At 66.9% G+C, this 44,936-nt stretch carries 44 protein-coding genes and 1 other RNA gene (1 of these 45 cut by a window edge); 15 read left to right on the plus strand and 30 right to left on the minus strand.

Going from position 1 to position 44,936, the window contains the following annotated elements; genetic code table 11:
* On the minus strand, positions 1–930 hold the 5' portion of the coding sequence (gene msbA, locus ACTFO6_RS02950) for a lipid A export permease/ATP-binding protein MsbA (protein ID WP_439932950.1). Its footprint begins 837 nt before the window's first position; only the first 930 of its 1,767 coding nucleotides appear in the window; the start codon lies at positions 928–930; its stop codon lies off the left edge, out of view.
* Positions 931–1,110: 180 nt separating this feature from the next.
* On the opposite strand from msbA, the gene zapB reads away from it, so the two are divergent.
* The 7 genes from zapB to ACTFO6_RS02985 all read left to right on the plus strand — a co-directional run bounded on the left by zapB (position 1,111) and on the right by ACTFO6_RS02985 (position 4,630).
* The gene (zapB, locus tag ACTFO6_RS02955) at positions 1,111–1,410 is read left to right on the plus strand and encodes a cell division protein ZapB (RefSeq protein WP_439932951.1); all 300 of its coding nucleotides are present in this window, start codon (positions 1,111–1,113) and stop codon (positions 1,408–1,410) included.
* On the plus strand, positions 1,407–1,721 hold the full coding sequence (locus tag ACTFO6_RS02960; RefSeq protein ID WP_439932952.1) for a cell division protein ZapA: 315 nt from the start codon (positions 1,407–1,409) through the stop codon (positions 1,719–1,721). The genes zapB and ACTFO6_RS02960 overlap by 4 nt, the downstream gene beginning before the upstream one ends.
* 36 nt (positions 1,722–1,757) lie before the next feature.
* Positions 1,758–1,939: non-coding RNA, 6S RNA (ssrS, locus tag ACTFO6_RS02965), on the plus strand.
* A gap of 208 nt (positions 1,940–2,147) precedes the next feature.
* On the plus strand, positions 2,148–2,618 hold the full coding sequence (locus ACTFO6_RS02970) for an EVE domain-containing protein (protein ID WP_439932953.1): 471 nt from the start codon (positions 2,148–2,150) through the stop codon (positions 2,616–2,618).
* A 35-nt stretch (positions 2,619–2,653) separates the two neighbouring features.
* Positions 2,654–3,337: a glutathione S-transferase gene (locus ACTFO6_RS02975; protein ID WP_439932954.1), complete on the plus strand. Its 684-nt coding sequence runs from the start codon at positions 2,654–2,656 to the stop codon at positions 3,335–3,337.
* Positions 3,334–3,669, plus strand: coding sequence for a hypothetical protein (locus ACTFO6_RS02980; protein WP_439932955.1), 336 nt, complete (start codon positions 3,334–3,336; stop codon positions 3,667–3,669). Before ACTFO6_RS02975 ends, ACTFO6_RS02980 begins: the two co-directional genes overlap by 4 nt.
* A gap of 166 nt (positions 3,670–3,835) precedes the next feature.
* Entirely contained in the window at positions 3,836–4,630 is a 795-nt protein-coding gene (locus ACTFO6_RS02985) for a sulfite exporter TauE/SafE family protein (protein ID WP_439932956.1), read from the plus strand.
* Positions 4,631–4,713: 83 nt separating this feature from the next.
* On the opposite strand, the gene ACTFO6_RS02990 is transcribed toward ACTFO6_RS02985, so the two are convergent.
* The 15 genes from ACTFO6_RS02990 to ACTFO6_RS03060 all read right to left on the minus strand — a co-directional run bounded on the left by ACTFO6_RS02990 (position 4,714) and on the right by ACTFO6_RS03060 (position 21,173).
* Positions 4,714–4,884: a hypothetical protein gene (locus ACTFO6_RS02990; RefSeq protein WP_439932957.1), complete on the minus strand. Its 171-nt coding sequence runs from the start codon at positions 4,882–4,884 to the stop codon at positions 4,714–4,716.
* Positions 4,885–5,102: 218 nt separating this feature from the next.
* Entirely contained in the window at positions 5,103–6,617 is a 1,515-nt protein-coding gene (locus ACTFO6_RS02995) for a malonate--CoA ligase (protein WP_439932958.1), read from the minus strand.
* On the minus strand, positions 6,614–7,945 hold the full coding sequence (locus tag ACTFO6_RS03000; RefSeq protein WP_439932959.1) for a carboxyl transferase domain-containing protein: 1,332 nt from the start codon (positions 7,943–7,945) through the stop codon (positions 6,614–6,616). Before ACTFO6_RS03000 ends, ACTFO6_RS02995 begins: the two co-directional genes overlap by 4 nt.
* 40 nt (positions 7,946–7,985) lie before the next feature.
* Positions 7,986–8,333 (minus strand): AzlD domain-containing protein, encoded by a 348-nt coding sequence (locus tag ACTFO6_RS03005; RefSeq protein WP_439932960.1) that lies wholly within the window; start codon positions 8,331–8,333, stop codon positions 7,986–7,988.
* Complete coding sequence (locus ACTFO6_RS03010) at positions 8,326–9,048, minus strand: AzlC family ABC transporter permease (protein ID WP_439932961.1); 723 nt, start codon at positions 9,046–9,048, stop codon at positions 8,326–8,328. The genes ACTFO6_RS03005 and ACTFO6_RS03010 overlap by 8 nt, the downstream gene beginning before the upstream one ends.
* 17 nt (positions 9,049–9,065) lie before the next feature.
* Entirely contained in the window at positions 9,066–9,959 is an 894-nt protein-coding gene (locus tag ACTFO6_RS03015) for an ABC transporter permease (RefSeq protein WP_439932962.1), read from the minus strand.
* A 4-nt stretch (positions 9,960–9,963) separates the two neighbouring features.
* The gene (locus ACTFO6_RS03020) at positions 9,964–10,917 is read right to left on the minus strand and encodes an ABC transporter permease (protein ID WP_439932963.1); all 954 of its coding nucleotides are present in this window, start codon (positions 10,915–10,917) and stop codon (positions 9,964–9,966) included.
* A gap of 80 nt (positions 10,918–10,997) precedes the next feature.
* Positions 10,998–12,575 (minus strand): ABC transporter substrate-binding protein, encoded by a 1,578-nt coding sequence (locus tag ACTFO6_RS03025; protein ID WP_439932964.1) that lies wholly within the window; start codon positions 12,573–12,575, stop codon positions 10,998–11,000.
* Between the two features lie 108 nt (positions 12,576–12,683).
* On the minus strand, positions 12,684–14,762 hold the full coding sequence (locus ACTFO6_RS03030) for an ABC transporter ATP-binding protein (protein ID WP_439932965.1): 2,079 nt from the start codon (positions 14,760–14,762) through the stop codon (positions 12,684–12,686).
* A gap of 212 nt (positions 14,763–14,974) precedes the next feature.
* Complete coding sequence (locus tag ACTFO6_RS03035; protein WP_439932966.1) at positions 14,975–16,207, minus strand: CaiB/BaiF CoA transferase family protein; 1,233 nt, start codon at positions 16,205–16,207, stop codon at positions 14,975–14,977.
* 47 nt (positions 16,208–16,254) lie between these two features.
* The gene (locus tag ACTFO6_RS03040; protein ID WP_439932967.1) at positions 16,255–17,034 is read right to left on the minus strand and encodes an enoyl-CoA hydratase/isomerase family protein; all 780 of its coding nucleotides are present in this window, start codon (positions 17,032–17,034) and stop codon (positions 16,255–16,257) included.
* A 12-nt stretch (positions 17,035–17,046) separates the two neighbouring features.
* Positions 17,047–18,327 carry a TRAP transporter large permease gene (locus tag ACTFO6_RS03045; RefSeq protein WP_439932968.1) on the minus strand — a complete coding sequence of 427 codons (1,281 nt, stop codon included), beginning with the start codon at positions 18,325–18,327 and terminating at the stop codon, positions 17,047–17,049.
* On the minus strand, positions 18,327–18,839 hold the full coding sequence (locus ACTFO6_RS03050) for a TRAP transporter small permease (protein ID WP_439932969.1): 513 nt from the start codon (positions 18,837–18,839) through the stop codon (positions 18,327–18,329). The genes ACTFO6_RS03045 and ACTFO6_RS03050 overlap by 1 nt, the downstream gene beginning before the upstream one ends.
* Before the next feature lie 65 nt (positions 18,840–18,904).
* Complete coding sequence (locus ACTFO6_RS03055) at positions 18,905–19,888, minus strand: TRAP transporter substrate-binding protein (protein ID WP_439932970.1); 984 nt, start codon at positions 19,886–19,888, stop codon at positions 18,905–18,907.
* 79 nt (positions 19,889–19,967) lie between these two features.
* A complete protein-coding gene (locus tag ACTFO6_RS03060; protein ID WP_439932971.1) occupies positions 19,968–21,173 on the minus strand; it encodes a pyridoxal-phosphate-dependent aminotransferase family protein in 1,206 nt (401 codons plus the stop codon).
* Positions 21,174–21,422: 249 nt separating this feature from the next.
* Between ACTFO6_RS03060 and ACTFO6_RS03065 the strand changes: the two genes are divergently transcribed.
* The 7 genes from ACTFO6_RS03065 to ACTFO6_RS03095 all read left to right on the plus strand — a co-directional run bounded on the left by ACTFO6_RS03065 (position 21,423) and on the right by ACTFO6_RS03095 (position 29,182).
* Positions 21,423–22,136 carry a GntR family transcriptional regulator gene (locus ACTFO6_RS03065; protein ID WP_439932972.1) on the plus strand — a complete coding sequence of 238 codons (714 nt, stop codon included), beginning with the start codon at positions 21,423–21,425 and terminating at the stop codon, positions 22,134–22,136.
* On the plus strand, positions 22,133–25,135 hold the full coding sequence (locus tag ACTFO6_RS03070) for an FAD-binding and (Fe-S)-binding domain-containing protein (RefSeq protein ID WP_439932973.1): 3,003 nt from the start codon (positions 22,133–22,135) through the stop codon (positions 25,133–25,135). Before ACTFO6_RS03065 ends, ACTFO6_RS03070 begins: the two co-directional genes overlap by 4 nt.
* Positions 25,136–25,260: 125 nt before the next feature.
* Positions 25,261–25,482 carry a type II toxin-antitoxin system HicB family antitoxin gene (locus tag ACTFO6_RS03075; RefSeq protein WP_439932974.1) on the plus strand — a complete coding sequence of 74 codons (222 nt, stop codon included), beginning with the start codon at positions 25,261–25,263 and terminating at the stop codon, positions 25,480–25,482.
* A 40-nt stretch (positions 25,483–25,522) separates the two neighbouring features.
* Positions 25,523–25,693, plus strand: a complete 171-nt coding sequence (locus ACTFO6_RS03080) for a type II toxin-antitoxin system HicA family toxin (protein ID WP_439933094.1) — start codon at positions 25,523–25,525, stop codon at positions 25,691–25,693.
* Between the two features lie 164 nt (positions 25,694–25,857).
* The gene (locus ACTFO6_RS03085; RefSeq protein WP_439932975.1) at positions 25,858–26,733 is read left to right on the plus strand and encodes a hypothetical protein; all 876 of its coding nucleotides are present in this window, start codon (positions 25,858–25,860) and stop codon (positions 26,731–26,733) included.
* Complete coding sequence (locus tag ACTFO6_RS03090; protein ID WP_439932976.1) at positions 26,697–27,458, plus strand: DUF3530 family protein; 762 nt, start codon at positions 26,697–26,699, stop codon at positions 27,456–27,458. Before ACTFO6_RS03085 ends, ACTFO6_RS03090 begins: the two co-directional genes overlap by 37 nt.
* Before the next feature lie 47 nt (positions 27,459–27,505).
* Positions 27,506–29,182, plus strand: coding sequence for a diguanylate cyclase (locus ACTFO6_RS03095; RefSeq protein WP_439932977.1), 1,677 nt, complete (start codon positions 27,506–27,508; stop codon positions 29,180–29,182).
* Positions 29,183–29,198: 16 nt separating this feature from the next.
* On the opposite strand, the gene ACTFO6_RS03100 is transcribed toward ACTFO6_RS03095, so the two are convergent.
* From ACTFO6_RS03100 to ACTFO6_RS03150, 11 genes are all read right to left on the minus strand, one after another.
* Positions 29,199–30,170, minus strand: a complete 972-nt coding sequence (locus tag ACTFO6_RS03100; protein ID WP_439932978.1) for an L-threonylcarbamoyladenylate synthase — start codon at positions 30,168–30,170, stop codon at positions 29,199–29,201.
* A 56-nt stretch (positions 30,171–30,226) separates the two neighbouring features.
* Entirely contained in the window at positions 30,227–31,117 is an 891-nt protein-coding gene (locus tag ACTFO6_RS03105) for a phosphoribosylaminoimidazolesuccinocarboxamide synthase (protein WP_439932979.1), read from the minus strand.
* Positions 31,118–31,138: 21 nt separating this feature from the next.
* Positions 31,139–32,296, minus strand: coding sequence for a 5-(carboxyamino)imidazole ribonucleotide synthase (locus tag ACTFO6_RS03110; RefSeq protein ID WP_439932980.1), 1,158 nt, complete (start codon positions 32,294–32,296; stop codon positions 31,139–31,141).
* Positions 32,293–32,784, minus strand: coding sequence for a 5-(carboxyamino)imidazole ribonucleotide mutase (purE, locus tag ACTFO6_RS03115; protein ID WP_439932981.1), 492 nt, complete (start codon positions 32,782–32,784; stop codon positions 32,293–32,295). Before purE ends, ACTFO6_RS03110 begins: the two co-directional genes overlap by 4 nt.
* 193 nt (positions 32,785–32,977) lie before the next feature.
* Positions 32,978–33,991, minus strand: a complete 1,014-nt coding sequence (locus ACTFO6_RS03120) for a class 1 fructose-bisphosphatase (RefSeq protein WP_439933095.1) — start codon at positions 33,989–33,991, stop codon at positions 32,978–32,980.
* Positions 33,992–34,036: 45 nt separating this feature from the next.
* Positions 34,037–35,215, minus strand: a complete 1,179-nt coding sequence (locus ACTFO6_RS03125) for a ketose-bisphosphate aldolase (RefSeq protein ID WP_439932982.1) — start codon at positions 35,213–35,215, stop codon at positions 34,037–34,039.
* Positions 35,216–35,475: 260 nt separating this feature from the next.
* The gene (locus ACTFO6_RS03130; RefSeq protein ID WP_439932983.1) at positions 35,476–36,267 is read right to left on the minus strand and encodes an HAD family hydrolase; all 792 of its coding nucleotides are present in this window, start codon (positions 36,265–36,267) and stop codon (positions 35,476–35,478) included.
* Between the two features lie 37 nt (positions 36,268–36,304).
* Positions 36,305–37,228 carry a CbbX protein gene (gene cbbX, locus ACTFO6_RS03135; protein ID WP_439932984.1) on the minus strand — a complete coding sequence of 308 codons (924 nt, stop codon included), beginning with the start codon at positions 37,226–37,228 and terminating at the stop codon, positions 36,305–36,307.
* A 30-nt stretch (positions 37,229–37,258) separates the two neighbouring features.
* Positions 37,259–37,813, minus strand: a complete 555-nt coding sequence (locus tag ACTFO6_RS03140) for a DJ-1 family glyoxalase III (RefSeq protein ID WP_147798461.1) — start codon at positions 37,811–37,813, stop codon at positions 37,259–37,261.
* A 72-nt stretch (positions 37,814–37,885) separates the two neighbouring features.
* Positions 37,886–38,305 carry a ribulose bisphosphate carboxylase small subunit gene (locus tag ACTFO6_RS03145; RefSeq protein ID WP_439932985.1) on the minus strand — a complete coding sequence of 140 codons (420 nt, stop codon included), beginning with the start codon at positions 38,303–38,305 and terminating at the stop codon, positions 37,886–37,888.
* Between the two features lie 14 nt (positions 38,306–38,319).
* Positions 38,320–39,771, minus strand: a complete 1,452-nt coding sequence (locus tag ACTFO6_RS03150) for a form I ribulose bisphosphate carboxylase large subunit (protein WP_439932986.1) — start codon at positions 39,769–39,771, stop codon at positions 38,320–38,322.
* Between the two features lie 129 nt (positions 39,772–39,900).
* Here ACTFO6_RS03150 and ACTFO6_RS03155 point away from each other — a divergent pair, with 129 nt between their 5' ends.
* The gene (locus ACTFO6_RS03155) at positions 39,901–40,830 is read left to right on the plus strand and encodes a LysR substrate-binding domain-containing protein (RefSeq protein ID WP_439932987.1); all 930 of its coding nucleotides are present in this window, start codon (positions 39,901–39,903) and stop codon (positions 40,828–40,830) included.
* 123 nt (positions 40,831–40,953) lie between these two features.
* On the opposite strand, the gene fba is transcribed toward ACTFO6_RS03155, so the two are convergent.
* From fba to ACTFO6_RS03170, 3 genes are all read right to left on the minus strand, one after another.
* Positions 40,954–42,018: a class II fructose-bisphosphate aldolase gene (gene fba / locus ACTFO6_RS03160; RefSeq protein ID WP_439932988.1), complete on the minus strand. Its 1,065-nt coding sequence runs from the start codon at positions 42,016–42,018 to the stop codon at positions 40,954–40,956.
* Positions 42,019–42,052: 34 nt separating this feature from the next.
* Complete coding sequence (pyk, locus tag ACTFO6_RS03165) at positions 42,053–43,531, minus strand: pyruvate kinase (protein ID WP_439932989.1); 1,479 nt, start codon at positions 43,529–43,531, stop codon at positions 42,053–42,055.
* 72 nt (positions 43,532–43,603) lie between these two features.
* A complete protein-coding gene (locus ACTFO6_RS03170; RefSeq protein WP_439932990.1) occupies positions 43,604–44,785 on the minus strand; it encodes a phosphoglycerate kinase in 1,182 nt (393 codons plus the stop codon).
* Positions 44,786–44,936: the final 151 nt, after the last annotated feature.

Consider the following 44,936-nt stretch of genomic DNA (forward strand, 5'->3'; position numbering starts at 1 on the left):
GCCCCGCTGGATGTGCTCGTTCACCTGGGTGAGCCGCTTGATGGGGGCGAGCAGCATGGCCATGGCGGTGACGAAGGAGACGAACCCGCCGACGGTGGTTTCCCCCACGTTGGACTGGAGCGCGGCAATGTAGATCACGCCGGCCAGGATCACCGCCGCCAGCACCTGGGTGATGGGGACCGTCGCGGCCGCCGCCGCGGCGTGCTTCATGGCGAAGCGGCGCACCCGGTTGGCCGTGTCGTGGAAGCGCCGCGCTTCGTACGCCTCGCCGCCGAACACCTTCACCACCCGATGGCATTCGATCGCCTCTTGCACCACCTGGGTCATGTCCCCCATCGCTTCCTGGGTGCCCAGACTCGCCCGCCGCAGCCGCTTGCCGGCCACGTGGATCACCCCGGCGATGGCGGGCCCGACCACCAGCATCAGCAGGGTGAGCTTCCAGTTGAGATAAAGGAGCCAGGCGAGCAGCCCCAGGACCGCCAGCGAGTCCTTGACCATCACGGTCAGGGCATGGGTCGAAGCGGTGGTCACCTGGGCCGCATCGTAGGTCACCCGGGAGATCAGCACGCCGGAGGCCTGGTCGGTGAAAAAGCGCGTCGGTAGCGCCAGCAGCCGGTCGAACATGGCGTTGCGCAGATCCATGACCACCTTGTTGCCCACCCAATGGATGCAATAGTCGCCGAGATAGGAGGCGAGGCCGCGAATCAGGAACACCCCGACGATGGCGAGCGGCACGAGCCGCATCAGGGTTTCGTCCTTTTGGACGAAGCTGCCGTCCAGCAGGGGTTTCATGAGGGCCGGAAGCGCCGGCTCAGTGGCCGCCACGACGATCATGCCCACGATGGCACCGGCGAAGGCCTGCCAGTAAGGCGCCACGTAGCGCAGCAGGCGAAGGTAAAGCCGAGAAGCGCTGGACTGGGGGTCGGACACTAGTGGGTAGCCTTCATGGGAAGCGCCCGGAGCCCGCGAGGACGCGCACCCTCCCATAGCCGGCGGTGCGGGCGGGAATGAAAGAGGCGCAAGTATATACCGGATCGGAGTTCATCCGCGCCTTCCGTCGGGCCCGTCGGACTCCGCCGGGCGGTCTGAACAGCGGGCCGCCCCCACCCGATGCAGACGCCATGGGAAATCGGGCGAAAACATGAAGCGATTTCTCAGAATGTTTTGTTAGCGGTTGATTTTCCGCGTTTTTGCCTCTATATTGCAACTATGGACGCAGAACTCACCGCTCTCGACGAAAAAATCGCTCAACTCGTTGAATTGTGCCAACGTTTGCGCACCCAGAACAGCGAGCTGCGGCAAAAGGTGGCAGCGCTGGAGGACGAGAACAAGCGGTTGCGCGATCGCATGGCGAAAGCCCGGGCCCGGCTCGAGGGGCTGGTGGAGAAGCTGCCCGAAGAGATCTCATGAGCAGCGCCGAGCTGAAACCCCTGGACGTGACCATCATGGGCCGGGAATTTCGCATCGCCTGCAAGGAGGAGGAGCGGCAACAACTGCTGGAGGCCGTCGCCTTTCTCGAAAAACGCATGCGGGAGGTGAAAGAGACCGGCAAGGTGGTGGGCACCGAACGCATCGCCCTCATCGCTGCGCTGCAAATCGCCCACGAATTCCTCTCCACCCGGGTCTCGGGCAAGTTTGACTTGGGGGAGATTCGTCGTAGAATAAACGCGATGCAGGAGACGCTCGACCGCGCGCTCTCCGAGCAGGATGAGTTGTTCTAGCCCTGAACCCTTTTGATGGGCTGGAACGCCGCCGAATGTCCCCTGCGGTGTTCGTCGATCGGGCCAATATTCTTGGAACCTACTTGTTGCGATCTGGTTGCGGACTCAAGTAGCGTTGGTGTGCGCGTCCCAAGCGGAAGCGCCTGAGACGCTCGGAAAGCGACCACCTTGAACCTCAGGGTTCAGGATGAAGGCCGGACGGCATTGGCGGGGGGCTCCTGTTTGATGCGGGCGAAAGCCCGCGGCGCGAAGGGGGTTGCGGGAAACCGGAACCCCCTTTGTTTTTCTACTGAGCGTTTGCAGTGGATGATCAGCCGGCAGAGGAGCGACGGCCTGACGATCGGGGCCGCGAATCTGATGGGTGATCTCCAGGCGGACCCGGCTTCTTCATCCTCCCGGGCCCATCGTGGAACATCCAGGCGAGCCATGCGCTACTGGCTCATGAAGTCCGAGCCGGACGAGTTCAGCATCGACGACCTCGCCTCGGCGCCGCGCCGCATCACCCCCTGGAGCGGGGTGCGCAACTACCAGGCGCGCAACTTCATGCGGGATCTCATGGAGGTGGGGGATCTCGCCTTTTTCTATCACTCGAGCTGCCCCGAGCCGGGGATCGCCGGAATCGTGGAGGTGGCCTCTGCCGCCTACCCCGACGCCACCCAGTTCGACCCCGCAAGCCCCTACTACGACCCGAAGGCGACGCCGCAAAAGCCCCGCTGGTTCAACGTGGACGTGAAATTCAAGCGCAAGACCCGCTTCCTGCCCCTCAAAGAGCTCAAGGGGCATCCCGAGCTCGCCTCCATGCTGGTCCTCAAACCCGGCAACCGGTTGTCCATTACGCCGGTCACCCCCCGGGAGTGGAGCTTCATCACCCGGCGCCTGCTCGGGATGGCAACGTAAAGGATATGTATTTGTCATAACATGTGGAGGCGGCGGTGATCGTGCTCTACCATGCCTGGTCATCGATGGACGCCCAGAGCGTGCGCCTCGCGCTGCGCTACAAAGACGCGGCGCATCAGGCGATACCCCTGGGCGACGAGCACGACGGCCTGTTCTTCGAGCTTGGCGTTGCAATCGGGCCGTTGCTGTTGAGGCTCGATGACCAGCGTGTATGCACCGACCCTACCGCCGCCCTGGAAGGGCTGGACGCCTGGGCCGGCGGCCCTCCCTTGTTCGACGGGCTGGTCAATCCGGAAGCCTGGAATGTGCTCCACGCTTGGCTCGAGCGCAGCGGACCGCTCCTCGCCCGGCTCACCGCGGCCGTGCTGCCGGCCTTCGCCGACATGGGCGCGAGCCCCGCACAGCTCGCCCGGGCGGCGGCCGAGGTGGAGCGGCGCTTCGGGATGGGCATGGAGGCTTTGGCGAGCGACCGCTACGAGGGCTACCGGCAGCTCGAACGGGTGGCCGACCTGCGCGGGCTGGCGCGCCATCTCGCCCGCCACCGCTACTTCACCGCGGGCACCCTCACCGCGGCCGACCTGGTCCTGGCGTGCCGGCTTTTTCCGCTACAATTGCTGGACGGGGTGACGCTGCCCATCGATCTCCTGTACTACATCGACCGGGTGGAGAAAGCCTGCGGCGCGAGCCCCCGGGAGGGACTCCTGTTCAAAACCCCATGACCTTCGCCGAGCTGCTGGCTTACCTGAACGCCCATACGCCCGACGGCCTCCTGGACGGAACGCCCGAGGAGACCATAGCCAAGGCCCGCGCCGGGTCCCATCGCGATCCGGTGGCAGGCGCCATCGTGGCGAGCCTCTTCGAGGGCAGCGGCCTGCAGGCCGCCGGCGACCCCATTGCCCGGGAGCGGGCGGTGGCCGCCTTGGGGCCGCTGCGTCTCGCCTACATGAAGGACGACGCGCCCGTGGAGGGCCTGCGCATGGTGGAGCGCGTTGTGCACGCCATCGACCAGGCGTTCGACGAAGAGGCGCTGCGCCTGAAAGGCAAGGCGTGAGTCGCGAATCCCCGCCCCGTAGGGTGTGTTGAGCGAAGCCTGCCTGCGCCGCGCGGGTCGCGGCAGGCAGGCGAAACGCACCGATCGACCGCGAGGGAAGCGAGGCGCCAACGCGTACCCGACTCGCTCCGTCAAATATCCGGTTTGATACGGAGCCGTCTCGACCATGGAATGGTGGCTCGCATACCTGGCTCTCGGCGGCTTCGTCGGTTTCTTCGCCGGCATGCTGGGCATCGGCGGGGGCATGACCATGGTGCCCTTCCTGGTATTCCTTTTCGAGGCCCAGGGTTTTCCGGCGGAGCACATCCTGCACCTGTCCTTGGGCACGGCCATCGCCAGCATCCTGTTCACCGCCGTCTCCAGCGTGCGCGCCCACCACGCGCGCAACGCGGTGCACTGGAACGTCGCGAAAGCCATGGCCCCCGGCATCCTCATCGGCACCTTCGGCGGTGCCCTAGTGGCCGGCGCCCTGTCCACGCGTCCCCTGGCGGTCTTTTTCGCCCTCTTCGTTTACGCGGCCGCCACCCAGCTCCTGCTGGGCATCAAGCCGAAGCCCACGCGCCAGTTGCCGGGACGGGCTGTGCTGTTCTTCCTCGGCGCGGCCATCGGAGCGATCTCGAGCTGGGTGGCGGCGGGCGGCGCGGTGATGACCGTCCCGCTGCTCACCTTCTGCAACGTGCCCCTGCTCACGGCCATCGGCACTTCGTCGGCCCTGGGCTTTCCCATCGCCGCGGCGGGAACGGCGGGCTACGTGCTCATCGGGCTGGGGAACGAGAATCTGCCATCCTTGACCGTGGGCTTCGTCTACCTGCCGGCGCTGGCGGGGCTGGTGATCGCCAGCATGGCGACCGCCCCTTTGGGTGCCCGGGCCGCCCACCGCATGCCGGTCACCCTGCTGCGGCGCATCTTCGCCCTGCTGCTCTACGCCTTGGCCACCCGCATGCTCATCAGCCTGCTCTGAGCGCCAGCGCACAAGGCACGTCTTGGCACACCCTTTACCCGCGCTGTCGGCGCGTTTCGGCTGCGCTTAACGCGTATATGACCTCAAGCGGTCTTGGAGAACCTCTCCCGCAACACGTTCTTCTGCGCTTTGCCCATGGTGTAGAGGGGCGCGGCCGCGACACGGAAGCCGCGGAGCGGTCGGGAGCGGGGGATCGGCCGGGCCACGGAAGAGCGCAGCTTGGGAGCGGGCACGGCCGAAGGCGCCCGGAACACCTTAACCTCCTGCCGCTCCTCGCGCCCCTCTCCGCTCCATGGCTTCGCCCTCCGAGAGCCGGGCGACGGGCCGCAAAGCTGCCCCGCCTCAGTCGGACTTAGAGAACATCTCTCGCAATACGCTTTTCTCCACTTTGCCCATGGTGTGGAGGGGCGCGGCCGCGACACGGAAGCCGCGGAGCGGTCGGGAGCGGGAGCGGGCGCGAGGCTGCCCCGCCTCAGTCGGACTTAGAGAACATCTCTCGCAATACGCTTTTTTGCACTTTGCCCATGGCATTGCGGGGCAGCCCCTCCACGAAGTACACCCGCTTGGGCACCTTGTAGCCGGCGAGCTTGCTTTTGACGTGCTGGATGATGGCTTCCTCAGTGAGCCCCGCGCCGTCCCGGTCCCGCACCACCACCGCGGTGACCGCTTCGCCGAAATCCGGGTGGGGAACGCCGATCACCGCGGATTCCAGCACGCCGGGAATCTCGTCGATCGCGAGCTCCACCTCCTTGGGATACACGTTGTAGCCGCCCGTGATCACCAGGTCCTTGGCGCGCCCCACGATGGAAAGGTAACCATCGTGGCTGAACACGCCCACGTCGCCGGTGCGGAAGAATCCGTCGGCGGTGAACTCCTCCCGGGTCTTGTCCGGCAGGCGCCAGTAGCCCAGGAACACGTTGGGCCCCTTGACCTGGATGCCGCCGATTTCCCCCGTCGGCAGGGGCCGGTCCTGCTCGTCGGCCACGCGCACGCTCACGCCCGGCAGGGGAAAGCCCACCGTGCCGGGTCGCCGCTCGCCGTCGTAAGGGTTGGAAGTGATCATGCCCGCCTCCGACATGCCGTAGCGCTCCAGGATCGCGTGGCCCGTGCGCTCGCCGAAGGCCCGGTGGGTTTCGGCGAGCAGGGGCGCGGAGCCGGAGACGAAGAGCCGCATGCCCCGGCAGGCCTCCCGCGTGAGCCCCGGTTCGTGGAGCAGCCGGGTGTAAAAGGTGGGCACACCCATGAGCACGGTGGCCCGGGAGAAATCCTCGAGCACCGCCTTGGGGTCGAATCGGCGGTGAAACCGCATGCAGGCGCCCGCCAGGAGCGCGCAGTGCACCGCCACGAACAGGCCGTGCACGTGGAACAGGGGCAGGGCATGGATGAGCACGTCGCTGCTCGAAAAGCGCCAGTAGTCGCGCAGGGTGAGCCCGTTGGAAGAAAGGTTGCGGTGGGAAAGCATGGCGCCCTTGGCCCGGCCCGTGGTGCCCGAGGTGTAGATGATGCAGGCGAGATCGTCCTCCATCGCCTCCACCGTATCGAAGTCCGCGGGCAGGCCCGCGGCGGCGTCCATGAGGGTGCCCCGGCCATGCTCGTCCAGGGTCAGCACGTGGCGCGTTCCTGCCCGGTCCGCCAGGGGTTCGATCCACGCCTTCGCCTGGGGCCGGCACACCACCAGGGCCGGCTCGGCGTCGCTCAGGAAATAGCCGATCTCGTGCGCCTGATAGGCGGTGTTGAGGGGCAGATACACCATGCCAGCACGCACCGCGGCGAGGTAGAGGAATAGCGCCTGGGGAGACTTTTCCACCTGGGCGGCCACCCGGTCGCCCGGCTTGAGCCCCAGGCTCGCGAGCAGGTTCGCCAGGCGAGCGGTTTCCCGCTCCAGGTCTTCGTAAGTGTAGGACGCGCCCTCCCGGTCGATGAGGGCCGGCATGGCGGCCGTCCGGGGAAAGCAGCCGGCGATCACGCTGTAAATGTTGGCGTTCATGGCAGGGATCGATCGAAAAGGGCCCGGCCCGCCCGGGCGAACTCGTCCGCCGGAAGCACCCGGTCCACCACGCCCAGCTCGAGCAGCCGCTCGGGGCCGCGGTCCTCCGCTTCCGCCGCGCCCAGCACCTGGGCCACCGCCTGGGGCGGCAGCTCCATGATGGACGCATGGGGCAGGGCCCACACCCGGTCGGCGGGGCAGGCAAGGCTCACGTAGATGCCCCCCGCCGCCGTCCCCGTCACCAGCAGCGTGAGGGGACAGAGCCCCTTGACATGATGCAGCACCTGGGCGAGGTGGGTAAGGTACGCGGACAGGATGACCCGCTCGTCGGCGCTGCGGGCTGCGTGCCCGGGCGCGTCCATAAGCAGCACCAGGGGAAGTTTCGGATGGGCGTGGCCGAAGGCGAGGGCCCCTTCCCCCAGGAGCCAGGCCCTGCGGGCGCCCACCGGCTCACCCCCCAGGAGCCCCAGGACGCCGACCGGACCCGCTTCCGTGGCGGCCGTGCCCCAGAGCACTCCCTCCCGGAATCCGGCTCGACAGCCCCGGGGAAACAGGGCGTCCAGGGTCCGGCCCAGCGCCCTCGGCACCGGGTCCGCCGGGGACGGGGGAACGGGCTCGAGCCCGAACGCCGAGAGTCGGGCCTTCAAGTCGGCGTGTCGCTGGGCGAGGGAAGGCGGTCCCCGTTCCTCGATCTCCCCCAGCCAGCGCAGGGCTGCCGCCCGGAAGGCGTCCGCCGAGTCGGCCACCAGGTGCTCTTCTTCCCTGTGGCGGCACCGGGATTTTCCGCCCATGAGGTCCCGGACCGCGTTTCGGTCCCGAGCATTCAACTGGTCCCGGCCTCCCAGGGCTTCGATGATGGCCGGACCCGACATGGCGAGCAGGGTGCGTTCGCTATAGATCCGCCGCTCGCAGGCGAAGGCGAGCATGCTGGCGCCGCCGAAGGCGTGGCGCGGCAGCAACGCCAGCAGCCGCCCGCCCCTCGCCGCAAACTCCAGCACCCGGCGGTACAGGCGGCGAAACGCGCCCAAGGCTTGCAGCCCTTCGGTGAGGCGGGCCCCGGCCGAGTCGATCACCAGCAGCAGGGGCCAACCCTCCCGCTGGCAAAGCTCGCAGGCTTCCATCAGCCGCTCGGCCTCCCGCCGGCCGATGGAGCCGCCGGCGTCGGCGGCGTCGAAGGCGGCCAGCACCGCCGGCTCGCCGCCCACACACGCGGGGCCCGCCAGCACCGCCGAGTCGATCCCGGGCAGAGGCGCGAAACTGCCCGGGTCCACCAGGGCGTCGATGCGCTCCCTGGGTCCCATCGCCGAGAACGTGGTCCTGCCTTCCATTCCCCTTGCCCCAAGTCCCGTGGGCGCGGCGGATGCCGGTTCAGGCCATGGCCTGCCTGGCCCAATGGAGGATCACCAGCGCCGTTCCGCCGGTCACGACGCCGTAGAAGAGGTTGCGCCCGCCGAAGAAGAAGACCGCCGAGGCGGCGGCGCAGGCGAGGAGCCGGTCGGCGAGCATAGTCTGCTCCAGGGTGCCGCCGGGCATCAGGAGGATGCGAGCAATCAGCCCGGCGATCATGGCGTAGGCCACGCACCCCACCCAGACGAAAACGGGACTCTCGGTGCGTAGCCCCCCGGAGAGCGTGACCCCCAGCCCCCGCCAGAGATAGGTGGCCAGACCGCAGAGCAGCGCCACCAGCCACGCCGGCATCCCGCCCAGCTCAGCCACGCCGCTCCCCCGTGCGCAGGGCGAGATAGGCCAAGGTGCCCCCCGCGACGCCCCCGGCCAGCACGCTCCAGCCCGGGACCACCAGGTGCGCGGCGGGTCCCGCCAGGGCGCCGCACACCATGGCCAGCACGGTCGCCCGCGTGCGGGCATCACCCGTCAGGATGAGCAGGAAGTAGACGGGGCTCAGGAACACGAAGCCCAGTTTCACCAGGGGCGGCAGTCCGTCGGCGAGCAGGTAGCCGAGGGCGGTGCACAGGAAGCTTGTCCCCCAGTTGGTGAGGGCGAACCCGACGAAATAGGCGAGCCGGGCGTCCGGAGGGAGTTCGGGGCAGCGCCGCATAGCCGCCGCCCATCCGGTCATGGCCACCAGATGGGCGGCCAGATAGAAAGCCACCCGCGAATGCCGCGGAGCGCGCAGCAGCGGCATCAAGGCCACGGTCATGGGCAGGAAACGGGCGCTGGTGAGCATGACCGTGGAGACGACGGCGAGGAGCGGAGCGCCGATGGCGTGCATCTCCACCAGCACCACCTGACCGGGCAGCGCCCAGATGGCGGCGGTGGAAAGGAGCGCGGCGAAGAGGGAGAAGTCGTGCCCGGCCGCCAGGGCGCCGAAGCCCAGGTAGCCGGCGCCGAGGACGGCGGAAGGCACGCCGAAGGACTCCCGCGCCCCGTCGCGGAAGGCCGCAGCGGCGGACGAGGGGGCGATGGTGCTCAACGCAAGCTCCCTTCCGGTTACAGCTTGATCTTGGGATCGAGCCAGTCCCGCAGGGAGTCGCCGAACAGGTTGAAGGCGAAGACCGCCAGGCTGATGGCCACCCCGGGGAAGACGATCATCCACGGGGCCTCCCGGTAGAAGTCGGCCGCCGAGCCGGAGAGCATCAGGCCCCACGCCGGCGTGGGCTCCGTGACGCCGAGCCCGAGAAAGGATAGGGACGCCTCCAGCAGGATCGCCTGGCCGACGAAGGCGGTGAGCATGATGAGGAAGGGGGCCACCACGTTGGGCACGATGTGGCGGAAGATGATGCGGGTGTGGGAAAAGCCCGCCGCGCGGGCGGCGTCGATGTAGGGCAGCTCCCGGATCGCCAGGGCGGAGGAGCGCACCACCCGCGCCACCTTGGGCACCATGGGCAGCCCGATGGCGAAGATCAGGTTGAGATCGATGCCGAACACGATGTTCTTGCCTAGGATCGCCACCACCGCCAGCGCCAGCACGATGATTGGGAAGGAGAGGAGTACGTCCATGAAGCGCTGGATGATCATATCGGCCTTGCCGCCGAAGTAGGCGGAGACGACGCCGATGACGGCCCCCACCATAGACCCCCAAAAGGAGGAGAGAAAGCCGACGGCGAGGGCCGTTTGCGCCCCGTAGATGATGCGCGACAGCACGTCGCGGCCGAAGTTGTCAGTGCCCAGCCAGTGCTCCCACGACGGGGGCGCCAGCAGGTTGGCGTAATCCACCGCCAGCGGATCGTGGGGCGCCACCCAGGGGGCGAATGCGGCGGCGAAGACCATGGCCAGAATAACGACGAGGCCGAACGCGCCCATCGGCTGGTAGACGACGAAGGCGAGCAGCGGGTGGCGCTGCTTGGGCACGCGGTAGGTGACGGCAGGGGCGACGTCGCTCATTTTCTCACCGGTACCGAATGCGGGGATCGAGCACCGCGTAGAGCAGGTCGATCGCGAAGTTGATCAGGATGAAGAAAGCGGCCACCAGCAGCACCAGCGCCTGCACCATAGTCATGTCACCCCGGGAGACCGCCTCTACGAACAGCTTGCCAATGCCGTTCAGGTTGAACACCTGCTCGGTGACCACCAGGCCACCGATCAGAAAGGCAAACTCCAGGCCGATCACCGTCACCACGGGCAGCATGGCGTTGCGCAGGGCGTGGCGCCGGATCACAAGGCGCTCGAACACCCCCTTGGCCCGGGCAGTGCGGATGTAGTCCTCCTGCAGTACCTCCAGGATGGTGGAGCGCATCATGCGGGTCGCCACCGCCGAGTAGCGGTAGCCCACCGCCAGCGCCGGCCAGATGAGCTGGGACAAATTGGCCTTCGGATCCTCGAAGAAGGAGGTGAAAGTGAGCGGCGGATGCCAGTGAAAAAAGGAGAGGAGAAACAGGATAATGATCATCCCAAGCCAAAAAGAGGGTACCGCCAGCCCGGCCACGGCGAAGACGCGGATCACGTGATCGATCCAGGAATCCTTGAACAGGGCCGAAAGCGTGCCGAGGGGGATGGCGATCAGCACCGCCAGAATGGTCGCCATGACGGCCACTTGCAGCGAGAGCTCCAGCCGGATGCCGATCTCGTAGGTGACCGGCTTGCCGGTCCACATGGAATAGCCCAGGTTGCCCTGCAACACGCCCCCCATCCACTTCATGAACTGGACGTGGATGGGCTGATCGAGTCCCAACCGGGCACGCTCCGCATCGATGACCTCCTGCGGGACGTGGCCGCCTTCGCCGCGCAGCATCACGTCCACCACGTCCCCGGGCATCATGCGCATCATCAGGAACACCAGGATGGCCACCCCCAGCAGCGTCGGGATCATCAGCAGGATGCGGTGGATGGTGTATTTGAGCATCTTCGGGTCAAGGGGTGGAGAAAGGCGGGCCGGCGGGGCGGGCGTTCCGCCGCCCGCCCCCGGCCGCCGCTAGGTCATGCTCACTCGTCCAGCCATACGCCGGCCAGGTCCTGGTTGAGGTAATGGCTTGGCGTGATGTGCCAGCCCTTCATCTTCTTGTGATGCACGATGATCCGGTGCCACCAAATGGTGGGGATGATGTAGGACTTGTCGAGCACGTACTGCTCCAGCTCCCGCAGGATCTTGTAGCGCTCCTTCTTGTCCAGCTCGCCCGACTGCTTGTCGTAGAGGTAGTCCACCTTGCGGTCCACGTAGCCCGAGTAGTTGATGGTGGAGCGGTCCGCGGACAGGTACTTGAGCAGTTGCAGGTTGGGCTCATCCATGAAATCGCAGTTGAAGTCCAGTGCCGCGTCGTAGTTGCCCTCCTGCTGCCGTGCAAGGTAGAGGCGGGTCTCAAGCTGCTCGTGCTCCACCTGGGCGCCCACCTGCCGCCACTGGTCGATGAGGAACACGCCCACCGGGGTGTAGGGCATGGGCACGTTGCGGTTGGTGAGCTTGAACTTGAGGCCTTCCGCGCCGGCCTCTTTGAGCAGCCGCTTCGCCTCCGCGCGGGACTTGTTGACGTCCTTCCAGAAGCCGGGATAGGCGACGAGTTCCTTCTCGCTCGCCGCCAGCTCGTAGCCGGGCCGCAGCAGCCCTCCCACGTGGCGCACCAGGGCGACCCGAGAAAGGGCCTCCGCCCCGCCCCAGCGGTCGATCGCCAGGGAAAGTGCCCGGCGTACCCGCTCGTCGTCGAACGGCTTCTTGTGGGTGTTGAAGCTCACTACCAAGGCGCACACCCAGGGGGATTCCTGCACCACCGCGTCCTTGCCCAAGGTCTGGACGATGCGGTCCCGGTCCGCCGGCGAGTGGCCGCGAAACTCGGCCAGCACCTCCCCCGCCGCCAGGGCGTTAACCATCGCCGCCCCCTTGATGAAGATCGCCCGGTAGCCGTCCAGATAGGGCTTGCCCTTGTCCCAGTAACCGTCGAAGCGCTTGCCCACCCAGTGGGAACCGGCCACGTGCTCGACGAAAGTGAACGGACCGGTGCCCAGGATGTTGCGCTCCGGAAACTTGGGGTCCTCCTTGAGCTTGGCGGCGCTGTAGATGCAGTCCCAGGGGCTGGCGAAGTTGGACAGCATGGAGGCGTTGCGCTTCTTGAGCTTGAACACCACCGTGTGCGGGTCCGGGGTGAGGATAGTGTCGATGTCTTCATAGGCCGCCTGGCGCAGGGAACGCACCCCGGCCGGCGGCTGGCGGATGCGGTCGTAGGTCGCCTTCACGTCCTCCGAGGTGAAAGGGGACCCGTCGTGAAACTTGACCCCTTTCCTCAGCTTGAAAGTGTAAGTCAGGCCATCCTGGGAAACGGTCCAGGACTCCGCCAGATCGCCCACGATCTTGGGATAGTTGGGCGGATCGAACTTGAGCAGGGTGTTGTAATGAGGACGCACCGGGTGAATGAACGCGAATGAGGAGTTGGCGTGGCAATCGTAGTTAGGCGGCTCCGCAGTCACGGCGAACTTGAGCTCGCCGCCGCGCTTCGGCGCCTGGGCGTACGCGCCGCCGGCGGCGAGGACCGCCGCCACGGCTCCTGCGAGAAGGAACGCTGGTGCTCTCATGTTCTTTCCTCCTTGGTTGGTGGTTGGCGACTTTGTTCGCTTGCTCTTTCGCCCACCGCTCGCCACGGCATGGCCGGGGGTACGGCATTGTGGGTGTTGTCCGTTGCGCTACAGCTTGATGCAGGCGGCAAAATGGTTGTCCTTCACCTCCTTGAGCTCGGGCACGACCCGCCTGCACTCTTCGCCGGCGAGGGGGCAGCGGGTGTTGAACACGCAGCCGGTGGGCGGATTGAGCGGGCTCGGCACCTCGCCGCCGAGTAGCCGAGGGGAGCGACGGCGCTCCAGCGAGGGGTCGGGAATCGGCACCGCCTCGAGCAACGCCTTGGTATAGGGGTGTTGCGGCTCCCGGTAGAGCGCATCCCGGTCTGCCACTTCCATGATCCGCCCCAGGTACATGACCACGACCCGGTCGGAGATGTGGCGCACCACCGCCAGATCGTGGGCGATGAAGAGATACGTGAGCTTGAGCTTCTCCTGCAGCTCTTCCAGCAGATTGATGATTTGGGCCTGGATCGACACGTCCAGGGCCGACACCGGCTCGTCGCAGACGATGAACCGGGGTTCCAGCGCCAGCGCCCGGGCGATGCCCACCCGCTGGCGCTGGCCGCCGGAGAGCTGGTGCGGGTAGCGGTCGGCCATGTAGGCGAACAGCCCCACCTGCTGCAGCAGCTCCTCCACCTTTTCCTGGGCGGCCTTTCGATTCGGCTGCAGCCCGTGGACCTGCATGGGCTCGGCGATGATCTCGCCAATGGTCATGCGCGGGTTGAGCGAGGAGAAAGGGTCTTGGAAGATGATTTGGGCCCGGCGCCGGTAGCGCTTCAAGTCCTGGCCGCGGGCCCCGAGGACGTCCAGATCCTCGAACCGCACCTCGCCGGCGGTGGCCTCCTCCAGGCGGATCAGGGTCCGCCCCACGGTGGTCTTGCCGCAGCCGGACTCGCCCACCAGCCCCACCGTCTCCCCGGGAAAGATGTCGAAGGAGACGTCGTCCACCGCCTTCACCACCGCCTTGCGGGCGGAAATCAGCTGGAGCCCCGCCGAGACGTGGAAATAGGTCTTGAGGCGGCGCACCGACACCAAGGGTTCGCTCCGGTCCACCCGCTTCACCAGCGGTTCCTCCACCGCCGCGCTTACCAGGCCCAGCCCCGTGGGGCCTTTGCGGTCCATCTCCTCGGCCCGGAAGCAGGCCGCCCAATGGCCGGGGCCCACGTCCACCGGCGGCGGCAGCTCGTGCTCGCAGCGCTCGATCCTGGCCAAGCAGCGGGGGGCGAAGCGGCAGCCGGTAGGCGGGTGCATCAGGTTGGGGGGCATGCCCTCGATAGTCTCGAGCTTGCGCCCGCGGGGCTTGTCCAGCCGCGGCACCGAGCGCAATAGGCCTGCCGTGTACGGGTGGCAGGGTCGGGCGAAAATGTCCTCGGCGGCACCCTGCTCCACCATGCGCGCCGCGTACATCACGTTCACCCGGTCCGCGTAACGAGCGACGATGCCCAAGTTGTGGGTGATGATCACCAGGGCGATGCCAAGCTCGCGGGAGAGCTCCTTCATGAGCTCCAGGATCTGGGCCTGAATGGTGACGTCGAGGGCAGTGGTGGGCTCGTCGGCGATGATGAGCTTGGGGTTGCAGGCGAGACCGATGGCGATCATGGCCCGCTGGCGCATGCCACCGGAGAACTGGTGGGGATATTGGTCGAGCCGCCGCGCCGGGTCGGGAATCCCCACCATCTTCAGGAGATCCAGCGCCCGGGTGCGCGCTTGCTCTTCGTCCATCTTCAGGTGGATGAGGAGCGGCTCCATGATCTGGAAGCCGATGGTGAGCACCGGATTCAAGGACGTCATCGGCTCTTGGAAGATCATCGCGATGTCCCGGCCGCGTACTGCGCGCATCTCCTCCTCCGAGAGCCTGAGCAGGTCGCGGCCCTCGAACAAGATGCGTCCGCCCACGATATGGCCAGTAGGCTTGGCCAGCAGCCGCATCACCGCCAGGGCGGAGACCGACTTGCCGCACCCCGATTCCCCCACCAGGGCCACCACCTCGCCAGCGCGCACCTGATAGGAGATGCCCTCGACCGCACGCACCACCCCGCGGCTGGTGACGAAGTGCACGTGCAGATTCTGCACGTCCAGCAGCACGTCGCCCGCGTGCTGGGTGGCGCGGGCCTGCGAGTCGAGGATGGCGGTGGTCGCGTCCATGTCAGCCTCAGCTCAGACCGGAGCGCGCATATTGCAGCGCAAGGTGAAGATTCTCCTCGTCCGCGGGCAGCGCACTGTCGCGCTCTGTGTTTTTTTGGGTGAGCGGCAAGCAGTCATTGTGTTGAATACTCGAGGGACCGTCAATGCACCCAGTCAGCAGTGCTCCTCTCCTACCGATGGCAGGCTGGCGCCCCCTTCTGTGCCTTAGGTTTTTAAGGAACCACCGCCCCTTCCTCGTCGGCGGCGATCACCGCGCCTTCGTGCACCAACGCCTCGATCTCCACCTCCGAGTACCCATGCTCGCGCAACACTTCCCGCGTGTGCTCGCCGAGGACGGGGGCGCTGCGGGAAACCTCGCCCGGTGTGGCGGAAAGCTTGATCGGAAAGCCCAGGCTCTTCACTCTTCCGAGCCGCCGGTGCTCGGTCTCCACCACCATCTCCCGCGCCTGGGTCTGGGGATGAGAGAGCATCTCCGGAATGCTCAGGATCGGCCCCACCGGCAGCCCCGCCGGCTCGAGCAGTTGCAGCCACTCTTCGGTGGTGCGCTCGACGAAGCGGCGGGTGAGGGCCTCCGCCAGCGCCTCCCGGTGGGCCATGCGGTCGCGGTTGGTCTTGAAGCGGGGATCGTTCGCCAGCTCGGGGGCGTTCAGCACCGAGAGCAGCCGCTCCCAGTTGGCCTGGTTGGCCGCGCCGATGTTGATCCAGCCGTCCCGGGTCTTGAACGCCTGGTAGGGCGCGCTGGTGAGATTTCCCGAGCCCATGGGGGGCGCGGCCTGGCCGGTCGCCAGGAAGTAGGCGGTATGCCAGTAGGTCTGGGTGATCCCAGCCTCGAAGAGAGAGGTGTCCACCCGCTGACCCTCCCCGGTCTTCAAGCGATGGAGGTAGGCGGCGACGATCCCCAGCGCCGCCAGGATGCCGGCATTGATGTCGGTCACCGGGCCCCCGCACTTGACGGGCGGCCGCCCGGGCTCACCCGTGATGCTCATGAGCCCCGACACGCCCTGGGCGATGAGATCGAAGCCCGGCTTGCCGGCCCACGGGCCGGTGCGTCCGTAGCCCGAGATCTCGCAGTAGATGAGCCCCGGGTTGAGCGCCCGCAGCGTCTCGTAGCCGAAGCCCAGCTTTTCCATGGTGCCCATGCGGTAGTTCTCGGTCACCACGTCCGCGGTCGAGAGCAACCGCCGGAGCACCTGCTTGCCGCCCTCGGTCTTGAGATTGACGGCGACGCCGCGCTTGTTCCGGTTCATGATGATGAAGGCGGTGGATTCCCCGTTGATCTCGGGGATGCCGAAGCGGCGCGTGTCATCGCCGCCGGGCACTTTTTCCACCTTGATCACGTCCGCGCCCAGGTCGGCCAGCAGCATCCCGCACATGGGCCCGGACATGATGTGGGCGAGCTCGATGACCTTGAGTCCCGCGAGGGGACCCGGACGCTTTTCTGCCATGGCGCTTTCCTCGTGTGGCGAGAATCAACAACTCCTTGCGGCGGGCTCTAGCGGCCCTCGAACTCTGGCTTCACCTTGGCCAGGAATGCCCGGTAGCCGATCTTGAAGTCCTCCGTGTCGTAGCAGCGGAAGCCTTCGTCCAGCTCGGCCTCGGTCAGCTCCCCGCCCCGCTCCAGGCGGCGGATGAACTGCTTGTGCCAGCGCGCCACCAGGGGCGCGCCTTCGGCGATGCGCTGGGCCGTGGCGTAGGCTTCCGCCTCCACCTGGTCGTCGGGGACGACCCGGTGCACCAGGCCTTTTTCCTTCGCCTCCCGGGCGCCGAAGACCCGCCCCTCGAGCAGGAGCTCCAGCGTGGTGGCCCGGCCCACGAGCTTGAGCAGCGCGCCGATTTCGGCGTGGGCCATCACCAGTCCCAGCTTGTTGATGGGAACGCCGAAGCGGCTCGATTCCCCGCAGATGCGAATGTCGGCGAGGGCCGCGATCTCCAGCCCGCCGCCGACGCAAATCCCCTTGATCAGGGCCACGGTGGGAATGGGGCATTCCGCGAGCGCCGACAGCGCCCCGTGCAACACGCGCCCGTAGGCTTTGCCTTGCTGGAAATTCGAGCGTTCGGTCGCGAACTCGCCGATATCGTTGCCGGGCGAAAACGATTTGTCCCCGGCCCCGCGCAGCACGATGCAGCGCAAGCCCTCCTCGACCGAGAGCTGCCGCATCGCCTCCCCGAGGCGCTGCCACATGTCCTTGGTCATGGCGTTCAGCTTGTGGGGGCGGTTGAGCACCACCGTGGCGATGAAGCCGTCTCTTCGCACCAGAATCTCGTCCGGCATGGCTTACCTCGATCAACGATAGAACAGGTTAACCAGCGACAGGGGAATCGCCGGCACGTAGGTCACCAGGAGCAGCACCAGGAGCAGCACGCCGATGAAGGGGAGATTGGCCTTGGTCACGTCCCAGATGTTCTCCTTGGCGATGGAGCAGGCAGTCATCAACACGCTCGCCACGGGCGGGGTCTGCTGGCCGATGGCGAGATTCAGGGTCACCACCAGCCCGAAGTGCACCGGGTCGATGCCCACGGCGTTCACCACCGGCATGACGATGGGCACCACCAGGATGATGGCTGCCGCCGAGTGCAGGAACAAGCCCACCGCCAGGAAGAACAGGTTGAACAGGGCCAGGATCAGGTACTTGTCCGAGGTGAGCTCGGCGATGGCCTGGGCCAGCCGCTGGGGCACCTGCTCCTCGGTGAGGTACACCCCCAGCAGCGCCGAGGAGGCCACCAGCAGCATCACCACCGCCGTCTGCACGGCGCCGTCGACGATGGCCGCCCGAAGCTGGGGCCAGTCGATCTCCCGGTAGTACACGGCGATGGCGATGGCCGCCACCACCGCCAGCCCTGCCCCTTCGGTGGCGGTGACCAGGCCCCCGAAGATGCCTCCCAGGATGATCAAGGGCAGCAGGAAGGCGAGGGAGGCATCTTTGAAAGTGGCCCACAAGCGCTTCCACTGGAAGGCTTCCTCCACCGGCCAGCCGTACTTGCGGGCGTAGTAGTAGCAGAGTGCCATCATGAGCAGCCCCCCCAGAACGCCGGGGATAATGCCGGCTACGAAAAGCTGCACCACCGAGCTTCCAGACATGACCGCGTACAGGATCATGGGGATGGAAGGGGGGATGATAATGGCCAGGGAGGCGGAGGAAGAGGTGATGGCGGCGGTGAAGGGGCCGGGATAGCCCTTCTTTTTCATCGCCGGCATGAGCACCGAGCCGAGGGCCGCCACGTCGGCCACCGCCGAGCCCGAGATCTCGGCGAAGAAGAGGGAAGTGCCCACGTTCACCATGGCGAGTCCCCCGCGGATGAACCCCAGCAGCGCGGAGGCGAAGGCGATGAGCCGCCGGGAGATGCCCGAGGTGTTCATGATCGCACCCGCCAGGATGAAGAGCGGTATGGCGATCAAGGGGAAGTTGGTGGCCCCGTTGTACATGACGATGGCCAGATTGGGCAGGGACTCCACCCCTTGGCTCACCACGATGGCGACGGTGGCGGCGATGCCCAGGGCCACGGCGATGGGCACGTTGATCAGCACCAGGGCGAGGATGCCTAGGACGAGGAGCGCGGTCGCCATCAGGGATTGGCCTCCGCCCGCGCCACCGGGCCCCCGCCCTCCAGCGCCGCCCGCAGGGCGTCGGGCACCACCAGGAGCTCCGCGATCACGAAGAGCGCCGCGCCAATGGGGATCACCGACTGGGTGTACATCACCGACACCTGGGGCAGGCTCACCAAGTAGTCGGTGGCGAGCACGTCCAGCACGGAGGCGCCTACGTAGGCCATGAGCACGAAGAAGCCGATCACCAGGGCCTCGGCGGCGAGCGTCACCGACACCCGGAGGGAAACCGGCATGGCCTCCACCAGGCCGGGAAAGCCGATGTGGGCGCGCTTGAGCGCCGCCAGGGCAGCGCCGTAATAGGTGAGCCAGGCGAGCAGCACCGAGGCGATCTCGTCATACCACACCAGGGACATGCCGGCCTTGCGGTAGATCACCCCCAGGGTGACGATCGCCGCCAGGGCCAGCATCAGCACGATGACAATGAAATTGAGCAGCCGCTCCAGAGCCCGCCGGAGCCTGTGCAGCGTCATGGGTCTCCTCCTCGTGTATTCGTCGGGGGCGGGGTTTCCGATCCCCGCCCCTCGCGGGACGCTCCTCAGCGCTTGCCGAGCGCGATGGCCCGGTCGATCATTTCCTTGGCGCCCGCCACTTCCTTGCCGAACTCCTCGTAGACCGGCTTGCTGGCGGCGATGAAGGCGTCCTTGTCGGGGGTGTTCACCTGCATGCCGGCGGCTTTGAGCTTCTCCAGCAGCTCGGTGTCGAAGCGCTCAGCAGTCTGGTAGACGAAAGCCTGGGTCTCCTTGGCCGTCTCCTCCAGGACCTTGCGCACCTCGGCCGGCAGCTGGTTCCATTTCTTGAGCCCGACAGTCACGTAAGCCGGCGTGTAGACGTGGCCGGTGAGCGAGAGGTATTTCTGCACCTCCTGGAACTTGGCGCTGTAAATCTGGGCAAAGGGGTTCTCCTGGCCGTCCATGACGCCGGTCTGCAACGCGGTGAACACCTCGGAGAACTTCATCGGGCTAGGGTTGGCGCCGTAGGCCTGGAACATCTTCACCCGCCACTTGCCTTCCGGTACCCGCAGCTTGATGCCCTGCAGGTCTTCCGGCTTCTGGATGGGACGCTTGTTGTTGGTGACATGGCGATAGCCGTTTTCCCACACGGCGATGATCTTGAGCCCCTTCTTCTCCGCGAGCGGTGCGAGTTTCGGCCAGACCACTTCCTTCTCGATCCGCTTCATGTGCTCCCGGTCTTTCACCAGGTACGGCATCTCGAAGATGCCGAAAGCGTCCACCTCCGAGGACATCACGGTGGAGGGAAGGGCGAAATCCACCGTCCCCAGCTTGAGCTTCTGCAGCAGCTCCTTGTCGCCGCCGAGCTGGCTGGAGCCGTAGACCACCACCTTGTATTTGTCGGCGAGCTTCGCGTTGGCGCGCTGGGCGAACTCCTCGGCGGAAAGGGCGAAAAGGGAGCCCGGCTCGCCCACGTGGCCGAACTTGAGCTCCACCGGCTCCGCCCGCGCAGGCGTGGGAGCCAGGGCGGCGAAGGCGAACAAAACGATCAGCAGCCGTAAGAACTTCATGGTCTTCCTCCTCTCTCTCGGTCGTCATTCCCACCACGCCCAGGCGGGCGCGGGCTCACTGCACGAATTCGGGGTACGGTTATGCGGCGCTGCGCGCGTCCCGCTTGACGGTCCCCGCCGCCTGCTGCGCCAGGTAATCCATGGCTGTCTGCACGCCGCCTTTCCGGTGAGGCACGCCCGCCAGCTCGAGCCCCATCTCCACGCCGGAGAGGGTGCCCGCTAGCATGAGATCGTTGAAACTGCCCAGGTGGCCGATGCGAAACACCTTGCCTTGGAGCTTGCCCAGGCCGCTGCCCAGGGACATGTCGAAGGCCTCCAGGATTACCTGGCGCAGATGGTCCGCGCTATGCCCCTCGGGTACCAGGACCGCGGTAAGGGAGCTGCTGTATTCCGACGGATTCAAGCACAGCACCTCCAGGCCCCAGGCCCGCACGGCGCGCCGGGTCGCTTCCGCGTGCCGGTCGTGGCGGGCGAACACGTTGTCCAGCCCTTCCTCCAGCAACATGGCAATGGCCTCCCGCAGGCCATAGAGCAGATTGGTGGCCGGCGTGTAGGGGAAATAGCCGGTCTTGTTGGCCTCCAGCATTTCCTCCCAGCCCCAGAACGACTTGGGCAGGCGGGCGTGGCGGGACGCGGCCAGGGCCTTTTCGCTGACGGCGTTGAACGACAGGCCCGGCGGCAACATCAGACCCTTCTGGGAGCCCGCCACGGTCACGTCCACCCCCCATTCGTCCATGCGGTAGTCGATGGAGGCGAGGGAGGAGATGGTATCCACCATGAAGAGGGCAGGATGGCCCGTCCGGTCGATGGCTCTGCGGATTTCGCCGATGCGGCTGGTCACCCCCGTGGAGGTCTCGTTGTGCACCACGCACACCGCCTTGATGCTGCGAGCCTTGTCCTCAGCGAGCTTCGCTTCCACCAAGGTGGGGTCCACCCCGTGACGCCAGTCGCCGGGGACGAACTCGGCCTGCAAGCCCAAGCGGGTCGCCATGCGGTGCCACAGGGTGGCGAAATGGCCGGTCTCGAACATGAGAACCCGGTCCCCCGGCGACAGGGTATTCACCAAGGCCGCCTCCCACGCGCCGGTGCCCGATGCCGGGTAGATGATCACCGGGTTGCGGGTCTTGAAGATGTGGCGAATTTCGGAGAGGACTTCGCGGCCCAGGCGCCCAAACTCGGGCCCACGGTGATCGATGGTGGGCCGATCGATGGCGCGCAGCACCCGATCGGGGACATTGGTGGGCCCCGGAATCTGCAGAAAATGGCGACCACTGGGATAACGCATGGCGATGCTCTCGACGATGGGGTGAGCGAAGCCTGCCCTGACATCTTCCGGCAACGACCCTTGCGGCAGGCGTTTTTTAAAACTTTAGCCTACTTCGAGCCTTTTTGTATACAAAATTTTCTTTGCAAAGGCGGTATTCCATAAGTAATTGCCTCTACAAGTATTTCTCTTTTCTGCCTTTGCCTTTTCTCCAACGGCATTGTATTATGCATGCAAACTCTCTTGTTTCAGCTTCGGATCCCCCGCCCCATGAGCGCCCAGGTCACCCCCTTTCCCAGCCTCGACAAAGCCATCCACCGCCGGCCCCTGCACCACGAGGTGGCAGCCCGGCTGCGGGACATGATCATCCAGGGGGAGCTCGCCCCGGGGGCGCGCCTCAACGAGCGGGTGTTGTGCCAGCAGCTCGGCATTTCCCGCACGCCCCTGCGGGAAGCGCTCAAGGTGCTCGCCACGGAGGGGCTGGTGGAGCTGCTGCCCAACCGGGGGGCGGTGGTCACCCAACTCACCCTGCGCGCGGTGCGGGAGATCTTCGAAGTCATGGGCGCCTTGGAGCGTCTCGCCGGAGAGCTCGCGTGCCGCAACGCCACCGACGCCGACATCGCCGAGATCCGGGCGCTCCATTACCAGATGATGGCCCATTACGCCCGCGGCGACCTGGCGGGCTATTTCCGCTACAACCAGCAGATCCACATCAAACTGGTGGAGTGCACCGGCAACGCCACCCTGGCAGCCACCTACCGCAACTTGAACGCCCACGTGCGCCGCGCCCGCTACATGGCCAACCTGTCCCGGGAGCGGTGGGACAAGGCGGTGCAGGAGCACGAGGAGATCCTGGACGCCCTGGTAAAACGGGACAGCGCCCGGCTGCAGGGCCTGCTCCAGGATCACCTGGGGAACAAGATGTTGGTAGTGCTGGAGGCCTTGACCGCTCCGTCCGCTCCCGCTCAGGCGGCCACGCCGTGAACGATCCCGCCTTTCCGCCCACCCGCTCCCCCGCGGCCCAACGCAGCGTCCTGGCCGAGCGTCTCGCGCGGGAGATCGAAGGGGAGGTGCTGTTCGACGCCTTCTCCCGGGGCCGCTACTCCACCGACGCCTCCATCTACCAGATCGAGCCGGTGGGCGTGGTGGTACCCAAAAGCGAGGACGACGTCGCCCGAGCCCTGGCCGTCGCCGCGGACCTGGGCGTGCCCCTGCTCCCCCGGGGCGCCGGCACCTCCCAGTGCGGCCAGACCGTGGGGGAGGCCCTGGTCATCGACCACAGCAAGTACCTGCGGGAGATCGTCGCATTCGATCCCGAGGCGCGCACCGTCACCGTGCAGCCGGGCATCGTGTTGGATCGCCTGAACGCCTTCCTGCGTCCCCACGGGCTGTGGTACCCGGTGGACGTGTCCACCGCCGCCCAGGCTACGTTGGGCGGCATGGCGGGCAACAACAGTTGCGGAGCCCGTTCGCTCGCCTACGGCAACATGGTGCACAACGTGCTGGAGGTGGAGGCGCTGCTCGCGAGCGGCGAACGCCTGACCTTCGGCCCGGTGCCGGAGGCGGGAAAGCCCGTGCCCGGGCCACCTGTCTACCGGCGCTTGGTGGAAACCGTGCGCGCCCTGTACCGGCGCGAGCGCGAAGAGATCGCCGCCAGGGTGCCCAAGGTGATGCGCCGGGTGGCCGGCTACAACCTGGACCTGGCCGCCGACGCGGGACCCTTCAACATGGCCCATCTGCTGGTGGGGTCGGAGGGGACGCTGGCCTGCTTCCAGCGGTTGAAGCTCAAACTCTCCCCCCTGCCCCCCCACAAGACCCTGGGGGTGGTGCACTTCGCCAGCTTCTATAAGGCCATGGAGTCGACCCAGTACATCGTCAGGCTCGAGCCGGCGGCGGTGGAGTTGGTGGACCGCACCATGATCGAGCTTTCTCGGGAGATCGCCCAGTTCCGCGACACGGTGGCGAAGTTCATCCGCGGCGAGCCCGAGGCGATCCTGCTGGTGGAGTTCGCGGGCGAGGACCGGGACGAGCAGCTCGCGAAGCTCAAGCGGTTAGGCGAGCTGATGGGCGACCTGGGCCTGCCCGGGAGCGTGGTGGAGGTGATCGACCCCGCGCTGCAGAAGGACGTGTGGGAGGTGCGCAAGGCCGGGCTCAACATCATGATGTCTATGAAGGGCGACGGCAAGCCGGTGTCCTTCATCGAAGACTGCGCCGTACCACTCGAGCACCTGGCCGACTACACCGAGCGCTTGACCCGGGTGTTCGAGAAGCACGGTACCCGGGGAACCTGGTACGCCCACGCCTCAGTAGGCTGTCTCCACGTGCGGCCGGTGCTCAACTTAAAGAGCGAAGAAGGCGCGCAGAAGATGCGGGCCATCGCCGAGGAAGCCTGCGCGCTGGTCAAGGAATACAAGGGCTCCTACTCCGGCGAACACGGCGACGGGCTGGTGCGCTCGGAGTGGATCGAGCCCATCTACGGCCCGCGGCTCGTCCGAGCGTTCGAAGAGGTGAAGCGGGCTTTCGATCCCCAAGGTCTCATGAATCCCGGCAAGATCGTGCACCCTCTGCGGATGGACGATCGGAGGCTGTTCCGCTTCAAGCCGGGCTACCGCACCCTGCCCCTGGACACGGCCCTCGACTGGTCCGAATACGAAGCGGGGCCCAGCCGCGGCCCCGGCGGCGGCTTTGCCGCGGCGGTGGAGATGTGCAACAACAACGGCCACTGCCGCAAGTTCGACGCGGGGGTGATGTGTCCCTCCTACCGGGTCACCCGGGACGAGCAGCACCTGACCCGGGGGCGTGCCAACACCCTGCGTCTTGCCCTCTCCGGCCAGCTCGGTCCCGATGCGTTCACTTCCCCGGCCATGTACGAGACGCTGGCACTGTGCATCTCGTGCAAGGGCTGCCGGCGGGAATGCCCCACGGGGGTGGACATGGCGCGGATGAAGATCGAGTTCCTGTACCACTACCACCAACAGCATCCGCGCAGCCTCAAAGAGCGGCTCGTGGCGCACCTGCCGCGCTACGCCCCCTGGGCGGCGCGGCTCGCGCCGCTCGCGAACCTGCGCGATCGGGTGCCGGCGCTGGCGCGCTTGAGCGAGCGGCTGCTCGGCTTCTCCGCCCGCCGCTCATGGCCTCAGTGGCACCGCGACTTCTTCCGCGGCCCGCGGGAGGTGCCCGCGGACGGGGTCGCAGTGCCTGCGCCCGAAGGGCGGAGGTGCGACCCGGAAGCGGGCGAGGTGGTGTTGTTGCCCGACACCTTCAACACCTACTTCGAGCCGGAGAACCTGCGCGCGGCCCTGCGGGTGCTCGCCGCCGCCGGCTACCGGGTCGCCGTGGCGGCGCCGGCGCACGGGGGGCGGCCCCTCTGTTGCGGGCGCACCTATCTCGCCTCGGGCATGGTGGAAGAAGCCCGCGCGGAGGCGCAGCGATTGATCGCAGCGCTTCAGCCCTTCGTCGCGCGGGGCGTCCCGGTCGTGGGCCTGGAGCCTTCGTGCCTCCTCACCTTGCGGGACGAGCTGCCGGCCATGCTCCCCGGGCTCGAGGCGCAAGCCCTCTCCCGCCGGGCGCTCCTGTTCGAGGAGTTTCTCGTGGAGGCGCGGGATGCGGGCCGGCTCGAGCTTTCCCTTGGCTCCCTGCAGGCCTCCCGAGTCCTGGTGCACGGCCACTGCCACCAGAAGGCCTTCGGGGCGTTCTCCTCGGTGGTGCAGGCGCTGCGGATGATCCCGGGACTGCAAGTCGAAACCATCGAGTCCTCCTGCTGCGGCATGGCCGGCGCCTTCGGCTTCGACGCGGCCTACTATGACGTGTCCATGAAGATGGCGGAGCTGTCGCTGCTGCCCGCGGTGCGCGCCGCCGGGCCCGAGGCGCTCCTGGTCGCCGACGGCACGAGCTGTCGCCACCAGATCCGGGACGGCGCGGGGCGCACCGCGCTGCATGCCGCGCGGGTGCTGGAGCAGGCGCTGCTCGCTCCTCAGCCCTAGAACCCTCCTCTCAATGATATGCGCAACAGTAAGGGCGGTCTCGCTTGCCCTAGCCAGCAAGCATGGCTAGACTCTGAGCTGCCTAAATCACGCCGCGCGCCGCATTCATAAACGGAGCAGAGGCTATGGAAAAACAACTTACTGCAATCATCGAGCGGGAAGGAGACGGCTATGTGGCGCTCTGCCCGGAACTGGATATCGCGAGTCAAGGCGACACCATTGAACAGGCGCGTGACAATCTGCGGGAGGCCCTTGAGCTCTTCTTCCAGTCCGCATCACCTGAGGAGATCGCCCAGCGATTTCATGAGGAGGTGTTCGTGACGCGAGTGGGCGTGGCCATTGGGTAAGCTGCGCATTCTTTCGGGCAAAGAGGTTTAGGTTTGTGCCATTCTCACTCGTTACGGGTTTGTTGAAGTGCGCCGGCGCGGCAGCCACATTGTCATGCAGAAAAGGCTGGCAAACACCACGATTACGGTTTCTGAACTTCGCATAGGCACCCTTCAGTCGATCATTCGGCAATCCGGCGTTCCGCGCAACGAATTCGAGCTTCGGTCATGAGGGCTAGGCGGCGGGGTTCGTTGCAGGGAAGGTAACGGGCGCACTTCTCTAAAAAACGCCCGTAGGGCGTGAAGTAGGTTCCAAGGCTCTCTCCTTCGCCGCGGGCGTACAAGTCCCCGGTTCTCGGCTATCATTCCGGCCAGGACGGTGGAGAGAAAACAACCATGGGTCTTCTGATCCATGCCCACATCGAGGTGACCGGGGACCCAGGGGCACTCAAGCGCTTCCGGGACCGCCTGGCGGGGCTGCTGGCCGAGGAAGGCATCGAAGGCGACATCCAGGAGCATTCCGGTGCGGACCGGTTGCGCTACGACCTCAAGGTGAGCGGCGGCCTCCCCTTTCCTCCCTTCGTCGCCGCCTCCCAGGAATCGCCCGACTTGCGCATCGCCGTGGAATGGTTCTCCGCCGCCGAGGCCACCCGCGGCAGCGCTGTCATCCAGGCCGGCAAGCTCCTGGAGCACACGGCGGGCCCGGCCGGCGGCGTGCCCCTCGTGGACGACCAGCCCCTCTACGTGCGCGTGGATCCCGGCGGGGCGCTGGTCCTCGCCCTCGCCCTGCTACCTTTGTCCCCGGACGCCTACCTCGGCTACGCTGTCACCGCGGACCGGGATGCCTTCTTTCGCCTCACGCGCCAAGGCGAGACGGCCCGGCTCCAGGCCACGGCGGGCGCCGAGCACCGGTGGAGCGAGGCCTGGACCATCGACCTCGGAAAAGAGCGCTACGAACACGAGACCCTCGATCCTTCCCTGCCCATCGAGGAACGGGAGCATCAGGCCTTGACTGCCCTGGCAGACGGCTTCGTGGCCCAATGGATCTGGTTTCGCGACTCCCCCGAAGAAGAAACGGTGCTGGAGAAAGAGCGCTATGCCCGGCTCAGCTATCCGGTGCGGGAGGCGAACGTGAAGAGCGGAAAGCTGCGCCTGCTGGAGGCGCGGCCGGGCGGGGTCCAGGTGGCGGACACCCTGGGCCCGGAACTCGGATGGATAGAGGAGGTGCTGAGCCAATGCTGGCTGGAAAACGGATCGGCGCCTGGGCGCTGATCGCCTGGTTCGCCGCGTCCGCCGCCTGGGGCGCCGCGGACTACGCCCGGGAGAAGAAGTGGGCCGACGAAATCCTGCCCGGGATCGTGGTGGGAGAGCCCGTGACCCTGACCGACGCCGGCGGACGCCGCTTCCTCGGCCTCTACACCGAAGCGAAGAACGCCAAAGGGGCGGTGGTGGTGGTCCACGGCATGGGGGTGCACCCCGATTGGGGGCTGGTGGGCGTGCTGCGCAGCCAGCTCGTCGACGCGGGCTATACCACCCTCTCGATCCAGATGCCGGTGCTGGCGGCGGAGGCCAGGCCCGAGGAGTACGAGAAGGTTTTTCCGGAGGCGGCCGAGCGGCTGGCGGCGGCGGTGGCCCACCTCAAGACGAAGGGCTACCGGAAAATCGCCCTCGTCTCCCACAGCCTGGGGGCGCGCATGAGCGGCTATTACCTGGTGAACCACGCGGACCCCCCGGTCGCCGCCTGGGTAGCCATCGGTCATTCCGGCCGGTTCAAGGAGCCGCAGAACTTGAAGATCCCGGTGCTGGATCTCTATGGGGAAGCAGACTTTCCCCAGGTGCTGGAGGCGGCGCCCCAGCGGGCGGCGGCCCTCAAGCGCCTTCCCGGCTCCGCCCAGGTGGCGGTGCAAGGGGCGGACCACTTCTTCAACGGCCAGGAAGGCGCCCTGGTCGCCCAGGTGCGCGCCTTTCTCGACCGGGCCTTGGCCGGTCCCCGTTAAGGCGGGCGACGGGACCGCGTCCGATGCGCCCAGGCGTTTCCCGAGGCGTGGCCCTCGGCTTCCTGGTGGTGCTCGCGATCCTGGTCGGGGGCGCCGTGGTCACCTTCGGCAATTCCGGCCGGCTGCTCCGCACCGGCGAATCGGTCACCCACACTCTGGTGTCCCTCGACCTGCTCAAGAACCTGCAAGCCGACCTGCTCGACGCCGAGACCGGGCAGCGGGGCTACCTGCTCACGGGCGAAGAGCGCTACCTGGAGCCCTACCATCGCGCTCTCCAGCGGCTGGAAGCGCCCCTGATCCGCTTGCGCGAGGAGATGGCCAACGACCCCGAGCAGTTGGAGCGCCTGGGGCGGCTCGAGGGGCTGGTGCGGGAAAAGATCCAGGAGCTGGAAGCGACCGTGGCGCTGCGCAAGGAGCAAGGCTTCGAAGCGGCGGTCCAGGTGGTGCGCACCGACCAGGGCAAGCGGCTCATGGACGAGATCCGGGCAGAGCTGACGGAGCTAGTCCGTCGCGAAGAGGAAGTGCTCGTGCGCTACGCCCATCGCCTGGAGCGGGATGCGTACCTCACCCTGGCCTCCTTCTCGGTGGCTTCGCTCCTGTCCGTGGTGCTGCTCGCCCTCACTTATCTGGGGGTGGCGCGGGAAATCAAGGTCCGGCGGGAGAGCGAAGCGGCGCTGCAGCGCTTGAACCGGGAGATGGCGCAGAACATCGCCAAGCTACAGGCCCGGACCGGTGAGATGCTGTCCCTCTCGGAGATGGGAAGCTACCTCCAGGCCTGCCTGTCGGCAGAGGACGCCGCAGCGGCCGCGGCCCGCTTCGCGGAAAAACTCTTTCCCGCGGGCGGCGGCGTCCTGTATCTCATGCATCCGTCGCGCAACTACCTGGAAGCGACCGCCCAGTGGGGCGGCCTCGAATGCCGGGAACCCACTCTGTCGCCAGAAGCGTGCTGGGGATTGCGGCGCGGCCAGCTCCACTTCACCGACAGCGCCGAGGCCGGGCTCGCATGCCCCCACGTCGAGGCCCGGCCCGAGGACCCGTTCTACTCCATCTGCGCTCCCCTGATCGCCCACGGGGATCTCTTGGGCCTCCTGCACCTGCGCTACCGCCGGTCCGAGGCAGAAAAGGGGGAGGAAGTCTTCTCGTCCTACCAGCGCATGCTGGTCAACACCGTGGCGGAGCAGGTGTGGCTCGCCATCGCCAACCTGAGGCTGCGGGACTCCCTGCAGCAGCAATCCATCCGGGATCCCCTCACCGGGCTCTACAACCGGCGCTTCCTGGAGGAAGTGCTGGAGCGGGAGCTCGCCCGAGCGCGGCGCCGGCAGGTGCCCCTCGCCCTCGTGATGGCGGACGTGGACCGTTTCAAAGGCTTCAACGATTCCTTCGGCCATGAAGCGGGGGACATGGTGTTGCAGAGCCTTGCCCGGCTGCTGAAATCCAGCCTTCGGGAAAGCGACGTGGTATGCCGCTACGGGGGCGAGGAATTCGTCTTGATCCTGCCCGAGACCACTGCGTCCAACGCTCGGGAGCGGGCCGAGGCGCTGCGCAGCGCGGTGCACGGTTTGCAACTACGCTACCGGGAGCAGCCCCTGGGACCCATCACCGTCTCCTTCGGCGTGGCGGCCTTTCCGGAGCACGGGGGCAATTCGAAAGCCCTGCTGGCGGCGGCGGACGCGGCGCTCTACGAAGCCAAACGCAGCGGCCGCGACCGGGTGGTGGCGGCGTAAGCCGACGCGAAGTTCCTCAAGCCGCCTGGGGCGGGGAGCCCGCGGCGGCCCGGGTAAGGCGGTCCAGCACCGCGTCCCATTCGGGCGCCGGCGGGGGCTTTTCCACCAGGATCACGCTGCAGCCCGCCCGGTCGAGCTGGCGCAGGTGGGCGTAGAGTTCCCGGGCGAATCCGGCCGGGTCCTCCGGGGCCTTGACCCAGACTAGGTGGGGGGCGTCCGGGGGCGGATCGGAGCGGGCCAGTACCGCCACCCGCTCGGTGGCCGACGTGCGCGTCGGGAGCCCCACCAGGGCCGACGAGTCCACTAGGGCGAGGGGGGTGGTGGGAGCATAGTGGGCGGGGAGCCGTCCGGGCGCCCGCGGCGACCCCGGCCCCGGCGCCTCCACGGTCATCCCGAGGGTCTCTTCCAGGGCTTCCCGGGTGACGTGACCGGGGCGCAACAAAGTGGGCCGCTCGCTGGAGCAATCCACGATGGTGGACTCGATGCCCACCGGGCAGGCGCCGCCGTCCAGGATGAGGTCCACCGCCCCGTCCAGCTCCGCCTCCACGTGCTGGGCGGTGGTGGGACTCAAGCGGCCGAAGCGGTTGGCCGAGGGGGCGGCGATGCCGCCGCCGAAAGCCTTGAGCAGCGCCTGGGCCACGGGGTGGGCGGGCACCCGCAGGCCCACGGTGTCCTGGCCCCCCGTCACCGCGTCGGGAACGCCGGGGCCGCGCCGCAGGATGAGGGTCAAAGGACCGGGCCAGAAGCGTTCCGCGAGCCGTCGCGCTCCCGCGGAAATCTCCACCGCCCAGGCGTCGAGCTGGGCCGCCTGCCCCAGGTGCACGATGACCGGATGGGTCTGGGGACGGCCCTTGGCGGCGAAGATCTTCCCCACTGCGTCCGGGTTGCGGGCGTCCGCCCCCAGGCCGTACACGGTCTCTGTGGGAAAGGCGACCAGTCCCCCCGCCCGCAGGATGTCCACCGCCCTGGCGATTTCCCGCTCCAGCATGGCCCCGAGTTTACCGCGGAAGGGTGGCGGGAAGATCCTTCTCGACGCATTTACCCTCAATCCGTCAACCGTCTGAGGGCCTCCTGGTACTTCTCGGCGGTCTTGGCCAGGATCTCGGGAGGCAGGGCCGGCGCCGGGGCCTTCTTGTCCCAGGGCTGGGCCTCCAGCCAGTCGCGCACGAACTGCTTGTCGAAGCTGGGAGGGCTTCCGCCCGGCCGGTACTGGTCTCGGGGCCAGAAGCGGGAGGAATCCGGAGTGAGGACTTCGTCGATCAGATGGAGTTCGTCGGCCCGGTCCAACCCGAACTCGAACTTGGTGTCGGCGATGATGATGCCCCGGGTTTCCGCGTAGCGGGCCGCCTCGGTGTAAAGGCGCAGCGCCACGGCACGCACCTGCTCCGCCCGCTCGCGCCCTACCAGGCGCGCCATTTCGTCGAAGCCGATGTTTTCGTCATGGGCTCCGGCCGGCGCCTTGGTGGCCGGGGTGAACAGAGGCTCGGGCAGTTTTTCCGCTTCCTGGAGCCCGGCGGGGAGCGGGATGCCGCACACCCGGCCCGTCGCCCGGTAATCCTTCCAGCCGGAACCGGCCAGGTAGCCCCGCACCACCGCCTCGATGGGCAGGGGCTTGAAGCGCCGCACCACGAAGGCCCGGCCCTCCACCTGGGGGCGTTCCTCGGGGGCGACCACCGAAGCCGGGTCGATGCCCGTCAGATGATGGGGAATGATGGGGGAGAGCTTCTCGAACCAGAACTTGGACAAAGCGGTGAGCACCCGCCCTTTGCCGGGCACGGGGGTGGGCAGCACCACGTCGAAGGCGGACAGCCGGTCGGTCTGAATCACCAACAGCTTGTCCTCCCCCACCGCGTAGAGGTCCCGCACCTTGCCCCGGTGCAGGAAGGGCAGGCTCCTGATCCTGGACTCGAAAAGCGGGGGGGCAGGCTCATACATGGTTCGTTTTCCTGGGGAAATTCAGGCCCGGGCCGCCTGGGCCGGGACGCAGGCCTGCTCGAGCCGCTCCTTGATGGCCAGCGCCGTGGAAAGCGCTGCTTCGACCGAATCCGCGAGCACCGTGTAATGGCCCATTTTGCGCCGCGGCCGCGCCTCACGCTTGCCGTACAGGTGGAGCTTTGCCCGCGGGTGCTCGAGCACCAGACGCCAGTCGGGCTCGCCGTGGGCCCACAGGTCGCCGAGCAGGTTCACCATCACCGCGGGGCAGTGCAGCCCCGGGTCCCCCAAGGGCAGTCCCGCCAGCACCCGCACTTGCTGCTCGAACTGGGAAGTGACGCAGGCGTCCAGGGTGTAATGGCCGCTATTGTGGGGTCGCGGAGCGATTTCGTTGACCAGCAGCCGTCCGTCCCCCAGCACAAACATCTCCACGCACAGCACCCCGCGATAGTCCAAGGCCTGGGCGACGGCGACCGCGACGCTCCTTGCCTGTTCCGCGAGCGTCTCCGGCACCCGGGCCGGTACGATCGAGACGTCGAGAATGCCGTGACGGTGCTGGTTCTCCGTCACCGTAAAGGTCACCACTTGGCCGGCGAAATCCCGGGCCACCACCACCGACACTTCCGTCGCCAGGGGCAGGCGCCTCTCCAGCACGCAGGGCTCGCCCCCCAGGTTGCGCCAGGCTTCCAGGGCTTCCGCCGGGCTCCCCACGGACGCCTGACCCTTGCCGTCGTAGCCGAAGCGGCTCACCTTGAGGATGCCGGGATAGAGGCCGGCCGCGCCGGGGCTCGCCAGCTCGGCGCCCTCCCGCACCACGACGAAGGGGGCCACCGGAAAGCCCGCCCCGGAGAGGAATTCCTTTTCGTGGATCCGGTCCTGGGCCACCGCCACGCTCTCGGCGGTAGGGCTCACCACGCAGTGCCGGGCAAGGAAGCTCAAGGCTTCCGCGGGCACGTTCTCGAACTCGGTGGTGGCGGCGGCGCAGGAGCGGGCGAGCCGGGCGAGCCCCGCGGGATCGGCGTAATCGGCGCGAATGTGCTCGTCGGCCACATCCCCCGCCGGGCTGTGCAATCCGGGATCCAGCACCGCCACCCGGTAGCCCATCCTCTGGGCCGCCATGGTAAACATGCGGCCCAGTTGTCCCCCGCCGAGCAGCCCCAGCGTCGCACCTGGTGGAATCATGGTACCGGCAGTTTCATCTGACGCACCGCTTCCTTCAGCTGCTCCCGATGCTGGGCGAGCCGCATCTTCACGCTCTCGTCGCGGGTGGCGACGATGGCAGCAGCGAACAACCCCGCGTTGGCCGCGCCCGCCTCGCCAATGGCGAAGGTGGCGACCGGCACGCCCCTGGGCATCTGCACGATGGAAAGCAGCGAATCCAGCCCCTGGAGGTGCCGGGAAGGCACCGGCACCCCGAGCACGGGCAGGGTGGTCTTGGCGGCGAGCATACCGGGCAGATGGGCTGCCCCGCCCGCGCCGGCAATGAGGCACACGAGCCCGCGCTCGGCTGCGGTGGCCGCGTAGTCAAACATGTCGTCCGGGGTCCGATGGGCGGAGACGACCCGCGCCTCGAAGGGCACGCCCAGCGCTTCCAGCATCCGGGCGGCGTGCTGCATCACCTCCCAGTCGCTCTGGCTGCCCATCACCACCCCGACCAAGGGTCGATCCATCGCCGCTGGCCTGGAAAAAGGCGACATTATACCCGCCGCCGCCCCCCAGGGAGAGCAAGATCATGCCCCAAGGGACGCGGAACAAGCGCAAAAGCAAAGGCCGCGGCGAAAACGCTCTTCGCCCTCGCCGGGATTGTTTCCCCTGCGCCTGCAGCGCCCCCGGCGGCGAGTCACGGAGATCGCCTGGCGCCCCTCAGGCGAACGCCGGTTCCCGGTGGTAGCCGACGATGCGCGCCACCTCGTTCTTCGAGCCCAGGATCACCGGCACCCGCTGGTGCAACTCGGTGGGCCGCAGGTCCAGGATACGCTCATAGCCGGTGGAGGCCAGACCCCCGGCCTGCTCGACGATGAAGGCCATGGGATTGGCCTCGTACAGCAGCCTCAGACGTCCGGGCTTCGACGGGTCCTTGGTGTCGCGGGGGTACATGAACACGCCGCCCCGCATGAGGATCCGGTGCACGTCAGCCACCATGGAGGCGATCCAGCGCATGTTGAAGTTGACGCCCCGGGGCCCGGTGGTGCCGGCCAGACATTCGTCGACGTAGCGCTTGACCGGCGGCTCCCAGAACCGTTCGTTGGAGGCGTTGATGGCGAACTCCCGGGTATCGGCGGGGATGGTGATCTTGGGATGGGTCAGGATGAACTCGCCCACTTCCCGGTCCAGGGTGAACCCGTTCACGCCGTGACCGCTGGTCAGCACCATCATGGTGGCCGGTCCGTAGATGGCGTAGCCGGCGCACACCTGCCGGACGCCGGGCTGGAGGAAGTGTTCAAGCCGTAGCTCGACCGCCCCCGGGGGGAGCCTCAGGATGGAAAAGATCGTCCCCACCGACACGTTGACGTCGATATTGCTGGATCCGTCCAAGGGATCGAACACCAGCAAGTACTTGCCGCGCGGATAGCGCGCCGGAATGGGGTAGATCTCCTCCAGCTCCTCGGAGGCCATCGCCGCCAGATGCCCGGCCCACTCGTTGGAGCGCAGCATCACCTCGTTGGCGATCACGTCCAGCTTCTTCTGGGTCTCCCCTTGCGCGTTCTGCACGCCCGCCTCGCCCAACGCGCCCACCAAGGCCCCTTTGTTCACCGCGTTGGCGATCACCTTACAAGCGGTGACGATATCGTTCAGCAGCCCGGTGAAGTCTCCCGAGCCGCCGACCTGGCGTTGCTCCTCGATCATGAACTGGGTGAGGGTGGTCTTCTCGTTCAACATGGCATGCTCCGTGGATTGGCGTGGAATCCGCGCCCGCGCCCCTCAAGGCTCCAGCTCGAAGTCGATGGTGAGCCGATCGGCGGCGTGGGGCCGGAAACGCCGGTCGGCGTAGGCCACGTGCTCCGGATGCCGGGCATAAGTGTCGACCACCGCGCGCGAGGCAAACCGCACCAGCCAGACCCGTTGGTAGCGGGCGTGCGGGGTGAGCGCCCGGCCCGCGTCCACGCGCCGCACGCCCGGCACCCGCGCGAGCCGTTCCCGTCCCTCGGCGATCCAACCCTCCATTTCCTCGGGCGACAGGTCGTTCGGATTGAAGACGACCACGTGCGCCACCTCCCGCCAGGGGCGGCAGGCGGCGAGCGCCGCTTCAGCGCGCCCGGCACTGCCGAACACGGTGTTCACCCGTGCCACCTCTGCCTGGACGGCCCGGCGCACGCCGGCGATGAGCCGGGTATAACCCGCCTTGGGGTCCTGCGCTGCCGCTTCCCGGACCGCCGCCGCGGCGGCGTCCGAAAGAGCCGTGTAGTAATTGATCTTGGCCACGCCGTTTTCGATGAGCCGTCGGAACTCGCCGTCTTCCAGGCCGGTCCCGCCATGGATGACCAGCGGAATCCCCAGGGCCGAGTTGATGCGGGCCAGGCGCTCGAAATCGAGCCGGGGCCGACCCCGCAGACGGCCGTGGACGGTGCCGACCGAAACCGCGAGGCAATCCACACCGGTCTGTTCGACGAACAGGCGCGCTTCTTCCGGGGAAGTGTAGACCGGCTCGCCCGGATGTTTTTCCGCGTCTTCGCCTTCGACGCCGGCCACGTAGCCGAGCTCCCCCTCCACCGGCACGCCGCAGGCGTGGGCAAATTCCACGACTTCGCGGGTGCGGGCCACGTTGTCGGCGAACGGCAAGTGTGAGGCGTCCACCATCACCGCATTGGCCCCCAGCCGGATCGCCCGCTCGACCGATTCCAGGCCCGAGCCGTGGTCCAGATGGATGGCCACCGGCACCGCGGCCCGGCGGGCCGCCGCCACTACCGCCGGCATCAAGGTATCGAAGTCATAGTGCTCGAAGTGGGATTCGGCCAGGGACAGGATCACCGGGGCACGGGTGGCTTCGGCCCCCGAGAGCGCCGCTTCCAGGAACTCGAGACCCACCAGATCGAAGGCGCCCACCGCGTAGCGGTGGCGGTAGGCGTGGGCAAGCAGGTCTGAGAAGTGGACGAGGGGCATGGACTCAACTCCTCGCAGAAAACGCAGCCGGCGCCTTTCCACCCGTCCGTACCGTGGATCGTCCAAAAGAAAAGACCCTTCCGCGGAAGCGGTAAGGGTCTAAGTCCAACGGACGTGCGCAGTGGTACAACGAACCGTCAGAGTGGAGGAAAGCCGTCCCCTGCGCCCAGAGCGCTGGCTTCATCTCCCAGAGCGCGCGGGTAAGCCATTTGTCACTATAGCGGCGCCAGCGTCCCGACAACAAATCGATCTTCTTATCGTTACGATAAGACATCTTTACCGCCGCCCTTCAGCGCCTCGGCGTGCCAGGCCCGCAGCAAGCCGGGATCCGCCCAGCGTTTGCCATGGGCGCTGCCGCGCAGCACCCGGAAGGGCCGTTCCGGCTCGCCGAAGCCGCTGACGACCGCCACCGCGCCAACGAAGTCCTGGCCCAGCGTGTAGTCGTTGACCACGATCAGGGTCGCGAGCCCCGCCTGCAGGCTCGAGCGCAGCCCGTTCTCGGAATCTTCCACCGCCAGGCACGCCTGGGGGCTCAGCCCGAGCCGGTCCAGCACCCAGGCATAGATGTCGGGCGCTGGCTTCTTGGCCCCCACCACGTCCCCAGCGCCGATCACCTCGAACCAGGCCGGGCCCGCCGGCCCCAGGTTCGCTTCCAGGAGGGCCTGGACGTTGTCCGGCGTCGTGGTGGTGGCGATGGCGAGGCGCAGTCCCTCGGCCCGCAACGCTTCCAGCAGCGGTCTCACGCCAGGGCGGAAGGCAATGCGCCCTTGCGCCACCAGATCCGTATAGATGCGGGTCTTGCGCCGGTGCAGCGCTTGCACCAGCTCCGCGAAGTCGGCACGCCGGGCCGTCCCGGGATCGAAGCGCTCGGCGTAGTGGCGTATGCGCTCCTTGCCGCCGGTGACCGACAGTAGCCGGCCGTAGAGCACCGCGTCCCAGTGCCAGGCGAGCCCCGCCTCGGCGAAAGCGGCGTTGAACGCCACCCGGTGCCCGTCCCGCTCGGTGTCGGCCAGGGTGCCGTCCACGTCGAAGATGACCGCCTCCAGTGCCATGGCGATTCGGGCTGAAACGGGCCGCCGGGCGCCGCGCTCACTGTTCGGAGGCAGGCGCGTCCTCGCGGAAGATCCGGCTCTGCAGCAGGTCCGTCGGCTCGATGGTCATGATCTGCTCCCGCGTCAGAGGCTTGCCGCGGCTGGCGAACAGGCGGTTCGCCTGCCGCAGCCGCGCCCGGTCCAGGGCATTGCGGATGGAGCGGGCGTTGGCGAAATGGGGCAATCCCATGCGCCGCCGGATATAGTCCTTGAACACCTCTTCGGCCTCGGGACTCAAGCGGTAGTTCTGTTGCGCCAGCATGAGCTTGCCGATCGCCAACAGCTCCTCGGGCGCGTAGTCCGGAAAATCGATGTGGTGGGCGATGCGGGAGCGCATGCCCGGATTGCTCTGGAAGAAACGATCCATCTTGTCCTTATAGCCGGCGAGGATCACTACCAGGTCGTCGCGCTGGTTCTCCATCACCTGGAGCAGGATCTCGATGGCCTCCTGGCCGTAGTCGCGCTCGTTCTCGGGGCGGTAGAGGTAGTAGGCCTCGTCGATGAACAGGACCCCGCCCATGGCTTTTTTCAGCACTTCCTTGGTCTTGGGGGCGGTATGGCCGATGTACTGGCCCACCAGGTCATCCCGCGTCACCGCCACCAGGTGGCCCTGGCGCACGTAGCCGAGACGGTGCAGGATGTCGGCCATGCGCAGCGCCACGGTGGTCTTTCCGGTGCCCGGATTGCCGGTGAAGGACATGTGCAGCGTAGGGGTCTCGGAGGTCAGATGGAGCTTGCGCCGCACCCGGTCCACCAGCAGCAGGGCCGCGATCTCGCGGATGCGCGTCTTCACCGGCGCGAGCCCCACCAGCTCCCGGTCGAGCTGGTCGAGGACCTCCTGGACGTTGGAGGCCCGGAATTCCGCCTCCAGGTCCACGGCGGCCTCGGGAGCGGCGGGGTAAGGCAGGGGTTCGCTGCTCATCAACGTGCCTCCGTGAGGGTCATGGCGTGTTCAGGCGGGTAGCACCAACCCGCTCTCGACCTCGTTCCGCTTGTCGCGACCGGCGAGCTTCTCGACCAGCGCAAGCGCGAATGGGATGGACGTGCCCGGACCGCGCGAAGTGATCACGGTACCGTCTTCGACCACCGCCTCCTCGCGGTAACGCACGCGGTCGATGGCGACCTGGTCCTTGAACTTCGGGTTGCTCGTCGCCTGCTTGCCGTCGAGGTGGCCGTAGGCCGCGAGGATCGACGGCGCGGCGCAGATCGCGGCGAGGTAACGGCCCTTCGATCGGAACCGCTCGAGCAGCTCGCGGACGCGGGCGTCCTCGCGCAGGTGCGCGACACCCGGCATGCCGCCAGGCAGCACGATCATGTCGAAGTCCTCGTTCATGACCGCATCGAGCGTCTCGTCCGGATGGAGCACGGTGTGGCGCGAGCCCTTCACCGGCCCCGCGCCCAGACCCGCAACCACGACCTGGATCCCGGCGCGACGCAGGATGTCGATCACTGCGACCGCTTCCAGCTCCTCGAAGCCATCCGCCAAAGGGATCAGAACACGTGCCATGCCTCGTTCACCTCGTTTGACTGCGCGTGACGCACGGCCAAGGGCGGCGGGCACCATGCCCGCCGCTTTGGGTTAGCGGTAGCGCTCGCCCTTGGCCTTGTCGGTGGCGTAGGAATGGATGGTGTAGCGGATCGTACGCCCTTGGGCCTCCTGGCGCCAAAGATGGAAACCCGGTTCCTCCTTGGGCCGCTGCACGATGAAGGACAGGCGCGGCGTCTCCCAGCCCCGGGTGGAGTCGTAGGCCGTCACCCGGATGTAGTGGTCGGGGTAGGCCTTGCGGCAGGCGTTGACCTCGTACATGATGCCCGCAGGGTCCTTGAGGTCGAACATGGGGATGCCCCACATCTCCCAGTAGGTATTGCGCGGGTGGGGGTCATCAGTGAATTCCACGTTGATCGCCCAGCCCTGCCTGAGGGAATACTCGATCTGTTTCTTGATCTGCTCGTCGGTAAGGTCGGGCAGGAAGGAAAAAGTGCCTTGGGTCAGTCTCATGGCTGCTCCTCGATTCAGGCGACGGGGGTCTCCAACGGCACGAAGTCCGGCGTGTCTGTGGAGGCGTAGTTGAAGGTGATGTCCTTCCACACGTCTAGCGCGGCCCGCAGGGGCTGGCACCATTTGGCCGCCTGCTCCAGGATCTGGGGGCCTTCTTCCCAGATGTTGCGGCCTTCGTTGCGCGCCAGCACCATGGCCTCCAGCGCCACCCGGTTCGCGGTGGCTCCGGCGGCGATGCCCATGGGATGGCCGATGGTGCCGCCGCCGAACTGCAGCACCACGTCCTCCCCCAGGTAGGTGAGGAGCTGGTGCATCTGCCCGGCGTGGATGCCGCCGGAGGCGACCGGCATCACCTTGCGCAAGCCCGCCCAGTCCTGCTCGAAGAAGATGCCGCGGGGCAGATCCACCGTGTTGCGGGGCTCGCGCAGCACGTTGTAGATGCCCTGCACGGTGTTGGGGTCGCCTTCCAGCTTGCCCACCACGGTGCCGGCGTGGATATGGTCCACACCGGCCATGCGCATCCACTTGGCGATCACGCGGAAAGAGATGCCGTGGTTCTTTTGGCGCGTGTAGGTGCCATGACCGGCTCGGTGCAGGTGCAGGATCATATCGTTCTTGCGCGCCCACTTGGCCATGGACTGGATGGCGGTGTAGCCGATCACCAGGTCGATCATGATGATGACCGAACCCAGCTCCTTGGCGAATTCCGCCCGCTCGTACATGTCCTCCATGGTGGCCGCGGTGACGTTCAGATAGTGGCCTTTCACCTCGCCGGTCTCGGCCGCGGCCCGGTTGACCGCCTCCATGCAGTAGAGGAAGCGGTCGCGCCAGTGCATGAACGGCTGGGAGTTGATATTTTCGTCGTCCTTGGTGAAGTCCAGGCCCCCGCGCAGCGCTTCGTACACCACCCGTCCGTAGTTGCGCCCCGACAACCCCAGCTTGGGCTTGACGGTGGCGCCGAGCAGGGGTCGGCCGAACTTGTCTAGCCGCTCCCGCTCCACTACGATCCCGGTGGGCGGCCCATCGAAGGTCTTAACGTAAGCGACGGGGATGCGCATGTCCTCCAACCGCAAGGCCTTCACCGCCTTGAACCCGAACACGTTGCCGATGATGGAAGCGGTCAGGTTGGCGATGGAGCCCGGCTCGAAAAGGTCCAGGTCATAGGCGATATAGGCAAAATATTCGCCCGGGCGGTTGGGCACGGGATCGACCCGGTAGGCCTTGGCCCGGTACATCTCGCAAGCCGTGAGCCGGTCGGTCCACACCACGGTCCAGGTGGCGGTGGAGGACTCGCCCGCCACCGCCGCAGCGGCCTCTTCCGGCTCGACTCCTTCCTGGGGCGTGACGCGGAACAGGGCGATAACGTCGGTGTCCTTGGGCTGGTAATCGGGCTCCCAGTAGCCCATGACCTTGTAGGGGATGACCCCCGCTTTGTAGCGTTCCTTCGGATCTGTGATAGTGCCCATGGTCGGTCTCCCTCTCGGGCTGAACGTGAAAGATGGAAAAAGTGTAGCCCTGGCAAACTATAAGCGAAACTTGTATTTTTTAATTGTAATGATAAGCTGAAGCTTAGTTTCCACGAGGCGGAGCTCGCCATGCTGCATGTGACCCTGCGCCAATTGCGGGTGTTCGAATCGGTCGCCCGGCACCTGTCCTTTTCCCGAGCGGCGGAGGAACTGTTTCTTTCCCAGCCGGCGGTGTCCATGCAGATCAAGCAGCTCGAAAACCAGGTGGGGCTACCCCTCTTCGAGCAAATCGGCAAGAAGATCTACCTCACTGAAGCAGGCAAGGAGATCTACCACTACAGCCGGGCCGTCGCCCAGCAGCTCTCGGACATGGAGCACGCACTGAACGAGTTGAAGGGCCTGGAGCGCGGGCGCCTGGCCATCGCGGTGGTGTCCACGGCCAATTTCTTCGCGCCCCAGCTCCTCGCCCGCTTCGTGCAGCAGCACCCCGGCGTCCAGGTGAGTCTCTCCGTGGTGAACCGGGAGACGGTGCTGCGGCAACTGGCGGAGAACGAGATCGATCTGGCCATCATGGGACTGCCGCCGGAAGGGCTAGACGTGCGCTGGCAGCCGTTCATGGAAAACCCCCTGGTGGTAATCGCGCCCCCCAGCCATCCCCTCACCAAGGAAAAGCGCATCCCCATGAAGCGGCTCGCCGAGGAGGTGTTCGTCATCCGCGAGCCCGGCTCGGGTACCCGGGGCGCTATGGAGCGCTTTTTCGCCGAGCACCGGGTGCAGCTCAAGACCAGCATGCAAATGGGCACCAACGAGGCGATCAAGCAAGCGGTGCAGGCCGGGATGGGGCTGGGTGTGGTGTCCTACCACACCATCGAGCTGGAGCTGGAGACCAAGCGGCTCAAGGTGCTGGACGTGGTGGGCTTTCCGATCCGGCGCAACTGGTACCTGGTGCACCGGCAGCAGAAGCGCCTGTCCAAGGTGGCCGAGGCGTTCCGCGAGTTCCTGCTCAAGCAGGCCGAGCGCCTAATGCAGAGCAAGGCGCCGGAGAAGGTCCACGCCTGAAGGGTGCCAGCGAGCGGCGATTTCCGTCGCCCTGGAGCAGCCGTTCGGGCAACAGGTGGGTGAAGGCGGCCGGGCGGCCGCCTTTCCGGTGCAAAAATCACCCCATGGAGCGGGAGCGAGGCTTCAGCGCACCACCTGCTTCAACTCACCTTTGGCGTACATCCGGGCCATGGCATCCAGGGGAATCGGGTCGATGCGGGAGGCCTGGCCCGCGGTGCCGAAGGCCTCGAAGCGCGCTTTGCAGATCTCCTTCGCCGCGAGCATCGCTTCCTTAAGGAACTTGCGGATGTCGAACTCGCTCTTGTTCTTGGCCAGGGAGCGACGCATGGCGCCGGTCATGGCAAGACGGATGTCGGTGTCGATGTTCACCTTGCGCACCCCATGGCGGATGCCTTCCTGGATTTCCTCCACCGGCACGCCGTAGGTTTCCTTCATCTCGCCGCCGTACTCCCGGATCACCTGCAGCCACTCCTGGGGCACGCTGCTGGAGCCATGCATCACCAGGTGGGTATTGGGGATGCGGCGGTGGATCTCCTTGATCCGGTCCATGGCCAGGATGTCGCCGGTGGGAGGCCGCGAGAACTTGTAGGCCCCATGGGAGGTGCCGATGGCCACCGCCAGGGCGTCCACCTGGGTCTCCCGCACGAACTCGGCCGCCTGCTCCGGGTCGGTGAGGAGCATGTCGTGGGTGAGGGCCCCTTCCGCGCCCGACCCGTCTTCCTTGCCGGCGGTCATGGTCTCCAGCGACCCCAGGCAGCCGAGCTCGCCCTCCACCGATACGCCCACCCAGTGGGCCATTTCCACCACCCGGCGCGTGACCTCCACGTTGTACTCGTAGGAGGCGGGCGTCTTCATGTCCTCCTTGAGGGAGCCGTCCATCATGACGCTGGTAAATCCCGAGCGGATCGAGGCCTGGCACACGGCGGGGCTCGCACCGTGGTCCTGGTGCAGCACCACCGGGATGTGGGGATACTGCTCCACCGCGGCCAGCACCATGTGGCGCAGGAATGCCTCCCCCGCGTACTTACGGGCCCCGGCGGAAGCCTGCATGATCACGGGGCTGTCGGTCTCGTCGGCGGCCTGCATGATGGCCTGGATCTGCTCCAGGTTGTTGATGTTGAACGCCGGCACGCCGTAGCCGTGTTCCGCGGCGTGGTCGAGAAGCTGGCGCAGTGCGATCAGAGCCATGGCAACCTCCTATTGTGTGGGAAACGAGATGCCCTCAGGCCTTCCTGCGCCGCGGCCTCGCCGCGGCCTGGGTAAGGCCCTGGGTGATTCGATACTCGCCCACGCGCACGACCTTTAGCGTATTGGTATGTCCGGCGAGGCCCACCGCCTCGCCGATGGTCAAAACGATCAAATCGCCTTCCCGCACCGCGCCGCGCCGCAGCAGTTCGTCCTCCGCCGCCCGCAGGGTCTCCTCCCGGTCGTGGGAGGGGGGATTGAAGCGGATCGGATGCACGCCCGAGAACAGGGCCATCTTGCGCCTGGTCTCCACCACGGGAGTCAGGCCGTAGATCGGCACCCCCGAGTTCATGCGGGACATCCACAGAGCGGTAGAGCCGGACTGGGTGAGCGCCCCGATAGCCTTGGCCTTGAGGTGATAGGCGGTGAAGAGGGCCGCCATGGCGATGGACTGGTCGATGCGGGTGAACACCTGGTCCATGAAGTCCCGGTCCAGGTGGATTTCCATCTGTTTTTCCGCCTCGACGCACACCCGGCTCATGGTTTCCACCGTCTCCACCGGATACTGGCCCACGGCCGTCTCGGCGGAGAGCATCACCGCATCCGTGCCGTCCAACACGGCGTTGGCCACGTCGGACACCTCGGCCCGGGTGGGCACGGGGTTGGAGACCATGGACTCCATCATCTGGGTGGCGGTGATCGCCAGGCGGTTGCGGGCACGGGCCATTTTGATCATGCGCTTCTGCAGCGCCGGCACCACCGCGTCGCCGATTTCCACCGCGAGATCCCCCCGCGCCACCATGATGGCGTCGGATTCGTCCAGGATCTCGGGCAGAGCGTCGATCGCCTCGGCCCGCTCGATCTTGGCCACCAGGAGGGACTTGCCGCCCGCTTCGTGCAGTAGCTCCCGGGCCGCCCGCATGTCCTGGCCCGACCGGGGGAACGAGACCGCCAGGTAATCGGCCTTGAGCGCCACCGCGGTCTTCAAGTCCTCCACATCCTTCTCTGTAAGCGCCGGCGCCGTGAGACCACCGCCGCGGCGGTTGATGCCCTTGTTGTTGGACAGCACCCCCCCAGCGATCACCCGGGTGTAGATTTCGGGGCCCTTGACCCTCTCCACTTCGAGCACGATGCGCCCGTCGTCCAAAAGCAGGATCGCGCCCTTGGACACATCGTTGGGAAGCTCCTTGTAGTCGAGCCCGACCCGCTCTTCGTTGCCCAGCTTGCACTCGGCGTCCAGAATGAAAGTCTGGCCCGGCACCAGGGTGACTTTGCCCCGCTCGAACTTGCCGATGCGGATCTTGGGGCCCTGCAGATCCGCGAGGATGGCCACGGTGCGGCCGGCGCTGCGGGCAAGGGAGCGCACCAGCTCGGCGCGCTTGACGTGCTCCTCCACGGTACCGTGGGAAAAGTTCATGCGCACCACATCCACCCCCGCATCGATCATGCGCTCCAGCACTTTGGGATCGCTCGAAGCAGGTCCCAACGTGGCGACAATCTTGGTGCGGCGTAGCATATGCGGTTCCATCGGATGGGTTGGAAGCCTTAAAGTTTACTCCCATAGCCCATATGATGGAACCGCGTTTCATTATCCGGAAGCGCGTTGCTCGAGAATTTCGACCGCCGGCAGCTTCTTTCCCTCAAGAAACTCCAGGAACGCTCCGCCCCCTGTGGAAATATAGGAGATCTTGTCCCCGACCCCGTATTTGGCGATGGCCGCCAGGGTGTCCCCGCCTCCGGCGATGGAAAAGGCCGAAGACCCGGCGATGGCCAGGGCCAGCCGTCGGGTGCCTTCCCCAAACGGGTCGTACTCGAAAACCCCCAGGGGGCCGTTCCACACCACCGTGCCCGCCTGGCGGACGAAGGCCTCCAGGGCGGTCGCGGACTGGGGCCCGATATCCAGGATCAGGTCGTCGTCGGCCACGTCCTTCGTGGCCTTAAGCTCTGCTTTTGCTTTCGGCGATAGCTCTTTGGCGCACACCACGTCGATAGGGATGGGCACCCCGCCGCCCCGCTCCTCCATAAGCCGCATGATTTCCCTGGCTTCATCCACCAGCTCAGGTTCCGCCAAGGATTTGCCGATTTTCCCCCCAGCCGCCAGGATGAAGGTGTTGGCGATGCCGCCCCCTACGATGAGCTGGTCCACCCGCAGCGCCAGGTTCTTGAGGATGGTGAGCTTGGTGGAGACCTTGGAGCCGCCCACGATGGCCACCAGGGGCCGCCTCGGGTTCTCCAAGGCCTTGCCCAGGGCCTCCAGTTCCGCCGCCAGGAGGGGCCCAGCGCAGGCCACCCGGGCGTACTTGGCGATCCCATGGGTGGTGGCCTCGGCCCGGTGGGCCGTGCCGAAGGCGTCGTTCACGTAGACGTCGCACAGGGCCGCCATCTTCTGGGCGAGGGCGTCGTCGTTTTTCTTCTCGCCTTTGTTGACGCGGCAGTTCTCCAGCATCACCACCTCGCCGGGCTTCACTTCTATCCCGTCCACCCAGTCCCGGATCAGGGGGATCTTCCGTCCCAGCAGCGCCGAGAGGCGCTCGGCCACCGGGGCGAGGGAGTCCTCGGGCTTGAGCTCCCCTTCGGTGGGACGCCCGAGATGGGAGGTCACCATCACCGCCGCCCCTTGCTCCAGGGCGTAGCGGATGGCGGGCAGAGACGCGCGGATGCGGGTGTCGTCGGTGATGCGGCCCGCGTCGTCCATGGGGACGTTCAGGTCGGCGCGGATGAACACCCGCTTGCCCCGGAGATCCACATCGGTCATCTTCAGCACCGCCATGGCGCGCCTCCCGCAACGAGGGTGGATCGCCCTCCGAACCCGCTCATCTCGCGTTCATCCAGGCCACGGTGGTATCCAGCATCCGGTTGGAGAAGCCCTGGGCGGTTGTGGCTCCGGCCGCTCGCCTTCCCTCGCTTCACGGCGCTTCGCG

It is taken from the genome of Pelomicrobium sp. G1 (assembly GCF_051905455.1).
GTDB lineage: Bacteria > Pseudomonadota > Gammaproteobacteria > Burkholderiales > UBA6910 > Pelomicrobium.

Bases quoted from the DNA above. Each gene is read 5' to 3' on its own strand.
- ACTFO6_RS03000 (WP_439932959.1), bottom strand. From the start codon at position 7,945: ATGGAAGGCAGGACCACGTTCTCGGCGATGGGACCCAGGGAGCGCATC.
- ACTFO6_RS02985 (WP_439932956.1), top strand. From the start codon at position 3,836: ATGGAATGGTGGCTCGCATACCTGGCTCTCGGCGGCTTCGTCGGTTTC.
- pyk (WP_439932989.1), bottom strand. From the start codon at position 43,531: ATGCTACGCCGCACCAAGATTGTCGCCACGTTGGGACCTGCTTCGAGC.
- ACTFO6_RS03130 (WP_439932983.1), bottom strand. From the start codon at position 36,267: ATGGCACTGGAGGCGGTCATCTTCGACGTGGACGGCACCCTGGCCGAC.
- zapB (WP_439932951.1), top strand. From the start codon at position 1,111: ATGCAGACGCCATGGGAAATCGGGCGAAAACATGAAGCGATTTCTCAG.
- ACTFO6_RS03110 (WP_439932980.1), bottom strand. From the start codon at position 32,296: ATGATTCCACCAGGTGCGACGCTGGGGCTGCTCGGCGGGGGACAACTG.
- ACTFO6_RS02995 (WP_439932958.1), bottom strand. From the start codon at position 6,617: ATGAACGCCAACATTTACAGCGTGATCGCCGGCTGCTTTCCCCGGACG.
- purE (WP_439932981.1), bottom strand. From the start codon at position 32,784: ATGGATCGACCCTTGGTCGGGGTGGTGATGGGCAGCCAGAGCGACTGG.
- ACTFO6_RS03060 (WP_439932971.1), bottom strand. From the start codon at position 21,173: ATGCGTTATCCCAGTGGTCGCCATTTTCTGCAGATTCCGGGGCCCACC.
- ACTFO6_RS03150 (WP_439932986.1), bottom strand. From the start codon at position 39,771: ATGGGCACTATCACAGATCCGAAGGAACGCTACAAAGCGGGGGTCATC.
- ACTFO6_RS03170 (WP_439932990.1), bottom strand. From the start codon at position 44,785: ATGGCGGTGCTGAAGATGACCGATGTGGATCTCCGGGGCAAGCGGGTG.
- ACTFO6_RS03155 (WP_439932987.1), top strand. From the start codon at position 39,901: ATGCTGCATGTGACCCTGCGCCAATTGCGGGTGTTCGAATCGGTCGCC.
- ACTFO6_RS03140 (WP_147798461.1), bottom strand. From the start codon at position 37,813: ATGGCACGTGTTCTGATCCCTTTGGCGGATGGCTTCGAGGAGCTGGAA.
- ACTFO6_RS03040 (WP_439932967.1), bottom strand. From the start codon at position 17,034: ATGCCGGACGAGATTCTGGTGCGAAGAGACGGCTTCATCGCCACGGTG.
- fba (WP_439932988.1), bottom strand. From the start codon at position 42,018: ATGGCTCTGATCGCACTGCGCCAGCTTCTCGACCACGCCGCGGAACAC.
- ACTFO6_RS03125 (WP_439932982.1), bottom strand. From the start codon at position 35,215: ATGCCCCTCGTCCACTTCTCAGACCTGCTTGCCCACGCCTACCGCCAC.
- ACTFO6_RS03075 (WP_439932974.1), top strand. From the start codon at position 25,261: ATGGAAAAACAACTTACTGCAATCATCGAGCGGGAAGGAGACGGCTAT.
- ACTFO6_RS03085 (WP_439932975.1), top strand. From the start codon at position 25,858: ATGGGTCTTCTGATCCATGCCCACATCGAGGTGACCGGGGACCCAGGG.
- ACTFO6_RS03015 (WP_439932962.1), bottom strand. From the start codon at position 9,959: ATGAGCGACGTCGCCCCTGCCGTCACCTACCGCGTGCCCAAGCAGCGC.
- cbbX (WP_439932984.1), bottom strand. From the start codon at position 37,228: ATGAGCAGCGAACCCCTGCCTTACCCCGCCGCTCCCGAGGCCGCCGTG.
- ACTFO6_RS02970 (WP_439932953.1), top strand. From the start codon at position 2,148: ATGCGCTACTGGCTCATGAAGTCCGAGCCGGACGAGTTCAGCATCGAC.
- ACTFO6_RS03100 (WP_439932978.1), bottom strand. From the start codon at position 30,170: ATGCTGGAGCGGGAAATCGCCAGGGCGGTGGACATCCTGCGGGCGGGG.
- ACTFO6_RS03025 (WP_439932964.1), bottom strand. From the start codon at position 12,575: ATGAGAGCACCAGCGTTCCTTCTCGCAGGAGCCGTGGCGGCGGTCCTC.
- ACTFO6_RS03090 (WP_439932976.1), top strand. From the start codon at position 26,697: ATGCTGGCTGGAAAACGGATCGGCGCCTGGGCGCTGATCGCCTGGTTC.
- ACTFO6_RS03065 (WP_439932972.1), top strand. From the start codon at position 21,423: ATGAGCGCCCAGGTCACCCCCTTTCCCAGCCTCGACAAAGCCATCCAC.
- ACTFO6_RS03030 (WP_439932965.1), bottom strand. From the start codon at position 14,762: ATGGACGCGACCACCGCCATCCTCGACTCGCAGGCCCGCGCCACCCAG.
- ACTFO6_RS03145 (WP_439932985.1), bottom strand. From the start codon at position 38,305: ATGAGACTGACCCAAGGCACTTTTTCCTTCCTGCCCGACCTTACCGAC.
- ACTFO6_RS02980 (WP_439932955.1), top strand. From the start codon at position 3,334: ATGACCTTCGCCGAGCTGCTGGCTTACCTGAACGCCCATACGCCCGAC.
- ACTFO6_RS03055 (WP_439932970.1), bottom strand. From the start codon at position 19,888: ATGAAGTTCTTACGGCTGCTGATCGTTTTGTTCGCCTTCGCCGCCCTG.
- ACTFO6_RS03035 (WP_439932966.1), bottom strand. From the start codon at position 16,207: ATGGCAGAAAAGCGTCCGGGTCCCCTCGCGGGACTCAAGGTCATCGAG.
- ACTFO6_RS02960 (WP_439932952.1), top strand. From the start codon at position 1,407: ATGAGCAGCGCCGAGCTGAAACCCCTGGACGTGACCATCATGGGCCGG.
- ACTFO6_RS03105 (WP_439932979.1), bottom strand. From the start codon at position 31,117: ATGTATGAGCCTGCCCCCCCGCTTTTCGAGTCCAGGATCAGGAGCCTG.
- ACTFO6_RS03050 (WP_439932969.1), bottom strand. From the start codon at position 18,839: ATGACGCTGCACAGGCTCCGGCGGGCTCTGGAGCGGCTGCTCAATTTC.
- ACTFO6_RS03020 (WP_439932963.1), bottom strand. From the start codon at position 10,917: ATGCTCAAATACACCATCCACCGCATCCTGCTGATGATCCCGACGCTG.
- ACTFO6_RS03045 (WP_439932968.1), bottom strand. From the start codon at position 18,327: ATGGCGACCGCGCTCCTCGTCCTAGGCATCCTCGCCCTGGTGCTGATC.